Annotated in this window: 37 protein-coding genes and 1 tRNA gene (1 of these 38 cut by a window edge); 19 read left to right on the top strand and 19 right to left on the bottom strand. The window is 66.3% G+C overall.

What is annotated here, in order from left to right; all coding sequences use genetic code 11:
- The first annotated feature begins 298 nt into the window (after positions 1–298).
- The 13 genes from AC0685_RS25190 to AC0685_RS25130 all read left to right on the top strand — a co-directional run bounded on the left by AC0685_RS25190 (position 299) and on the right by AC0685_RS25130 (position 16,364).
- Complete coding sequence (locus tag AC0685_RS25190; protein ID WP_478227762.1) at positions 299–2,047, top strand: fatty acyl-AMP ligase; 1,749 nt, start codon at positions 299–301, stop codon at positions 2,045–2,047.
- A complete protein-coding gene (locus AC0685_RS25185; RefSeq protein WP_478227761.1) occupies positions 2,044–3,846 on the top strand; it encodes an acyl-CoA dehydrogenase family protein in 1,803 nt (600 codons plus the stop codon). Before AC0685_RS25190 ends, AC0685_RS25185 begins: the two co-directional genes overlap by 4 nt.
- A gap of 2 nt (positions 3,847–3,848) precedes the next feature.
- Positions 3,849–5,543 carry an acyl-CoA dehydrogenase gene (locus tag AC0685_RS25180; protein ID WP_478227760.1) on the top strand — a complete coding sequence of 565 codons (1,695 nt, stop codon included), beginning with the start codon at positions 3,849–3,851 and terminating at the stop codon, positions 5,541–5,543.
- Between the two features lie 37 nt (positions 5,544–5,580).
- Entirely contained in the window at positions 5,581–5,829 is a 249-nt protein-coding gene (locus tag AC0685_RS25175) for an acyl carrier protein (RefSeq protein WP_478227759.1), read from the top strand.
- Positions 5,826–8,756, top strand: a complete 2,931-nt coding sequence (locus tag AC0685_RS25170; protein ID WP_478227767.1) for a type I polyketide synthase — start codon at positions 5,826–5,828, stop codon at positions 8,754–8,756. Before AC0685_RS25175 ends, AC0685_RS25170 begins: the two co-directional genes overlap by 4 nt.
- Before the next feature lie 13 nt (positions 8,757–8,769).
- On the top strand, positions 8,770–9,795 hold the full coding sequence (locus AC0685_RS25165) for a 3-oxoacyl-ACP synthase III family protein (protein WP_478227758.1): 1,026 nt from the start codon (positions 8,770–8,772) through the stop codon (positions 9,793–9,795).
- A complete protein-coding gene (locus AC0685_RS25160; protein ID WP_478227757.1) occupies positions 9,792–11,726 on the top strand; it encodes an HAD-IIIC family phosphatase in 1,935 nt (644 codons plus the stop codon). The genes AC0685_RS25165 and AC0685_RS25160 overlap by 4 nt, the downstream gene beginning before the upstream one ends.
- The gene (locus AC0685_RS25155) at positions 11,723–11,950 is read left to right on the top strand and encodes a hypothetical protein (RefSeq protein WP_340684131.1); all 228 of its coding nucleotides are present in this window, start codon (positions 11,723–11,725) and stop codon (positions 11,948–11,950) included. The genes AC0685_RS25160 and AC0685_RS25155 overlap by 4 nt, the downstream gene beginning before the upstream one ends.
- A complete protein-coding gene (locus AC0685_RS25150) occupies positions 11,947–12,717 on the top strand; it encodes a 2-oxo acid dehydrogenase subunit E2 (RefSeq protein ID WP_478227756.1) in 771 nt (256 codons plus the stop codon). Before AC0685_RS25155 ends, AC0685_RS25150 begins: the two co-directional genes overlap by 4 nt.
- Positions 12,717–13,769 carry an alpha/beta fold hydrolase gene (locus AC0685_RS25145; protein WP_478227755.1) on the top strand — a complete coding sequence of 351 codons (1,053 nt, stop codon included), beginning with the start codon at positions 12,717–12,719 and terminating at the stop codon, positions 13,767–13,769. Before AC0685_RS25150 ends, AC0685_RS25145 begins: the two co-directional genes overlap by 1 nt.
- Positions 13,762–14,961 (top strand): FAD-dependent oxidoreductase, encoded by a 1,200-nt coding sequence (locus AC0685_RS25140; protein WP_478227754.1) that lies wholly within the window; start codon positions 13,762–13,764, stop codon positions 14,959–14,961. Before AC0685_RS25145 ends, AC0685_RS25140 begins: the two co-directional genes overlap by 8 nt.
- A gap of 259 nt (positions 14,962–15,220) precedes the next feature.
- Entirely contained in the window at positions 15,221–15,457 is a 237-nt protein-coding gene (locus AC0685_RS25135; RefSeq protein ID WP_478227753.1) for a hypothetical protein, read from the top strand.
- Between the two features lie 79 nt (positions 15,458–15,536).
- On the top strand, positions 15,537–16,364 hold the full coding sequence (locus tag AC0685_RS25130; protein WP_478227752.1) for an alpha/beta fold hydrolase: 828 nt from the start codon (positions 15,537–15,539) through the stop codon (positions 16,362–16,364).
- An 18-nt stretch (positions 16,365–16,382) separates the two neighbouring features.
- On the opposite strand, the gene AC0685_RS25125 is transcribed toward AC0685_RS25130, so the two are convergent.
- The 3 genes from AC0685_RS25125 to AC0685_RS25115 form a co-directional block, all read right to left on the bottom strand.
- Complete coding sequence (locus AC0685_RS25125; RefSeq protein WP_478227751.1) at positions 16,383–17,411, bottom strand: helix-turn-helix domain-containing protein; 1,029 nt, start codon at positions 17,409–17,411, stop codon at positions 16,383–16,385.
- 269 nt (positions 17,412–17,680) lie between these two features.
- Entirely contained in the window at positions 17,681–18,598 is a 918-nt protein-coding gene (locus tag AC0685_RS25120) for an SDR family NAD(P)-dependent oxidoreductase (RefSeq protein WP_478227750.1), read from the bottom strand.
- 476 nt (positions 18,599–19,074) lie between these two features.
- Positions 19,075–19,563: a sigma-70 family RNA polymerase sigma factor gene (locus AC0685_RS25115; protein ID WP_478227749.1), complete on the bottom strand. Its 489-nt coding sequence runs from the start codon at positions 19,561–19,563 to the stop codon at positions 19,075–19,077.
- A gap of 371 nt (positions 19,564–19,934) precedes the next feature.
- Here AC0685_RS25115 and AC0685_RS25110 point away from each other — a divergent pair, with 371 nt between their 5' ends.
- Positions 19,935–20,351 carry an SSI family serine proteinase inhibitor gene (locus AC0685_RS25110; RefSeq protein WP_478227748.1) on the top strand — a complete coding sequence of 139 codons (417 nt, stop codon included), beginning with the start codon at positions 19,935–19,937 and terminating at the stop codon, positions 20,349–20,351.
- An 80-nt stretch (positions 20,352–20,431) separates the two neighbouring features.
- On the opposite strand, the gene AC0685_RS25105 is transcribed toward AC0685_RS25110, so the two are convergent.
- The 3 genes from AC0685_RS25105 to AC0685_RS25095 form a co-directional block, all read right to left on the bottom strand.
- Positions 20,432–24,247, bottom strand: a complete 3,816-nt coding sequence (locus tag AC0685_RS25105; protein WP_478227747.1) for a S8 family peptidase — start codon at positions 24,245–24,247, stop codon at positions 20,432–20,434.
- A gap of 331 nt (positions 24,248–24,578) precedes the next feature.
- A complete protein-coding gene (locus AC0685_RS25100) occupies positions 24,579–25,481 on the bottom strand; it encodes a hypothetical protein (RefSeq protein WP_478227746.1) in 903 nt (300 codons plus the stop codon).
- Positions 25,482–25,971: 490 nt separating this feature from the next.
- Positions 25,972–26,403: a hypothetical protein gene (locus tag AC0685_RS25095; RefSeq protein WP_478227745.1), complete on the bottom strand. Its 432-nt coding sequence runs from the start codon at positions 26,401–26,403 to the stop codon at positions 25,972–25,974.
- Positions 26,404–26,716: 313 nt separating this feature from the next.
- Between AC0685_RS25095 and AC0685_RS25090 the strand changes: the two genes are divergently transcribed.
- Together AC0685_RS25090 and AC0685_RS25085 are read left to right on the top strand one after the other, a co-directional pair.
- Positions 26,717–26,872 carry a hypothetical protein gene (locus tag AC0685_RS25090; RefSeq protein ID WP_478227744.1) on the top strand — a complete coding sequence of 52 codons (156 nt, stop codon included), beginning with the start codon at positions 26,717–26,719 and terminating at the stop codon, positions 26,870–26,872.
- 689 nt (positions 26,873–27,561) lie between these two features.
- Positions 27,562–27,696 carry a hypothetical protein gene (locus AC0685_RS25085; protein ID WP_478227743.1) on the top strand — a complete coding sequence of 45 codons (135 nt, stop codon included), beginning with the start codon at positions 27,562–27,564 and terminating at the stop codon, positions 27,694–27,696.
- 12 nt (positions 27,697–27,708) lie between these two features.
- On the opposite strand, the gene AC0685_RS25080 is transcribed toward AC0685_RS25085, so the two are convergent.
- Positions 27,709–27,781: transfer RNA gene (locus AC0685_RS25080), tRNA-Asn, on the bottom strand.
- 162 nt (positions 27,782–27,943) lie between these two features.
- Between AC0685_RS25080 and AC0685_RS25075 the strand changes: the two genes are divergently transcribed.
- Positions 27,944–28,123: a hypothetical protein gene (locus AC0685_RS25075; RefSeq protein ID WP_007031230.1), complete on the top strand. Its 180-nt coding sequence runs from the start codon at positions 27,944–27,946 to the stop codon at positions 28,121–28,123.
- A gap of 52 nt (positions 28,124–28,175) precedes the next feature.
- Here AC0685_RS25075 and AC0685_RS25070 read toward each other — a convergent pair whose 3' ends face one another.
- Genes AC0685_RS25070 through dnaG form a run of 3 tightly spaced genes read right to left on the bottom strand, consistent with a single transcriptional unit; the run spans position 28,176 to position 31,396 of the window.
- A complete protein-coding gene (locus AC0685_RS25070; protein ID WP_478227742.1) occupies positions 28,176–28,940 on the bottom strand; it encodes a trans-aconitate 2-methyltransferase in 765 nt (254 codons plus the stop codon).
- A 33-nt stretch (positions 28,941–28,973) separates the two neighbouring features.
- Complete coding sequence (locus AC0685_RS25065) at positions 28,974–29,486, bottom strand: hypothetical protein (RefSeq protein ID WP_478227741.1); 513 nt, start codon at positions 29,484–29,486, stop codon at positions 28,974–28,976.
- Between the two features lie 2 nt (positions 29,487–29,488).
- Complete coding sequence (gene dnaG, locus AC0685_RS25060) at positions 29,489–31,396, bottom strand: DNA primase (RefSeq protein ID WP_478227740.1); 1,908 nt, start codon at positions 31,394–31,396, stop codon at positions 29,489–29,491.
- Between the two features lie 142 nt (positions 31,397–31,538).
- Between dnaG and AC0685_RS25055 the strand changes: the two genes are divergently transcribed.
- Positions 31,539–32,477, top strand: coding sequence for a sigma-70 family RNA polymerase sigma factor (locus AC0685_RS25055; RefSeq protein WP_478227739.1), 939 nt, complete (start codon positions 31,539–31,541; stop codon positions 32,475–32,477).
- 58 nt (positions 32,478–32,535) lie between these two features.
- Here AC0685_RS25055 and AC0685_RS25050 read toward each other — a convergent pair whose 3' ends face one another.
- Positions 32,536–33,102, bottom strand: coding sequence for a carboxymuconolactone decarboxylase family protein (locus AC0685_RS25050; RefSeq protein ID WP_478227738.1), 567 nt, complete (start codon positions 33,100–33,102; stop codon positions 32,536–32,538).
- Between the two features lie 184 nt (positions 33,103–33,286).
- On the opposite strand from AC0685_RS25050, the gene AC0685_RS25045 reads away from it, so the two are divergent.
- Positions 33,287–34,543, top strand: coding sequence for an aldehyde dehydrogenase family protein (locus tag AC0685_RS25045; RefSeq protein WP_478227737.1), 1,257 nt, complete (start codon positions 33,287–33,289; stop codon positions 34,541–34,543).
- Here the strand turns inward: AC0685_RS25045 and AC0685_RS25040 are convergent.
- The 8 genes from AC0685_RS25040 to AC0685_RS25005 form a co-directional block, all read right to left on the bottom strand.
- On the bottom strand, positions 34,533–36,329 hold the full coding sequence (locus AC0685_RS25040) for a glycosyl transferase (protein ID WP_478227736.1): 1,797 nt from the start codon (positions 36,327–36,329) through the stop codon (positions 34,533–34,535). The two genes, AC0685_RS25045 and AC0685_RS25040, sit on opposite strands and share 11 nt — an antisense overlap.
- A gap of 182 nt (positions 36,330–36,511) precedes the next feature.
- The gene (locus AC0685_RS25035) at positions 36,512–37,588 is read right to left on the bottom strand and encodes a serpin family protein (protein ID WP_478227735.1); all 1,077 of its coding nucleotides are present in this window, start codon (positions 37,586–37,588) and stop codon (positions 36,512–36,514) included.
- Between the two features lie 313 nt (positions 37,589–37,901).
- Positions 37,902–39,170, bottom strand: a complete 1,269-nt coding sequence (locus AC0685_RS25030) for a deoxyguanosinetriphosphate triphosphohydrolase (protein WP_478227734.1) — start codon at positions 39,168–39,170, stop codon at positions 37,902–37,904.
- A gap of 39 nt (positions 39,171–39,209) precedes the next feature.
- Positions 39,210–39,863, bottom strand: coding sequence for a YdcF family protein (locus tag AC0685_RS25025; protein WP_478227733.1), 654 nt, complete (start codon positions 39,861–39,863; stop codon positions 39,210–39,212).
- A gap of 32 nt (positions 39,864–39,895) precedes the next feature.
- Complete coding sequence (locus AC0685_RS25020) at positions 39,896–40,501, bottom strand: response regulator transcription factor (protein ID WP_478227732.1); 606 nt, start codon at positions 40,499–40,501, stop codon at positions 39,896–39,898.
- Positions 40,498–41,694: a sensor histidine kinase gene (locus tag AC0685_RS25015; RefSeq protein ID WP_478227731.1), complete on the bottom strand. Its 1,197-nt coding sequence runs from the start codon at positions 41,692–41,694 to the stop codon at positions 40,498–40,500. Before AC0685_RS25015 ends, AC0685_RS25020 begins: the two co-directional genes overlap by 4 nt.
- A 13-nt stretch (positions 41,695–41,707) precedes the next feature.
- The gene (locus AC0685_RS25010) at positions 41,708–42,436 is read right to left on the bottom strand and encodes an ABC transporter permease (protein ID WP_478227730.1); all 729 of its coding nucleotides are present in this window, start codon (positions 42,434–42,436) and stop codon (positions 41,708–41,710) included.
- Positions 42,433–42,803 carry the final stretch of an ABC transporter ATP-binding protein gene (locus tag AC0685_RS25005; protein WP_478227729.1) on the bottom strand. The gene runs 547 nt beyond the window's last position, so only the last 371 of its 918 coding nucleotides appear in the window; its start codon lies beyond the right edge, outside the window — the gene reads right to left on this strand; its stop codon occupies positions 42,433–42,435. The genes AC0685_RS25010 and AC0685_RS25005 overlap by 4 nt, the downstream gene beginning before the upstream one ends.

Genomic DNA, 42,803 nt, shown 5'->3' with positions numbered 1-42,803 from the left:
AAAAGCTGGAACAAAAGGGTGTCTGGTGGGTGTCCACGTGTGGGGTTTGGAAGGGGGTGGGGGGGGGTGTTTGGGGGGAAAACCAGAAACGCCACTCACGACCACCCCGCGCCGACCACGCCACGTTTGCCTTACCCCTTATAACTCCACGCCGCCACCCGTGACCAGGGGCCACTGGGATGGCCTCTTTTTCGATTCTGCGGCGAACAGCAGACTGTGACGGCCCGAAGCCACGGTCTGTGCTCTACGGCACCCGAACCGGGCGCGAAACACCACGCAATGATGGAAAGGTCTCCTGTTGAGCGACGGACTCGATTTTGTCACTTTGTTCCGCAACCGGGTTGCCGAAAACGCCGACAAGCGTGCGCTCGTCTTTCTCCGGGAGTCAGGGACCGGCATGACCGAAGAGAGCGTGACATATCGCGATCTCGATTCGAGGGCCAGGCGTGTCGCGATCTGGCTGCGGGAGAACACCGAACCGGGTGAGCGAGCGATCCTGCTGTTCCCGCCTGGACCAGAGTTCGTTATCGGCTTTCTGGGATGCCTCTACGCCGGCGTCATCGCGGTACCCGCGCCGCTTACCGCATCAGGCGGGAATGGCGCTGCTCGTTCCCGGGCCCTCGCGCACGATGCTCAAGCGAGCGTGATTCTCACCGAAAGCAGCTACGCGGCGACCATTCGCGACTGGCTTGATCACCACGTCCTGCCCCGCCGGATGCGTCACGCCGCGACGGACATGCTTCCCGCGGCCTCGCCGCGTGCGTGGTTCCCCGTCAAACTGACCTGGCAGACGACCGCGTTCCTCCAGTACACGTCGGGCTCGACCGATCGGCCCAAGGGAGTCGTGGTCACTCAGGGGAACCTGATGAGCAACCAGCACCTCATCCAGCAGTCACTGGGCACGGGCCGGGATGACTCGCTGGTGGGCTGGCTTCCGCACTTCCACGACATGGGTTTGATCGGGCAGCTGCTGCATCCGCTCTACTTGGGTGGAACTACGCAGTTCATGTCCCCGATGACGTTCCTGATGCGTCCACACCGGTGGTTGTGGGCGGTCAGCCGCTACCGCGGCACCGTGAGTGTCGCACCGGACTTCGCCTTCAGGTTGGCTACGGACAGGGTCACCGACGATCAACTCGCCGAACTGGATCTGTCTTCACTGCGTGTGCTCTGCAACGGATCCGAGCCCGTGCGGCACGACTCACTGAAGGCCTTCATCGAGCGGTTCCGGCCCGCCGGACTGGATGAACGCGCGATCCTTCCGTGCTACGGGCTCGCCGAGTCGACTCTCTTCGTCACAGGTACCAAGGGCCGGGGAATGGTGACCCGCGCGGTGGACGCCCAAGCGCTGGAACGAAACGAACTGAAGGACGCGGATTCGTCGGCGAACAGCAGTGTTCTGGTGAGCTGTGGAACGCCATCGGGGGTCACGGTCCGAATCGTCGACCCGCTGACCCGGAGGCCCTTGCCGGACGGTCAAGTGGGTGAGGTCTGGGTACGCGGCGGCAGTGTGGCGGCGGGATACTGGAACCAGCCGATGGAGAGTGTGCAGACGTTCCGTGCGACGGCCGCCGACGGTGACTACCCCTTCCTCCGTACCGGAGACCTCGGCGTGCTGGACGGCGGCGAACTCTATGTGACCGGCAGGCTCAAGGAGCTGCTGATCGTCAACGGCCGCAACCTCTACCCGTGGGACATCGAGCGAACAGCCCACCTGGCCCATCCCGCGCTGGGCAAGGGAAGGGCCGCCGCCTTCGCCATCGGCGAGCGCTGGGATCAAGTGGTTCTCGTACACGAAGTGAGCGCGGCGCGGTTGCGGGAGGCCAGTGCCGACGAACTCGCCGCGCTGGTGCGGCGCAAAGTGCGAGCCGACCTGGACGTCCAGTTGGCCCACGTGGTCATAGTGCGCTCCGGCGCGATCGCGAAGACGACCAGTGGCAAGGTGCAACGACGGCTGATGCGGGAGAAGTTCCTCTCCGGGCAGCTGAAGTCCCATCCGGCGTCCTCGACCACCGTGACCTTCGCCGACTCGAAGGTGGGTCGATGAAGTACCGGCCTTGGGAGCCCATACAGCGTTTGGAGCCGGTCCTCGGAAACCCCGAGGACCAGGGTCAGGAATTCGGCTATGCCCAGCTTGCCGCGCTAGACCACTCCGGCGAATTCCCGCATGGTGTCTGCCGGTACTTGGACGAACTCGGTCTGGGCCGGTACTACGTTCCCGCGCACCACGGCGGTCTGCTCACCAGCTATGAAACCACCGCGCATTTGGTGCGGATGCTGGCGAGGCGGGACATGGGAGTCGCCGTCGCGCACGCCAAGACCTACCTCGGTGCCGTTTGCGTCTGGATTGCCGGGAACCGATCCCAATCGACTTCCCTCGGCCGCATGATCACCGCCGGCGTCCCGGTGTCCTGGGGCCTCACCGAGCGGGATCACGGGAGCGACCTGGCCGGCGGCGAACTGGTCGCGGAGAAGTCGGGTTCCTCATACCGGTTGCGGGGTGAGAAGTGGCCGATCAACAACGCGACCAGGTGTGGCGTGATGTGCGTACTGGCGCGGACCGATTCTCTGGGTGGGCCGCGGGGTTTCAGTCTCTTCCTCGTCGACAAATCCACGCTGCCCGGCAGCTATCGATATCTGCCGAAAGTTCGCACGCTGGGCAATCGGTGCGCTGATGTCAGTGGAATCGTGTTCTGTGACGCCGAAGTTCCGGCGGATGCGCTGATCGGCACCGAGGGCTCCGGGCTGGAGAACGTCCTCAAGGGGCTACAGGTCACCCGGACGTTGTGTTCCGCACTGTCCCTCGGCAGCAGCGATCACGCGCTCCGGATCGCCATCGACTTCTTGGAGAACAGTAGCCGGGATGGCCGCACCGTCATCGATCTCCGGCGAGCGAGGAGGACCATAGCACTCGCGTACGCGGATCATCTGCTGGCGGAAGCGCTTTCCGTCGTGGCCGTTCGCTCCGTCCACACGCTCACCTCCGAACTCGCTGTGATCGCCGCCGTCACGAAGTACCTCGTCCCCACCCGCACGGAGGCGGCGATCGCGCGCCTGCGGCACTTCATGGGACCGGCCGCGCTTCACCAGGACGACCAGCGCCGGGGCAGCCTCGGCAAGGTCGAACGCGACCATCGCGTCGTCTCACTGTTCGACGGCAACACCGTGGTCAACCTGCATTCGCTGATCAGCATGTTCCCACTCCTTTCCCGGGCGCGCGACAAGCGGCTCGCTCCGGACCACGAAGGGCTCGCGGCATGCTGCGAGCTGTCCCGGCCGACACCACCGGCCAAACTCGACAGGCTGGCTCTGATACCGCGAAACGGAGCGAGCTTTCTGCTCGCGGCGGAATCGTCGATTTCGAAGATCGCCGCGCTCGCGAACGACAACCCATTGCTCATACCACTCGCCGCAACGGCAAAACGGCTGGGCGAGGCATTGGACGAACTGTGGATGGACATCGCCGAGGAACCTTTGTCCGGAACGGACATCTCGAACCGCCTCTTCGCTGTCGCCAAGCGTTCCGCCCTCTATTTCGCCGGCGCGGTAGCGATCGAACTGTGGTTGCGAAACCATCGAGAAGTACCGGTACGGCGTCCCACGGGACGTCCGAGGCAGGCCGAAGATCTGCTGTGGCGTAACGGTGTCTGGCTTCATGCAGCGCTATACCGGATCCTGGCCGCGACCGGCGACCGGCACGGCGCCGTCGCCACCCCGCCGTTCGACGTGCTCTTCGACGTCTTGGCCGACCAGGTGAAGGACGAGCGACTTCCGTCGCTCTTCGGTTTTCAGCTCGCCGAGGCGACGACCGCGGGGACCCCGAGCAGTTACGGCAAGCTGTCATGACAGTGGATCTCGAGACCGAGTTCGGAGATCCGTATCTGCCCGGAAACCCGCTCGGACACAATGCCATCATCGAAGCGGACGAACGAGGCGAGGTCTTCGAAGCCGGCGAGGAACTCCTCGATTGCTTGTCCCTCAATGCCGAGTTCGTGCCACCGCGGCTGGGTGGCAGGCTGGGCACCGCGGACGAGTTCATCAGACGTTTGCGACCGGTGTTCCGGCGCGACGCCGCCCTGGGCATCGGCTACGGGGTGCCGACACTGCTGGCGTCTCTCAACGTGTGGCTCGCGACGGACAACGCCCAGCAGCAGAATGCCCTTGCCGAGAGGATCTTGGGCGGGAGCAAGGTCTGCCTGGCCCATGGGTCACCGGGAATGTACCCGGACCCGGCCGCACTCGAGCTCACGGCTCGTGAGCGAGGCGACCGGTACGTCCTCGACGGACACGCCGGTCTCGTCTTCAATTCCGACCGTGCCGACAGCGCTGTCGTCATCGCGCGAACCGCCTACACCCAGAATCAGCGCTCGAGGTCGCTCCTGCTCGTCGACTTGACGGCACTGCCCGACGAGAGCCGACGGAGATCACCCAGGGTCCGCACCCTCGGGCTGCGAGATTGTCATCTCGGTGGACTGGAGTTCAGCATGTGCCCCGTGCCGCGGGACAGCCTCATCGGCTGGTCGGGCATCGGCGCCAGTCTCTCGCGTCGCTCTTCCGAGATCGGCGGTTGTCTGACCACGGGACTGTCTCTCGGCATGCTCGACGCCAGTCTTTTCACCGTGTTGCGTTTCGCGCTTCAACGCCGGCTCTACGGCCGGGCCGTCAGCGACATGCCCCATGCCAAAGCGACCATCGCCGGCGCGTTCGCCGATTTGCTGGTCGCCGATTGCCTCGTCACTACGGCGGCCCGGGCCCTGCATCTACTACCGGGCCATTCCCGGGCCTACGCGGCGGCTACTCGGTATCTGGTCCCGCTGTTGATCGAAAACGCGATGAACGAGTTGTCAGTGGTCCTCGGCGCGAGGTATTACCTTCGCGAGGGGGAACATGCGATCTTCGGCAAACATTTCCGTGATCTTCCATCCCTGAGCTTGGTCTACCCGGACCACACGCCCGATGAGATCACCATCGCGGCGCACCTGCCCGCCTTTGCCCACGCGCAGCGCCATCCCTCGAGTTCGGCCGAATCGATGTCCATCTTCACCCCGGACACGACGCTGCCCCCGCTCGAGCACAACCCGCATCCGACGCGCGCGCAGGGCGATCCCCTGCTCGCCTGCCTTGAGCCCTGGCTGGGCGAGTTGCGCGGTGAGACGAGGACGACCACGGACCTCTCGACCATCGCCACCCTCCTGCTCACCGAGTTGGACCACCTCGCGACCCACGTCAGCCGAGCCCACGTTTGGCAGCTGGACCCGGCGAACAATACGGACGGCGGAACGCTGTCGGAACGCTATGCGATCTTGCTGGCAGCGACCGCATGCCTGGGCATCTGGCGGCACAACAGAGATCGGCGTGTACTGGCCGGCTCGGCTTGGATCCGGGTCGCTCTGCGACGGCTGCTCGGCCGGCTCATGCCCGGAACCCCACCCGGCGCGAGTGAACTGGACGACGAGCTGTTCACCGAGCTGCTCACCCGCGCGGCCGAAGAGACCAGCTTCTGCCTCGACGAAGACCCCGTCCGCCGAACGCTGCCTCGTTGAGTGGCGAACCGCCCTCCCCCACGACAAGGACAAGATCATGCCCGCAAACGAAATAGCCAGGTGGCTCATCCAGAAGGTCGCGAGCTATCTCGCGATGGAGCCGGACCGTATCGACATAGCCCGTCCGCTCGCCGAGTACGGACTCACTTCGGTGTACGCGCTCACCTTGTGCGGAGAAATCGAAGACCACTTCGGCGTACCGGTCGAACCGACGCTGGCGTGGGACTACCCGACCGTGACCGCGATGTCCGAGTACCTGCGCACCCAGTTGGCGGCGCCGCGATGACATGGGGAGCAGGACCGATCAGTCCCGTGGCCGTGGTCGGCATCGATTGCCGATTCCCTGGAGCGCCTGACAAGAACGCATTCTGGGATATGCTGCTCAAAGGTGATCATGGAATCACCAGGATTCCCTCCGACCGATGGGACGCTGAGGCGTTCTATTCAGCCGAAGGTAAACCGGGAACCATGAACACCACGATGGCAGGCTTTCTCAGCGACCCGGCGTCCTTCGATCACGAGTTCTTCGGTATCTCACCGCATGACGCGCGCGAAATGGACCCTCAGCAGCGCCTCCTGCTCCAGACGAGCTGGCGTGCGATCGAGGACGCCGCCATCGACCCGGCGTCGTTGGCAGGCAGCCGGACGAGTGTCCACGTCGGAATCATGTCCAGTGAATGGGCCATGCTGCACATGGCGGACTACGCGGAGATAACCCCGCAACGGGGCACGGGCAACGGCTACCACATGGCGGCGAACCGTATTTCCTACCACCTCGATCTCAAGGGGCCGAGCGTGGCGGTGGACACGGCCTGCTCGTCGTCCCTCGTGGCCGTACACCTCGCTATCGCCGCGTTGTCCGCCGGCGACTGCGACCTCGCGATCGCGGCCGGCGTCAACATCATCCTGACTCCCGCGCTTTCGATCTTCTACACGCAGGCGGGTCTGTCCGCGGCGGACGGGGAGTGCAAGCCGTTCAGCGCTCACGCCGATGGGATCGGCCGGGGCGAGGGGGTAGGCGTGGTCGTGCTGCGGCGGCTGAGTGACGCGATCGCCCACAAGCAGCCCATCTACGCGGTCATCGAAGGGTCCGCGGTCAGTCACGACGGCCGAAGCAATGGCGTGACGGCACCGAACCGATGGTCACAGCAACAGGTCATCGGTAACGCGTACGCCCGCGCCGGAGTAAGGCCCGGCGAAGTCAGTTTCGTCGAGGCACACGGAACAGGCACCACGCTCGGCGACATGATCGAAGTCCAGGCTCTCGGCGCTGTGCACGCGGGTGAACGGGAACAACCTTGCGCGCTCGGTTCCGTGAAGGGGAACATAGGACATACGGAAGGAGCGGCCGGCGTCGCGGGGTTGATCAAGACTTGCCTCGCCTTGGATCGTCGAATACTGCCGCCAAGCAGGCACAGCGACGACGAGAACGCCGATCTGCGCTTGGACCAGCACGGCCTGTGGCTGGCCCGGCTGCCGATGCGGTTGCCCGCCGAGGGCACGGTTCGCGGCGCGGTGAGCAGTTTCGGCTTGGGCGGTACCAATTCTCATCTGGTATTGGCGACTCCCCCGGTCGCGGACCGCCGGCCGGAACGAGGTGGTGCGGGTGTGCTGACCGTCTCGGCCGGCACTCTCAAGGCGCTGCGGCGCAACATCGCCGCCCTCGCCGAGGTGATCGATCGCGAGCCGTCGGAACGTCTGCCTCAGATCTGCCACAGCACCAACCTCGTGAAGACCTCCCTCAAGCACAGGTGGGCCTTGCCCGCCTGGAATCGTGAGAAACTCAAAGCCGACCTGCGCTCGCAGATCGGCGATCCTCGAATGCCGGTCGGCAGCGGGTATGCCACTCCGAAGGTGGTCTTCCTGTTCACCGGCCCCGGCGCCCAATACCCCCGGATGACCCGCGCACTGTACGACAACCTTCCCGCTTACCGCGATCGGTTCGACGAGGTCGACTCGGCCATGCGTCCGTATTTCGGCCGGTCGATAGCCTCCGTGGTCATTGACGACATGTGCCCCGACGGCGCCTCAATTCACAACCCCGGGCTGGCCCAGCCCGCATTGTTCGCGGTCGGGTATGCGCTGGGCGCCACCCTCCGGGACCTCGGCGTGTGGCCGGAGGCGATGCTCGGGTATGGCATCGGCGAGTACGCCGCCGCAAGCCTCGCGGGGGTGCTGTCGCTATCCGCCGCCTGCAAGATCGTCGTGGCGCTCGCCGCATCGGTCCAGAAATTGACCGACTACGGCGCCATGGTCGCCATCGAGGCGACGGCCGCTCAAGTCCAACCGCACGTCGATGCCGAGCCGCATGTCGCGATCGCCGCGTTCAACGGCCCTCGCGACTTGATCATCGGAGGTGACGCCGACGCCATCACCCGGCTCAGCGGCACGCTCAGTGAAGCCGGCATCGTCACGAAGCCGGTGCTCGGCGCGCCTGCCTTGCATTCGCCACTGATGGGGCCGATGGTGACCGAGTTCAGCAGGACCGCCGACGGTATCACCGCTCATCGTCCGGCCGTCCCGATCGCGTCGACCGTGCACGGCCGTCTCGTCACAGACGATGAGCTGGGCTCCGCCTACTGGGTCGAGCAGGTCACCGCCCCGGTCCGGTTCGATGCCGCACTCGGCGCGGTACGTGCACTTACGCCGACCCACCTGATCGAGATCGGTCCCACGTCGGTCGCCTCCGACCTCATCCGGCGCGCCGATCCCGGCCATGAGATGGCCATCCTCACGCCGTGCCCCGGCGAGGCGGCCACCGGCCACGAGGTCGCCCAGGTACTGGCCTCGTTGTATCGCGATGGGCACACCCCGCGCTGGCAGCGGCTGTACACCAAACAACAGCAGGTGCCTTGGCGGCTGCCGCCATACCTTTTCGACGATCAATCCCTTCCTTTACCCGTAACGACCACCCGGCGCGCGAACATCGAAGGTGGCGCGACGGCCCCTGCCCCTGCCCCCGCCCCCGAATCGATCGTCGAGCGAACGCTCGCGGCGCTGGCGGAGGTCGGTGGGTACGCGACGGCCGACCTGGCGATGGACGCCCGGCTGCTCGACGACCTCGGGTATGACTCGCTCACCCTGATCCGGTTGAGCGACCGGCTCACGACGATCCTTCCCCTCGACGGGTCGATGGATCTTTCCGAACTCCCCCAGCTCGAAACCGTGAGGGACGTTGTCTCGTACATCTCCTCGCGGCACAACGCTTCCTAGAGAGGAACGACCATTGCCCGCGGCACACATCGTGTCCACCGGAACGGCCTTGCCCGGCGACGCGATCGACAACGAGGTCATGGCCAAGAAACTCGGCATCAGCGCCGAGTGGATCGAAATGTTCATCGGAACCAGGAAGCGGCACTTCGCGATCGACCTGGAAACCGGCAAGCCTACGCACACGCTGGCGGATCTCGGTGCGCAAGCCGGTGCTCAGGCGCTCGCCAGAGCGGGTCTTGAACCCGAAGAACTGGACTTCGTCATTCTGGCCACGGCCACTCCCGACACACTGATGCCCGCGACCGTGAACCTGATCGCCAGCCGGCTCTGCGTCAATCACGTCTCCACGTACCAGCTCCAGTCCGGCTGTGCCGGTGCCGTGCAAGCGTTGGACCTCGCTCGACGACTACTCGATGACCAGCACCGTCTCGGACTGGTCATCGGTGGCGACGTCAGCGTGAAACACTTCGTCGCCGACCGGGAAATGCAGGGCCTGCCCACCGCCGAACTCGTCAACTACCTCCTGTTCGGCGATGGTGCGGGCGCCGTCGTGGTCACGGCGGATGCCGTGCCGGGGGCGATCGTGCTGCGCCAGGTGCTCAACCGGTTCACCGGGCTCGGCCGCGCACCCGGGCAAGTCGTGCGCTGGTTCGGTGCGGGAGATCTGGCCCGTTCGCAGTCCGAGCCAGACCCGCCGTTCGAAGAGGACTACAAGGCGATCGAGGAGCAAGTACCACTGCTGGCCAAGGAAGCTCTCGACGAGATCCTGTCCTCGACGGACTGGGATCGGGAGTCGATGTCTTATCTGCTGCCTCCGCAATTGTCAGGACGCATGACCAGCAGGATCACCTCCGATCTCGCCCTTGGTCACGCGACGGAGATCAGTTGCGTCGCGGAAACCGGCAACACCGGTAACGCCACACCGTTCTTCCAGCTCGATCTGCTCTACGACCGAATCCGGCCTGGCGAACGTGCGGTCGCGATCGCGATCGAGTCCAGCAAATGGATCAAAGGCGCATTCACCGTGGAGGGAAAGTGACAACGGCCACCACGACCCAGTTGCTCGGCAGGTGCCCGGCACCCGGCGACGTCCGCCTCAGCCACCTGCACGCCACCGGAGAACTCATCGACAGCTACACCGCGGTGCCCGGGCTGCTCGCGGGTTTGGACGAAGCCGCCCTCCTTCGCGCCGGAACCGTGCTGTCCCAAGTGCACCCCGATGCCCTGATCCGACGTCATCCCGACCTTCCCGAGGCGACCGTGGCGATCACCGGAAGCTCCACCATCCGGCCGCTGGTGTCGCCGTTGAGCGCACAGCTGGCCCGGCATGGTTTCATTCCGCGCATACAGGTCGGCGGTTACGGCCAGTACGCGATCGAACTCCGGGAAACGCACAACGAGCTGTTCGCGACCGAACCCGATGTCACGGTGTGTCTGCTGGACGCCGACGCGGTGTTCCGGCGGATCCGGACTCCCTGGACACCGACGGATGTCCGGTACGCGCTGCGGCAGCTGAGCACGTCGCTCGAGGAGATCACCGACGCGTATCAAACCAGGCACACCGGCACGTTGGTCTTCAACACGGTTCCGCTGCCGTGGTACTGGGCCGCTCAGCTCATCGACCACCGTTCGCGTGCGCTGCTCGGTGCCGCGTGGCGGGAATTCAACGCGCATCTGCTCAGGTTCTCCACGAACCGGCCGGGGGTGCTGGTCGTGGACACCGAACCGCTGCTCGGCGAGTCCGGTGTCCTCGCCGACCCCCGGGCGAGCAGCTACGCCAACGTCCACTTCTCGGACGAGTTCTTTTCCGCCTATGCCAGGGAAATCGGCCATGTGGTGCGATCGCTCACCGGGCGCACCGGAAAGTGCCTCGTGGTGGATCTCGATGGCACGTTGTGGGGTGGAAGCCTCGCCGACGACGGCCCGAACGGTATCGAAGTCAGCGAGGGTTTCCGGGGTGAAGCCTTCCGCTCCTTCCAAGCGGCCGTGAAACAGCTCAGCTCCCAGGGTGTGCTGGTCGCCGTGTGCAGCAAGAACGACGAGGAAAAGGTCCTCGAGGTGTTCAAGCAGAACCCAGACCTGGTGCTACGTGCGGACGACATCGTGGCGATGGCCATCAACTGGGGTTCCAAACCCGGCAACCTGACCGAGATCGCCGACAAGCTGGGCATTGACGTGAGCAGCCTCGTCTTCGTCGACGATTCGGCGGCCGAACGTGGCATGGTTCGCGGTGCCTTGCCCGGTGTCCCGGTGATCGAGGTCGACGCCGACGAGCCCGCGCTGCATGTTCGCCGCCTTCTCGCCGACCGCTGGTTCGTCACCGACGAGATCACCCAGGCCGACCGAACCCGCGTTCAGCGTTATCTGACCGAGCGGAAACGCGTGCAACTCCGCGAACAGGTCGAATCGAAAGCCGAGTACCTGGCCGGCCTTGGGACCACGGTAGAACTGTTTCATGCCGGCCACGGCAACGCCGGGCGGGTCGCACAGCTGACCCAGCGCACCAACAGGTTCAATCTCACGGCGGACCGCCTGGACACCGCGGCCGTGCTCGACCTGATCGCGGGCCAGGACACCGAGGTGATCGCGGTCCGCTGCACCGACAGCTTCGGCGAATACGGGACGGTCGGCGCGGTCTTCACGCGCCGACGAGGTCCGGAGCTTCGAATCGACAACTTTGTCCTGTCCTGCCGCGTCCTGGCCCGGGACGTCGAGACCGCCTGCCTGCGGGCGATCCTCCGCCAAGCGGCACAGGCAGGGGTCACAAAGGTCACCGCCGCGTTCCGTCTGACCGGGATGAACGACGCGGTCAAGGACTTCTATCCGTTGAACGGGTTCATCGCCGATCCCGACTGCGAAGACGCCGACACCGGGTTCGTGCACGACCTGAGCACGGTGCCGCCGAACCCATCTCACATCGAGCTCATCGTGCGGCTGAACGAACTTCTCGGCGATCGGGCGGCCAAATGAGTATCGACGAATTCCTGGAGATCGTGGGCAGGGAATGCGGTCTATACCTCACCAAGGACGATCTGCGGACCGATTTCGACCAGTTGCCGCGGTGGGATTCGTTCCACTTGCTGAAACTGCTGTCCGCGTTCGAAGCCGCGACCGGCCGGCTCCTGTCCGCCACCAGCTTTCTCGAAGCACGCAGCCTGGCCGACCTCCACGCACAGGTGGGAGCGACCAAATGACGACGATCCGGTGCCTGCCCGCCGCGCGACGGCATACCTGGCACTTCCTCCGATTCGTCCGGGCGGCCAGCCCCGTATACCTCGACACCGAAGTGGACGCCACGAAGCTGCTGGCGCACAAACATGCGGCGAACCGCAAGTACTCCGTGGTGAGCTACGTGATGCACGGCGTCAGCCGCGCAGTGGCCGAGTACCCCGCGGCGAACGCCGCCTGCGCGGGCGGTCTCCGTCCTCGCATCGTGTACCGCGGCTCCGTCGATGTGAAGCTGGCCCTCGACAAGGGAATCGGCAACCAGCGAGCGGCGCTTTCGGTTGTGATTCCCGACAGCAACCTCATGAGCATCGACGCGATCCAGGACACTGTGGACCGCCTGCGGGACACGCCCAGCGACGAGATCCCCGAACTTCGCGGCGCTCGTGCCTTGCAGCGGCTTCCGTTGCCCGTGGGACGGGTCGCCTTCGGCTGGGCCAATCGGCCGCGAAGCCGCCATCGGCGAATGGGGACCGTCGCGGTCACGTCCTTGGGCCACCGGCCGGTGGCCCGGTTCTTCTCCTCGGGTGGTACCACACTGACCTTCGGACTGGGCAAGATCACAGACCGCCCGGCGGTGCGTGATGGAGGAATGTGCGTCATGCCGATCCTCCCGGTCTCGCTCACCTTCGACCACCGCACCATCGACGGTGCCACGGCGGCCGACGTCCTCGGCAGTCTCAAGAACCGGCTCGAAACACTCACGAGCCGGAACGCCGGCGGGCCGATTCCCTGATGCCGTATCTCGCCGAACTGAGCGATCTCGTCCGGTTGCACGCACGAGTGCAAGGGCTTCCCGGCGCAGTGTGCAGGGAAATACTCGAACGCATCGACCACACCGACGGTGACGGGCCGGGATCCTGGTGCTGGGAATGGGCGCTCGCCGCCGACCGGATGGCCGAAACAGGACGTCACCTCGAGTCCTGCAAGCTGAACAACCTGGCGCGTTTTCCCTATCCGTCGAACCCGGCGCAGGAGCGCGCCGCACACCGGTGCGTGGCCGAGTTCGATCAATGGCGGTCGAGCCGGGGAGGGATCGATCGGCTCGAACTGGAACTGTCCGGGCACCGCGTGCCGGTGTGGGCCACCGGCCTCGACCCCGATGCGCCCCGCCCGCTGCTGCTGCTCATCGGCGGGATCGTGAGTGTCAAGGAGCAATGGGCTCCCTCACTTCCGACGGCGAGGAAGCTCGGCATGGCCGCCGTCGCCGCGGAAATGCCCGGTGTGGGGGAAAACCCGTTGACCTACGATCATGACAGCTGGCAGATGCTTTCCGGCCTGCTCGACAGGATCAACGAGATCGCCCCGGTGCGCGAGGTATACGCGGTCGCCATGAGCTTCAGCGGGCACCTCGCGTTGCGCTGCGCCGCACACGATCCGCGGCTGAGCGGTCTGGTGACCGTCGGCCCGCCGGTGTCGGCCTTCTTCCAGGACCGCACCTGGTGGGCAGGGGTGCCCGAAACCACGAAGCGAACGCTTGCCCATCTCCTCGGGGTCCCGGAAGGCGACGTCCCGGAACGTCTCGGCACCTTTGCCCTGCGGCCCGACGAGCTCACCCGGGTAACGGCTCCGGTCCATTCCGTCGTGAGCCTCCGCGACGAAATCATCCCCTCCGCGGACACTCGCTTCCTCGAGCGGCACCTCGCGAAGTTCAAGTCGATTCGGTTCGACGACGTCCATGGCTCACCCGGTCACGTGCTGCGGACCAGGCTGTGGATCGCCCACTCCCTCCTTCGCTTTCGTACGGCCCGTCATACGGCCTCGTTATTCAAGGGGTTCAATGGATAAGTTGTCCGTGGATGTCTGTGTGGTCGGCGGCGGACCGGCAGGGATGGCCCTCGGCCTGGAGCTTGCTCGCCGCGGGTGCGACGTCGCCGTCGTGGAGCAGACCAGTCATTTCAACCGATCGTTCCGAGGCGAAACGGTATCCCCCGACGCCGTATCATTGCTGGCCCGACTCGGGATCCTGGAGAACATCACGGCCGCCGGCGCGTTGGTGAATCGGAAGATGAAGCTCGCCGAACACGGGCGAACGCTTCTGGAAGTCGATTTCGACGACTTTCCGCATCACCATCGACACCCGCTGGATGTACCGCAGCCGACCTTGCTGGCCATCATGGAGCATGAGGCCCGCCTCCACGCCAGCTTCACCTTGCTGCGGAATACCTCGGCCATCGGCCTCGTGGAATCCGATGGAGCCGTCGTGGGTATCCGCAGCCGAGGTCCGGCCGGCGAGCAAGAGATCCACGCACGAATGACTGTCGGCGCCGACGGTCGATACAGCAACATACTCGAAATGTCAGGCCTCACGTACCGCCGGGAGCCGCTCGAGCGCGATGTCGTGTGGCTGAAGCTTCCCGCCCCGGCGGACTGGACGAGGGACACCTACCACATCCGGATCGCCGGTGGTCGGCACGGCTTGTTCATCCCGACCTATCCAGACCTCATGCGAGTCGGCTTCAACATCCCCAAGGGCGGACTCCGGAACCTTCGACGAGCCGGTCTGACGAGTTTGCACACCCGCTTGGACGAGCTCGCACCCGAACTCGCCGACTTGGTCCGAGACAACATCCGGAACTGGTCGGATACCTCGGTTCTGGACATCTTCACGAGCGTCGTGCCCCGGTGGTCCCGACCGGGGCTGCTGCTCATCGGTGACGCCGCGCATACCCTCTCGCCGATCTTGGGCCAAGGGGTCAGCCATGCCTTGTTCGATGCCATGACACTCGCACCGCTCCTGTCCGAAGCACTGCCCAAGGGCCGGGACGAACTCACGCTGGCGGCCAGGGAGTTCCAGCGGATCCGAGAACCGAGTCTACGGCGATCCCGTTCGCTGCAGCTTCGCCAGGAAAAACTGTTCACCTTTTCCGACCCGGTAAGGGTACTTCTGCGGTCCACGTTCTACCGGTCATTGAATCGGACCCCTTGGCTGAAGAAGAGGCTGTTGAACAACGTCTTCTTCCAACTACAGAAGCAGTGATCGAGGAGACAACAAAGCATCAGCCCAATGATCGCGCCAGTCACTTTCAATACGCATGTCTCGCCAAAGCGGCTTTCGCGACATTATCCCGACACCTTTCCTTGCCCGTCAAGAGAGGCTCTGCCGAACTTCCTGGATTCACCCATTCGGCCTCGCGCCATCCGCCAGGAGGGAGCCAGTCACCTGGCATCTTCCGGCCTACCACAAACCCTGGAAAGAATCGCTGCGTCCTGAACGAAAAAGAAAGGTAGGCACCAGCGTGCGTCGAATCTTCTCGGTTCTGCTCATCACCGCGGCCGCGATCGCCATCCCCTTCGTGGCTCCTGCGACCGTCGCCGCGGCACCGCGGCCGGATTCCGTTACCGCGAGCGGCGTGGACCTTGGGGTACGGCTGGGCGGGCTGGTCGGGACGGTCCACCTCGACCGCGGATGCGTCTCCGAAGAGCTGACCGGGGAGCTCTTGCGCCTCGATCAGTATCTGACCCTCGGTTGCTGATCCGCGACAGGCGTTGACCCCATGGTGCCGCCCGGTTGCCGGTTCGGGCGCCGGGCGGCACCTTCTTCGAAAGGCTCTCATGAACGGCAGCACTACCGGTTTTGTGGAACGGCCCGACGGAAGGCTCGCCTGCACGGTTACCGGGGAAGGGCCACTCGTGGTGTGCTCCCCCAGCCTCGGCGATCTCAGGAGTACCTTCACCTATCTCGCCGACGACCTGGCGTCCGCCGGATTCAAGGTGATCTCGGTCGACTTGCGTGGGCACGGTGATTCGAGCGTCGGCTGGCAGTCCTACTCGGCCGATGACGTCGCCGATGACCTGCTCGCCGTCGCCCGCGCGCATGATGCGGATACCGTGACACTACTCGGAAACGGCTTCAGCGGGGGCGCCGCCGTCATCGCCGCCGGCAAGGCGCCCGAGCTGGTCGCCGGGGTGATTCTCAGCGGCGCCGTCGTCCGTGACGTGCAGCTCGGCGCGGCCGAGAGGGCGATGATGCGGCTGGCGAACTTGCCCCGGCTGGGACAGACCTTGTGGATGTCCTACTGGCCCAAACTTTTCGGCTTCGAGAAACCGGCCAACTTCGAGCAGCGCCGGCAGGAGCTGGCGGAGAACATGGCCGAGCCTGGCCGGTTCGCGGCAGCCAGGGAAATGCTCAGGAGCAGCCGGGCTTCTGCGGAGCAGGCACTCAGCCAGGTCAGCTGCCCCACGCTCGTTCTGATGGGTGACCATGATCCGGACTTCCGGGATCCCGCCGCCGAGGCGCAGAACACCGCGACCCGCCTCGGCGGTCCGGCGACCGTCGTGATGGTCCAGGGGGCCGGGCACTATCCACACACCGAAGACATGGAAACCGTCGCTCCGGTGGTGATCGACTTTCTCCGCACTGTGGCGCCGGCCAGGTCCTGAACCTCACCACGGAGGGGTTCAGCGATCCGTTGGCGCTTGAGATGTGGATCGCTGGGTGCCGTCGTCCGCAACCGGGTTGGGAACCAGACCACGGAAGGCAACCTGAAGGCCGGCCTGAAATCGGGTGCGGGCACCCAGTGATTCGATCAAGGAGACCAGTCTGCGCTGGAACGTGCGGTAGGACAACCCGAGTTGCCGCGCGATGGCCTGGTCGGGAAGGCCGGCCGTCAGCAAACCGATGAGACGGAGATCTTCGGCGCTGATCGAGTCCGCGGAGATGTCCCCCCGCTCCGCTGCCGACAGCGGAGCCGCCGATCGCCATAGCACCTCGAATAACGCACCGAGTGCGTCCAGCAGAGCCGAGGGATGAACGATGACGACACTCTCGACCATTGTCGGATCCGACTGAAGTGGCAGCATGGCACGGCGGTTATCCGACAAGATCAGTTTGACCGGCGCCTCGGGAAGCACCCTCGCCTGCTCTCCTCGCGCGATCGCAGGTTCGACCTCGGTCTGCAAACTACGTGTCGCCAGTCCGGCCGTGTCATAGAGCGCACGGAACACGACGCCCCGTTCCAGCATCTGTGCCTCGACCGGAGCGAGAACCTTGGGCGCCACCACGTATGGATGCTTGTCGATAAAGCGAATCTCATTGCTGGTACCGCGGAGAAACTGTTCGACCCGCTGAGCGACCGCGTCCGCACCGGTGACGACCTCGACCAGTTCGGAGGGCTCCCAGCCGGCAGCGGTGCGGAGATTGCGAGCCGAGAGTTGCTCGGCATAGATCCGCGCACGCTTGATCCGCTCCTGTTGCTCGAGGAGCAGCACTTCAAGCGTGGCATCGGGAGCCGGTGTCATGAACGCCGGCGGTCTGTTCTCCGTGCGGGCGACAAGACCGAGGGCTTCCAGCCTGTCCAACAGCCGCCGAAGCTGCTCCCCGCCGAGCCCGGTCTGATCACGGATATCCTCGAAAGTGACCGGCGGGCTGTCGACGAGGAACTCATATACGGTCTGTGCGGCAGCGTCCAAGCCTACGATCTCAAGCATGAGTCGATCCTCTCGCTTACCCCAGCTCGATCCGACGACAAAACTGGCGGGAAGTCGAAACTGGCCAGAATACGCCACCGGTCGAGATTGACGGTTCGCGTGTTCATCCAGAATCATAGGACCTACGGCAACGCAGGGAGTGGTGACGGAATCGCCACTTGGGAGTGTGGAATAGTCGCTGGCGTACAGCGACTGAGGAGGGATGCCGGGTGGAACATGTGGAGCAGCACTGTTCCACTCGGCACTTCCTCAGAGAAACACTGGTTTCGTCAGTAGCAGGCCGAAGAGCACCCCTGAGTTGTTTCCCCCCAGGGAAGCCGCCTGCCGAGTGCATCCTCGGTCATCTCTTCGAGCGCCCGCTGAACGGGAGCACGCAGGATTTCGGGTTCCGGCTGCACGATCTCCTTTCCCTCCAAATAGAACTCGTGTGGCATCGTCCGCATCGTGGCGGCGTACAGCACGTTGTCGGCCGCTTCCGAAACCACGCCTCCCGGAAGCACCACCAACTTTCGCCGCAACTTGGTCTCGGTGACGCCAGGGTCAAGGCAAACTGCCGTGCATCGACTTCCCGCGAAGGCCGACGCCAGCGATGCGGTGTGCACCGCCAAGGCGAACTTCGACTGCGCATAGGCGAGCAAGGGATGATAGCGCCGGCCGTCTACGCATCCCAGGCCTATCGTCCTCGCCTGCCGATGTATGTCACAGACTACGTTGACAACACGGCAACAACGGGCCGCCCGCAGCAGATCGTAGAGTTCGGCCACCAAGAGCACAGGAGAAAGATAGTTCACCTGGAAGATCGACTCGTTACCATCCTCGGTCAGCGCACGTGGGTGCTGACCCGCGGTCGCGGCGTTGTTGACGAGAATGTCGATGTGGTCGAATGTGGACCGGATCGAGGCGGCCATACGCCGTACGTCAGCGAAGGAGCGCAGGTCAGCCAAGACCGGGACGATACTCGTGCCGGGATGCGCCGGAGCCAGCTCCGCGGCGAGTGCGCTCAGCAGAGAAGCCGACTTACCGTGTACCAGCAGTGTGTCGACGATCCCGGCGAGGCGATGCGACACCGCTTCCCCGATACCGTCCGTCGCCCCGGTGACAAGAGCCAATAGCCGTTGCCCGGTCGATGTGATGTCTCTCCGCTCCGACCGGCCACGAGTAGCTGAATTGTTTTCCGCTGATCCCATGTATCACAACCTTTTGTCCACCGGCGCGACCCTCGCCATCGTGCGCGGAACCGGCATTCTCCAGCCGATCGATCTCACTCGCCAGGTAGCTATCAAGGCACACCGCGCCCCCGGCCGGCCAAAGCCCGGAATAGCCGGACCGCCCGCAATGGGGACAAACCGCAAGAAGGTGTTGCATCACAGAGTGACGAGCCCAAGCTTCGATCATCCCCCAATCTCGCCCAACTGGCCGTCAGCGCGTGACCGACGCTTAACGTGATGCAATACTGGCGCGACCCCAAATTTCACACAACACCCGATCGTGTGGTTCGATTACATCCTCTGAGTAGGATGTGAATTGCCAACGTCTCAGTGACCACTACCTGGGCGCGTCGCACCGTCACTCGAATGGCACAACAGGATGTTTCGTCCCACGCCGGCTTGAACTACGTTCAAGAAGATTCACAGCCGAAGCGCTCGCGAATACGATCCAGGTTCTAGCACTCGTAGCAGTTGTTGATACGACGGCGAATTCGATAGAGCGCCGAGTACGTTCCCTGTGGGGTGGTACGCAGCACTTTCGCGATCTCCGCAGGGGGCAAGCCATCCGTGACCATCGACACCAACTTCCGGTCGCGCGGCGAAAAGTTGTCAAGTCGGCGCCTGAGCCAGTGCGCCTCAGCCCTGTCGCATACGGACTCGGAAGGATCCTGTGAACTCGCTGGGAACAACCGTCGGTCCCTGGCCATTCGCACAGCGACCGCGGTGCGGCGATTTTCGTCGATGCACAATCTGATCACGACGGTGACGAGAAACTGCTGCAGGCGCTCCATATCGAGGCTGGAATAGCAGGCTCCGCGAACGAGCGCCTCATGCACGATGTCTTCCGGATCGCCGGACGGGGAACATCTGCTCGCCGCTACCCGTATCAAAAACCCGCGCAATTTGGCGGACTCCCGCCAGTAGGTACTGGGCGAGGCGGTCATGACGTCCCCCCAACCGCCGCAACACTCCTCAGGTCAAGGTGATCCCAGACCTGCATCAACGATCGCTCCCGTACAGAGAATTTCAGCCAACGTATTTGTTCCACGAGCGTCCGCATACAAGACAGGAACGCTTCATGAAGGAACGCTAACGTTACCTGAACGAAAAGGCCAGGGCCTTAGGACCCTCGTTCCACGCGCCCGTTCGACTGTACGGTGCAAGCGGCGGAGGACATCCGAGTTAATCGCGTGAGATCCGCCGACGCACCGCGAAACATAGTGGAGGCGAGGCACTGGAGACAGCATGCCCTTGCGCGAGTGTCATCCGATCGTCAAGCGTGAACACGTGGACGGGAAGAAGGCGAAGATTCGAAGTGATCTACAAACACGCTCTTTGGCCTTTGCTGGCCATGATCCTTATCGCACACACCGGGACCGCCGGTGCCACGACCGTGGCCGAACCACCGCCTCAACGGTCGAAGCATTTCATACAAATGGAACTGAAGGTATCCGACGAGCCGACCGGGTCGGTCGCGCGCACTCGTTACCTGTACTGCGACCCGACCGGCGGCAACCATCCCTACGGAACCGGCGCCTGCCATGATATCGATGTCGCCCGTGGTGAGCTTGACAAGCTACCCGGTAAGCCCGGCAAGCCCTGTAGCGGACTTTACGCTCCGGTAAAGGTCACCGCGATGGGCGAGTGGCGAGGTACGCCGGTGTATTTCAGCCACACCTACCGGAACCAGTGCGTTCTCCGCATCAGCACTGGGCCGGTGTTCCAGTTCTAGATGTTCGCCGGGTCTCAGCACACCGGTCACCGCGCGAGGAGGATCACGTCTCCATCGCGCGGCGACCGGATACAGTGGTGCTATGGAGCGGGGTGTTCCGTAAGCGCGTACGCCCGTTCGAGAGTTTGACTCATCCGATTCCCGGCTGTGTCCCAAGCTTCAGCACGAAGCGAGACGAACCCCGATGTCTCACCGAGCCTCGGATGCGTGATCCGTACCGAATAGCGGCCGTCAGCAGAACGAACCACCTCCGCTCGGTCCCATTTGGCGCCGTCATTCGTCGAGTACCAGAGCCGAAACTCGCTGATGCGGCCCGCTCCCTCTGCACCGTGATGGTGTCCAGCCGTGACGTCGAAGACATGGAGCTTGCCGGCCGGCGCCTGGTTGAGCAGATCAAGCCCGAGCTGGTAACCAATGGTGATGAGCGGTTGGTAGCTACATTTCCGCCAGTCGTCGAGGCAGCCATACCCGGGCGGGATTGCCTCCGGGGGAGCCGACCTGAACGTCGATGCCGTACTGATCCGCGGTGTCAGGCGGTGCACCGCCTTGTTCGGCCAGCCGAACACCGGACGGTCCGGCACGGTTTCCTCCGAATCGAGCCGGAAGATCCCCGTTCGTCTGTCGAGCGGGAAGAGGGGGATGGGCAGATCCGGGCGCCGCATGGCAGGAATTTCTTCACCACCCTGACGCAAGGTGACCTTACTGATGTACTCCCCGGACTGCCAGGGCTCGCTATAGTGCCCCGGCGTGGAATCCATCCACTGGGCGGCAGGCAAGAACTCTCCGTTATCGCCGCGGCACAGCGAGCACAGTACGGGGAAGGCGCCTGGGTTGTGGTCTGCCGCGCCACCACGAATCGGTGACTGGAACCATCTTTCCTCTGGGGCGTGTCCGGCATTCGCGAAGATGTTTTCCGCGATCATGGTGAAGGTTGTCGAAAAGTCCGGCACGCCGTCCTTACCCGGTGCCATCTGAGTGACGTACCGCTTCCAGAACACCGTGTCGTCGGCGGGCCCGACGTACTCCGTCCATTTGCCCTGACCCTGGAACTGGGTCCCGCTGAGCGCGATGCTGGACGGGCCGTCCGTGGGCAAGGCGAACCACCTCTTCCGGTACACCAGATCGGCGCGGTCGCCGTGATAGCGGGTGTCGATGGCCAACATCCGCCGACGATCGACCTTGTTGACATGCTGCGCGGGCACGCCGTTCCGATCACGGAAGTAGACGTTGTACATGTATTCCGGCTGGTTCCGGCTGCTCAGCAGAAGGACGGCATCACCGCCGCGGATCAACTGCTCAAGCCGGTCGCTTTCCGGCCGGTCCAGTGACAGCAGAACCTTGCCACCGGTCAGCATGCCCAGGACCTTGGTGGGTTCGAAGCCGGACGTTGCCATCGAAGCCGGCACCGCCACCTGCCGCTCGCCGACGAACTCGCCGGCGACCGCGGCGGGATCGTACTCGGGACGCAGGATCTGCTCGCCGGCCCGCGTTCGGACTCGCAGGCTGACCAGTGCCTGGCCTAGCGTCAGATAGTCCTGTGACCCCACTGTTCCATGCCCGGCCGGGGTGGCCGGTGTGACGAACATCTTCCATCCGGTTCCGGACGTGAGAACACCACTCGCGAAAGCGACCGGCGCGCCGGGGATGGTGCGATGTACCGAGGTGAACCGCTCTCGAGTGTCGGTGAGTTCCTGGGTCTGGATCTGCATCGGCACTGTGGCGCGCGCGTCCAGGGCGACGGTGCTGGGCTTGTGAACAGGGACGCCGGCCGCGACAAGCAGGCTGGCACGCCGCGTCTGACCCCTTCGCTCGGCGATCGTGGCCGTCACCGAATAGTGCCCATGCGGCACTGAGATGGTGCCGGTGCCTCCCTTCACCGTCACCGAGTAGACCGGCGGAAGGAACGGATCGTTGTTCTTCCAATTGCTCCAGTCGTAGTCGTCACGAACGACGGTCAGTGATTGCGCCCCAGGCGCTTTGCCCTGGGAGTCGATCATCTTCACGGTCAAGGGGACCTTTTCGGGCTCCTTGTAGAAGCTGATCGGTGTCCTGACGTCAGCCTTGCCATCAGCGGCCTTCGCCCTGACCACACCGCCATACGCACCTGATCCCCCGCCGACGGTGGGATCGATCGTCACCGTGGCCGTGGCCTTGCCGCCGCTGGGCACGACGAGGGTGTCGGAATCGAGCGTGGCCATGCCGGCAGGCACCGGCTCGCCTTTCCACGTCGTTACGGAAGCTTCGAGCGAAACCGTGACGGCGCGGTCGGAGAGGTTGGTGTAGGTCACCGGACGCTTCGCTTTCGCGCTACCCGCCGAACCGGGCAGGCGTCCGAAGGAGATCGCCGACGGTGCGAGCACCGTGCTCGCCAGTGTCTTGGGAATGTCGGCTCGGCCTGCGCCTTGCTCATACCAGGGGACACCGACGTCCTTACCCGTCGAGGTGAGCATCGCCTTCAGCTCGCTCGACCGCCATTGCGGGTGCTTCTGGGCGAGAATGGCCGCCGCTCCGGCGACATGCGGTGTGGCCATGGACGTACCGGAGAGCCGCGTGTAACGCTCACCCACCGGTTCCCCGATGTCGGTTCCGCCGGCGCGGGCAGCCGCGATGTCCACGCCCGGCGCGACGATTTCGGGTTTCACCATCGCGTCGGTCAGCCGCGGCCCCTTGCTGGAGAATTGGGCCGGCCTGTCCGCCTTGTCCACAGCGCCCACCGCGAGCGCCGTACTCGCCGCCGCCGGAGTCTCCACCATGGCGATCCCGCCCGAGTTGCCCGCGGCGGCCACGAAGAGCGCACCGGTCGCCGCGGTCAGCTTGTCAGCCATCTCGCTGAGCGGGTCACCGCCGGCCGAAGGGCCCGCGCCGAGACTCAGATTGATCACTCGTGCTCCGGAGTGAGCCGCCCACTCCATACCGGCCATGAGCTGTGATTCCTCGCCATAGCCCGCGCTGTCGAGAACCTTGGCGTTGAGCAGCTTCACCCCCGAGGCCACGCCGCGATACTTGCCCGCCGACGCCGCGCCCGATCCGGCGATGATCGAGGCTACATGCGTGCCGTGGCCGTACCCGTCATTCGTGTCCGGGTCCGTGGTGAAGTTCCGCGAACCCGCGATCCTGCCCGCCAGATCAGGGTGCGCGGCGTCGATACCGGTGTCCAGCACCGCAACGGTGACGCCGCTGCCGTCGAGTCCTGCCCGCCAAGCCTGGGGAGCACCGATCTGCGCCGCGCTCTCGTCCAAGTTCACCCTGACCCTGCGGTCGAGGCGAATCTTCACGTCACCACTGAACGCCTCTGGGTTACCACCTTGGCCGACCAACGCCCGCCAGAACGCTCCCGCCTCGGCGCGGCGGACCTTCACGGCCGCCGCGTTGATGGTGGGCAGGGTCAGCGTCCGGTCGCTCGCGGGAAAGGCATCCGCCTGGTGGGCGACGACCTCAGCAGGTGTGTCATTCCCGTAGCTCACTATCACCGGCAGCTTCCCGGTCTTGGCATCGGTCAAACCCTGACGGACGAGTTCCTTGACGTCGAACAGCTCCGGGTCGATCGCACCGGATACCAGGTAAGGCTCCACATCCGAGGGGATCACAGAGAAGCCGTCCGAATCGGTCCTGGTCTGAAAGATGGGTGGCTCCCCGGGCCGAGGAGCCGGCTCGATCGACACTCCTGCTTGGCCACCTGCACGTTCGAAGTAGGTGACGACGTCACCGGTCAGCAAGGTCACGCGATGCGACTGCTCGCCGCCACTCGCGAGCCTGTCCGCACGAGTGGCGGCGGACTGCTCTGCCGACGCTCCACCTACGACGATCATGGTGAGGAGGAGGCTGAGCACTATCAGAAACAGACACGAGCGGCTGCGTAGAACACCACCAGCCAGCGGATTCAAATGGGCCTGCATAACACCCTCGTTTCCAAGAAAACACAGAGAACATGGATCGGGCGTCGACTGCAGGCTGCATCGCCTTCATCCGCCCGGCACGTCCGCCCTCCTTTGTCATCCGTCGGTCGACTGCGTCAACGCATGATGACCTGGTTCTCTGGCCCCTGGTTACAGGAATCGTCGGCGGAATCTCGACAATGACCACTACTCGCCGTCACACACCGAGGTGGTACGGGTGCACTCAGCGAGGCCACGGGCCTGCTTCCGTGGCCCGTCGACGACGTCAGCCGCCCTCACTCCGCCAGTTGGGGCACGCGGGTGTCCTCCTGGGGCAGGGGGTGTCCGTCGTTCAGTACCTCGCAGTACGTGCGGCGACAAGGGCGCTTACAACGGCCTCCCTGCCGCGTTCGTCGGCGCGAATTGTGCTATTCACCTCGATATGCACGAAAGCCGTGCGTTTGGCAGCCGCCATCTTTCCCTGCACATTGGTGTCACCCTCGAGGCCGCGACACGATTCAGTCCAGGCATGACACAGCGCGAATCCGGCCGCCGTCAGCCGATCGGCCACGCCCAACGCCATGTCATCGACCTCGGCCGCCCCGGTGGAGAGCACGATATCCTTGCCGGGTTGGCTCGAGTCGTGAAATCCGTGGAGCTGAATTTGACCGTACCCGCGTTCGGCCAATTCCGTGGCGATGGCGTGAAACATGGAATTCTCCCGATGCGCGACATCCGCTTGTGTACCGGCGCGCCGGTGAGCTCCCGCCATCAGCAGCACCGCACCGGGGACCATTCTGAAGTAGGACAATCCCATCTGTTCGGTGCGCAGGTCCGAGTTGGGATGCGGTACCTCGACAACGATCGACGGAGGTGCTGAACGATCGATCAGGTAGACGCCCCAGGCACGCTCGGATTCAGGTTCGTTCATCACGAGCGTGTAACCTCGGCCGGTCGCCGAGTCGACACCGTCATGAACGGAAAATCCCAGCTCGTCAAGCCGGGATCCGGTCGCCTCCCCGCGGTCGAGGAGCGCGGTGAACCCATCGGCCCCAGCACGGCGTTCAGCCACATTCGGTGACCGATACGGCCGTTCTGCATCAAGTCCGGCGACGAAGGACGAGATATGCGGGGCCAGATCGAGGCCCCTGGACGATTCCTGAGGCCCGCGTCCGAGCTTGAAGATCACCACCAGGACAATCGCCAGTGTGACAGCTACGCTGACCACGGCGACGGTTCGAGATCTGCTGCGCATTCGAGAAGTGTATTACCGGCGGTCGTTCAACAGAAGGTCCAGTGCTTCCCATCAAGAATAATGCATACCTGGCTTGGATGCAGGAAACGGTGATACTGCCTGGAGCTGCGATTCCAATGGCCAGGCACCAAGACGGATCCGGCCAGCGCATTCAGATTCTTGATCATTTTCCCCTACGAGGCCCCGCCGGCTGATGGCACCGACGAGGAACCGGTCACCCCGGAGAGGCTGAAACCCTTGCAGACACGTGGTCACGGCCACCTGATCACGGCGAGGACTCGTCCATCGACGTCGAAGCGGCCAGCAGACATCTTTGACCTCCGGCTCTCGCGCGCGGATCCACTCCGGTCCCGCGGCGGACGTCCCAGGTTCGGAGTGGACCCGATGGTAATTCCCCCGCCTTCGACCCCGCGGGGACCAGCCTTGGCACCGCGGTCCATCGACCATGTGATGCCGCGAGTCCCCACCGGCGGGAACTCGCGGACCGCGGCTAATCCTTCCGGCAGTGGTCGACGAAGGTGACCGTGGTGACCCTGTCCTTCACAACCTTGACCACGGCGGTAGCTCTCTTCACATTGATGCGCTCGAAAGGTCCCTGCACCCTGATGTTGACGACCTCGCAGTTCTTGGGCATGTCCCGTTCCCTCACCTGATAACTGCCAACAGCAAGCTTTGACTCCGAGCGGCACTCCCAGCCGCGCAACAGCCACTCCGCGATCTTTCCTTCGCCAGGTTGACGGATGATGAATCTGAACTTCCCCTTCACGTCTTCGAAACCGCGAACCTGTTTGCACACCCTGATTTCCCCCAGGTCCTTGCGATCAGCCGCCGCCTCTGGCGCCACCAGCGCCGACCCGCCCGACATGAGCGCGAAACCAGCCGCGAGCGCGACGGTCGAACGGCCGCGAACTTGCCATTTCATCAGCATTACTCCTCCCGTATCGGCCAATTTTTAATATGACCTCAGTAGCATTGCAGAATTCCATGAACAGCTAAAGATATCCGCATGGCGAATAGTCGTCACTGACCGATGTGAAATATTCCGCAAGAAGGAACACTGTTCGCGATTAACCCGTGCGCCCATGACGACAGGCGAACCCGCCGACGGCGAACTCTACCCGGCCACCTCGTTTGGCCGAGCGACTGCGCCAAACTGCGCAAGGGAGAGGTCCGTGTGCGAGGTTTCGAGGTGACGCGGTCCGTGCGAACGCCTGTCGAACCAGACGCCCTGTCCCTTGTGTCCCCTGGTCGAAGACGCCGTCGGCGACTTCCCCCCGGTGACCGCCGCGCGCACGGTCACGTTCCTGCTGCGCACCGGTGCGATCGTCACCGGAGTCATGATCGTGGTGGTCGCTCGCCCGCGGCGCCGGGGTCGCCCCAATGTCACGTAGCTTAAGTTGATCTTGGACGATGTTGACGGGTGAGGTGAAGGCTCCCTTCGCTGCGCCTGATGCGACGAAGGGCGCCTTCGGCCCTGGTCGCGGGTCGGGTTGGTCGTGAGTGGCGTTTCGGGTTCTAACCCGAAACGCCACCCACGACCCCCTCGTGAACGCAGTCGGCTCCTGTCGGCCAGGGCAACCGAGCGCGTGACCTGCGGCAATCCTCACCGCTTACGATCAAGACCCCCATCCAAGATCAACTTAAGCTACATGGCATTGGGATCGCCCCGTCCTTGATGAACCGGGCGGGGCATTCGGTGCTCGGCCTGGCGGCACCGCCGGCGCTCCTGGTCGCGACCGCGTGCTCGGTGTCCTGGCGTGCTCGGCCCGGCACGGACGTTGCGAGCGCCGACTGCCGTCATCACGATCACCGGGCCGACCGGCGCCGTGCCGCCGGGGCCCGCGATGTACCTGCCTGTCGCAGGTCTTCGCTCGAGTCCCGGCTCCTGGACGGCCGCGGGCGAAGCTGGACCTGTTCTCACGGTCCTGCTCATCACCTCCCGCTCAGGGTGGCGACCTGGTGGCGACATGGCCGACCGCGCCACCGCCGAGGCGGTGATCCGGAACCGGCCCCCCGCAGGGCACGATCGGCCCGCCGATCAACTCAAGGCTGTTCTCGCAGGTCAGAAAGCTTGCCCTTGGTGACTCCGCTTTCCGCGGAAAGCCGTCTACCCGAGAGCAGCACGCTGGGCACCGCCACAGCCACGATCTTCAGCACGCCGCACCTGGACCCCAAACACGAAGAAGCCCAGGCCGCGTGGCCTGGGCTCTCCTGAAGGAACTCTGTGCTCCCCCGCTTGGACTCGAACCAAGAACCCTCCGGTTAACAGCCGAATGCTCTGCCAGTTGAGCTACAGGGGATTGTGCTCCGTACCGGCCGGATCGCTCCGACCGATGAGAGAACTTTAGCCCATGCCCCCGGCGGCCGCGCACCCACCCCCCACTTCGGGGATCACCTCGTCAAGCTCGCGTTTTGAGGGACAATGACGGCTGGAGCAAGATTGAACGGAGGCGTGGACTCGGATGAAGATGTTCCTGCTGGGCGCGGCCGCGGGCTACGTGCTGGGCGCGAAGGCCGGCCGGGGGCGGTACGAGCAGATCGTGCGGACCTACCGCAAGATCGCTGACCACCCCATGGTGCAGGGCGCCGCCGGGGTCGCTCGCGCCAAGGTCGGTGAGCGGTTCGGGCGGCCTCAGCGCTGACCGTGCCCGAGACGAACCGAAGGGGCCCTTCGCCATTGGCGGAGGGCCCCTTTCACGGCACGACGGCGACCACGAAGACGCGCCGGAACTCGAACCAGGTGGTCCCGTCGGGACGCGGCGGGTAGGCCTCGTCCAGCTTCCGGGCGATCTGAGCCCGGAAGTGGTCCCAGTCCTCCCCCGGCAGGGCCTCCTTGACCGGCCGAAGCGAGGTGCCGGTGATCCATTCGAGTACGGCGTTCTCCCCGGTCAGCCGCTGCAGATACGTCGTCTCCCAGGCGTCGACCGCGCATCCCTCGTCGGCCAGCAGGTTCCCGTAGCCGAGCGGGCTGTCGACGGCCTCGTTCTCCCGCAGGACGACGTCGGCGAGGCGCGGAGCCCACTCCTCGGTGCGTGCGAGGGCGCGGACCAGGGCATGCGACGGGGCATCGAAGTTGCCGGGGACCTGGAACGCGAGCGTCGCCCCGGACGGCAGGAGGCTCACCCAGCGGCGGAGCAGGTCGCGGTGCTCCGGGACCCACTGGAGCACGGCGTTCGAGATGACCACGTCGGTGTCCGGTCCGGGCACCCAGTCGTTGACGTCGAGCACTCGCGCGTCGACGCCGCGTGAACGGGCGGCTTCGACCATTTCCGGTGAGCTGTCGCTCGCCTCGATGATCGCGCCGGGCCAGCGTTCCGCCAGTCCGGCGGTCAGGTTGCCGGGTCCGCAGCCGAGGTCGGCGACCCGGCGGGGCTGGTCGGCGGGTATCCGCCCGACGAGGTCGTGGAACGGCCTGGCCCGCAGGTCGGCGTAGTCGAGGTACTTGACCGGATCCCACATGGCGCCTCCCAGCGATACAGTACGAGCGTACTGCTAGCCGCCGGGCTTCGCCAGCTTCCTGGCCGCTTCCTCGGCGATCGCCTTGACGACGTCGACGTCGGTGCCCGGATCGGGGCGTACCTGAAGCACCGTGCCGTCCTGACCGGGGACCTTGCGCTCGACGAACCACGCTCCCCCGGTTCCGAGGTCCTTGCGGTGCCGTCCCCGGACCGAGCCGTCGACCCGCTGCCGCACCAGGATCGGGACCTTGCCGGGCTTGGGCAGCCGGAACCGGACCGGGGCCTTGTCGGCCAGCAGCACGGCGTTCCCCGCGGTCCCGGTCTCCTCGGACTCGGTCAGGGTCAGCACGCCGTCGGACCACGCGGCCTTGCCGACCAGATGCCAGCCGACCCGGCGCGGCCCCGGTATCCACAGGCCCAGCGCCGTGACCAGCAGGTATCCGCCGCCCTCGACCGCCGCGCCGCCGACGACGTGCTCGCCGTCGTCGAGCGAGCCGTCGAAATCCGCCGGGACACGGTCACCCAGCAGGTGACGCAGCCAGCCCATGCTCAGTCCAATCCGCCGATGGCCTGTTCCTTCAACGCCTTCCGGTACTGCTCGAGCGCGACGAGGTCGCCGAACAGGGCGCGGTAGTCGTCCGGCGCCTCGACCGGGGAAAGCCGCTGGAGCTTCGACTTGATCTCGTTGATCTGGCGGCCGACGAGGCTCTCCTGTACCGCCGCGAGTTGCGCGGAGATATAGCGCGAATCGACCTCGCCCTTGGCGCGCAACGGTTCCACCGAAAGCTCGCTGAGCACTCGCCGCACCGTCCCCTGCGGGCAGTGCGGGGCGGCGGCGTCGAGCAGGGCGGGTCCGGTCAGCCCGGAGCCCGCTCCCCCGGCGGCCAGCAACGCCTTGTGGATGGTGACGTAAACCGGATGGGTGAAAGCGTCCTCGGGGAGCGAGTCGTACTCGGCCCCGGCGAGCATCGGTTGCTGCAGCGCCGCCTTGAGCGCCTCACGCTGCGCGATGAACCGCGGGTCGCCGGGCGCGGGCCTGGGCAGGTCCTCCTCGGCCGCGGCCGCCGCCGAGGAGGGAGCGGGCCGCCGGACCTCGACGGTGGCGGAGCGTTTCGCCGTGGCCCCCGCGCTGCCGCGCACCCGGTTCACCACCTGCGCCGCGTCCTGCCAGCCGACCCACCACGCGAGCTTCGACGCGTAACCGTCGCGGCTGGCGCGGTCCTTGATCCCCGCGACCATCGGGACGGTCTTCTGCAGCGCCGCCACCTGACCGTCGACGGAGTCGAGGTCGAACGCCTTGAGCATGCTCTTGATCGCGAACTCGAACAGCGGGATCCGCCGCGCGACCAGGTCGCGCACCGCGGCGTCGCCCTTGGCGAGCCGCAGCTCGCAGGGGTCCATGCCGTCGGGGGCGACCGCGATGTAGGTCTGCCCCGCGAAGGTCTGGTCGCCCTCGAACGCCTTCAGCGCCGCCTTCTGGCCCGCCTCGTCACCGTCGAAGGTGAAGATCACTTCGCCGCGGAAGGCGTCGTCGTCCATCATCAGCCGCCGGAGGACCTTCATGTGGTCCTCGCCGAACGCCGTCCCCGACGACGCGACGGCCGTCGGGACACCGGCGGCGTGCATCGCCATCACGTCGGTGTAGCCCTCGACGACGACGACCTGGTGCCGCTTCGCGATCTCGCGTTTGGCCAGGTCGAGGCCGAACATCACCTGCGACTTCTTGTAGATCGGCGATTCCGCCGTGTTCAGGTACTTCGCCGAGACGCGGTCGTCGTCGTACAGGCGCCGCGCGCCGAACCCGACCACCTCGTTGCCGACGTCGCGGATGGGCCAGAGCAGCCGCCGGTTGAACCGGTCCATCGGCCCGCGCTGCCCCTCCTTGGCCAGCCCGGCCGTGAGCAGTTCCTTGACCTCGAACCCGCGATTGAGCAGATGTTTCGTGAGCTTGTCCCAGCCCGCGGGCGCGTACCCGCAGCCGAACGTCTGCGCGGCGGCCGCGTCGAAACCCCGTTCGGACAGGAAGTCCCGCGCCGCCCGCGCGTCCGGGGTGAGCAACTGCTCGGCGTAGAACTCCTGCGCGGCGCGGTGCGCCTCGATCAGCCGGGAGCGGGTGCCGCGATCACGCTGGACGCTTCCGCCGCCGCCTTCGTAGGTCAGCCGGAACCCCACGCGATCCGCGAGGCGCTCGACGGCTTCCACGAACGAGATCAGGTCCATCTTCTGGATGAACTTGATCACGTCACCGCCTTCGCCACAGCCGAAGCAGTGGAAGGTGCCGTGGGTGGGGCGCACATTGAACGACGGGGTCTTCTCATTGTGGAACGGGCAAAGCCCTTTCAGGCTGCCGCCGCCGGCGTTGCGGAGGGCCACGTAGTCACCGATGACCTCGTCGATCCGGTTGCGCTCGCGCACCTCCGCGATGTCGCTCTCCCGAATCCGTCCTGCCACGCTCATCACTCTAGGCCGTGTCCGGTCAGTCGCTTCGATGGGCTTCGTGATCCAGGTCAGTGGCCGCCCGGGCGCGAAGACCGCGAAGTGACTGACCGGACACGGCCTGACCTCCCGCTCCCCGAGCGCTGTACGGCACACTCGGGGAATGAGCACCGCCCTGGACGAACTCGCCGGGAATTTCGCCGCGCTGCGCCCCCATCTGGTGTCGGTCGCCTACCGGCTGACCGGCACGCTGTCCGACGCCGAGGACGCGGTCCAAGAGTCGTGGCTGCGCCTGAGCGGCCTGGACGAACGACGCCGCTCGGCCATCGAAGACCACAAGGGCTGGCTGACCACCGTCGTCAGCCGTATCTGCCTCGACCGGCTGCGGTCCGCGGTGGTGCGCCGCGAGCGGTACGTCGGCGAATGGCTGCCCGAACCCGTCCTCGGCCCGCTGGGCACGCCGTCGTCGGAGGATCCGCTGACCGTCGCCGTCCGCGACGACGGGATGCGCATGGCGGCGATGGTGGTCCTCGACCGGCTGACGCCGGAACAACGCGTCGCGTTCGTTCTGCACGACGCGTTTTCGGTGCCGTTCGGCGAGATCGCCGAGATCCTGGGCTGCACACCGGAAACCGCGCGCCAGCACGGTTCCCGCGGCCGCCGCGCGGTCGCCGACGCCGATCCGCCGCCCCGGACGGCGCTCGTCGAACAGCAGCAGATCATCGAGAAGTTCATGACCGCGATGCTCACCGGCGACATCCAGGCGGTGGCCGAGGTGCTGCATCCCGACGTCGTCCTCGTCGGCGACGGCGGCGGCAAGGCCCGCACGGCGATCCACACGGTCGCCGGGTTCGACAAGGTCACCCGGCTGTTCCAGGGCCTCATGCGAATGTACGACCCGGCGGGGATGGAGCAGGCGAGGTTCGCGCTGGTCAACGGCGACCTCGGGGTCTACCTCCCGCCTCAGCCCGGTTCGGACCGGTACCGGGCGCTCGACGAGCACGTCGACGCGTTCGTCATCCGCGACGGGAAGATCGTCGCGATCTACGACATGGCGAACCCGGACAAGCTCACCACCGCGCGGACCCGCGTCGGCCCCTGACCGCGTTTAGTCCTCTGAATGCGCCCTGGGCGCATTCAGAGGACTAAACGCGGGAGTCTCAGGGAAGCGGGATCTTGCAGGCGTCGCCCGAGGTGAAGCCCTGCGCGGTGATGTCGAGCGCGCTGTTCATCCGGGCACGCATGTTCTCGAGGCCGATCTGGTAGGTCAGCTCGATGACGCCTTTGCGGCCGAACTCCCGTTCCAGCTCGGCGACCTGCTCGTCGGTGACGGTCACCGGGCTCGCGGTCATCGCGTCGGCGTACGCGAGCGCGAGCCGTTCCTGGTCGGTGAACGCGGGCGACTTCGCGTAGTCGTCGATGTTCTTCAGCCGTTCGATGTCGAGGCCCTCGTGCAGCTGCAGCATGGTCCCGAAGTCGACGCACCACGAGCAGCCGAGCTGGGTCGCGACGCGGTACACGGCCAGCTCGCGCACGTTCGACGGCAGCGTCTTGCTGGCCTTCTCCGCCATCATTTCGTGCATGCCGTTCGCCCGGAGCAGCGCCGGGTGGTGCGCGTAGACGGCCATCGGCTCGGGCACGGCGCCGAAGCGCTTGCCGGCGAACTTGTAGAACAGCTTCAGCAGGAAGCCGGCTTCGGCGGTCTTCACGGCGGGAATACGCGGCATGGTGTCCTCCTCGTGCGGTTGCGATCACCGAATGGACGAGACGGCCCGCGCGGACGTGACAGTGACGCCGGTGACGCGCGCCACGCGGCAGGAGGGCCGTCTTTCGCCTTTTCGCCGGAACCGCCAGTCGATCATCGAAGGTACGCTGGCGAGTCGGCACTTTTCCTTCCACCGAGGAGGACCGATGCTCGCCGTCGAGGATCCCGCCACCGGACAACGGATCACGGCCGTCCCCGACTGCGGGCCAGCCGAAGTCGACAAAGCGGTACGCGCCGCCGCCGAGGCCTGGCCCGCTTGGCACGCCTCGGATCGGCGCGCGGCGCTGACGTCGTGCGCGGTCGTCGTCGAGGAGGCCGCGCCCGTGCTGGCCCCCGTGCTCTCCGAAGAGCAGGGGAAACCGCTTCACGAGGCCAACGCCGAGTTCGCCGGGGCGGCGTCGCAGTTCCGGTACTTCGCCGGGCTGCGGCCCGGACCGCCGGCCGACGGCGAAGGACCGGTCGCCGCGATCACGTCGTGGAACTTCCCTGTGCAGTCGGCCGTCGCGAAACTCGCGCCGGCGTTCGCCGCCGGGAACACGGTGGTGCTCAAGCCGTCGCCGCGCACTCCGCTCACCACGCTGCACCTCGGCCGGATGCTGGCGCAGGTGCTGCCGCCGGGCGTGCTGACCGTGCTCACCGGACACGACCCCCTCGGCGAGCGTCTGCTCACCCATCCCGGGATCCGGAAGGTCGACTTCACCGGATCGGCGGACACCGGGAAGCGGATGGCCGCCGCGTCCGCGCCGGAATGGCGACGGCTGACGCTGGAACTGGGCGGCAACGATCCCGCGATCGTCCTCCCCGGCACGGATCCGGCCGCCATCGCGGAACGGCTCTTCTGGAGCGCCTTCGCCAACTGCGGCCAGATCGGCGTGGCGGTCGAGCGGGTCTACGCCGTCGGGTCCGTCCACGACGGCGTCGTCGAGGCGCTGGCGGCCGTGGCGACCCGGGTCGTGGTCGGCGACGGACGGACACCCGGCACACAGCTCGGCCCGGTGAACAACCGGCCGCGGTACGACCGCGTCACCGGTCTCACCGGCGAGGCACGGGCGGACGGCGCGAGGATCGTGACCGGCGGGCCACTCGACGGACCCGGGTACTTCTTCGCCCCGGCGATCCTCGCCGAGGCGCACGACGGCATGCGAGTCGTCACCGAGGAACAGTTCGGCCCGGTGCTGCCGGTGGTCCGATGCTCCACAGTGGACGAAGCGGTCGGGCTGGCGAACGCCACGGCGTCCGGCTTGTGCGGATCGGTGTGGGGCGCGGACGAGGAGTACGCCGCCGAAGTCGCGGCACGGCTCGGCAGCGGGACGGTCCGGGTCAACGCGCATCTGGCGATCTCCGTGGACGGACCGTTCGCGGGCTCGCGGTGGTCGGCGAGCCGCGACGGCCTCAGGGAGTGATCGTCCGGACGTCCCACACCCAGACACCGTCGACGAACTCGGCGGGCTTCCGCAGCAGCAGGTCCACGGTGGTCCGGAAGGCGTCCTGGTGTTCGCGCGGGATCAGCACGAGCACGTCGGCGTTCCAGTACCGCAGATCCTCCAGCGCCTGCACCCGCTGCGACTCGGTGATCGTCGGCGGTATCCCGGTCTGCTTGATCTGGTCGAAGATGATCGACGTCGGCCGCTGGACGGCACCGTAGCGGCCGCGTTTGTCGTCAGGACCGCTCGGCCCGACGAAGTAGCCCTCCGGCATCGAATAGCCGAGGCCCGCGTCGATCTGCCAGTGCAGCGGTTCGGATTCGCCGGAACTCGGCAACGGCACGGGGACCACGGTCCCGCCGGGCGCGACATAGCTCCGCCAGGTGCCGTCGGCGAGGAACCTCGGTGTCGGCGGCCGTTCCTTCACGATCAGCTGCGTCGGCGCGATCGGCAGCAGTACCGCGATGACGACGCCGATCCACAGCAGCCGCAACGGGAATCGCCGCTCCCCCGGCACTTCGGGGAGTTTCGACGCGACCGCGTAGACGCGCTCGGTCGCCAGCGCCAGCAGAGCGCCGATCAGCGGGATGCAGCCCATCGCTAGCCGCGACTCCAGCAGCGATTCGAACAGCGGCAGTTCCGAGAAGAGTTTCCACGGTCCCGGGATCCCGGTCTCCTCGTGCACCACGATGATCTGCACACCGAGCGAGAGCCAGGCCATCACGAACATCGAGATCGCCAGCGCCCGCGCGAACACCTCGCGCCACAACCACGCGGTGATGACCACCATCAGCACGATCAACGGCCAGCCGAAGAAGGCGTTCTCCTCGGTGCGGTTCATCGACACGTCCGCGGCGGCCTGCGGCTGCCCGGCGACCGACTGCGTCGCGAACCGGGTGAACGCGGCCGTGTCGTTCCCGACCGGGCCGTGCTCGATCGCCTGATAGCTCTGCGGGCCGAAGAACTGCCACCACAGCGGGAAAGCGCACAGCACGAGCGCCACGAGGACCCCGATGCCGACGCCGATCCCCAGCGGTTTCGCCATCGGTGGGAACTCGCGGTAATTCGTCGCGAAGTAGGCGATGGCGAAGATCGCGAACGCCATCGCGAAGATCAGCAGCGGTTCCTCACCGAGGAAGATCTGGTACGCCGCCAGCAGGCCGAGGAAGATCCCGTTGCGGACGGGCCGTTCGCCGCGGGCGATCTTGAAGACCAGCAGCGCGATGAACGGCAGGACGAACCACGCGACGAAGTTCGGGTGCGCGTTGCCGTGCGAGATCATCGGCGGGGCGAAGCCGGCGAACGCGCCGCCGATGGCCGCGCCGACCCGGTGGGTGACCAGATGCCGCGAGAAGACCCAGTACCAGGCCGCCGCGGTGCCGGCGAGACCGCCGGTGAGCGCGATGGCCCAGGTGACAGTCGGGCCGAAGGTGAGCGTGACCGGCGAAAGCGGGATGCCGATGCCGAGCATGGCCGTGTTGGCCATCAGGTTCACGCCGAGCGGATGGTTCTGGAAATGCGAACTGAGCGGATTCCTCAGGTGCAGCACGTTGTCCGCGGTGACGGAGAAGAACCACTCCCACAGGTTCTGGTCCGACGCGCTGTTCCAGAGATAGCCCTCCTTGAGATCGAGCCAGAGCCCGTTGTAGAGCAGGAAGGCGAACAGCAGGAAGCCGCCCATGATGGCGGCGTCGGTGGCGGCGAACCGGCGGGGTCTCGTGGGAGTCTTCTCGGCCTCCACCTCCGCCGCCTCAGTGGTTGCCATCGGAAGTCCTTCGGGGGTATTCGGCGGATCCAGGTTTTCGCTGGGCGTGCGGCCGTGGGGCCCTCGTACCGGGCTGTACTCGGGTCTCACGGCCGTGCGTCCAGCGGGAAGCTGGGCCGTCGAGACCCCCGGAGGACTTCCGATGGTGACCACTTAGCCTGGAAAAGACTCACTGACCATCCTCACGGCTCGACAACGCGGGCGAGAAAGTAGATCACACCCGTCGAGGCATGCCTGACGAGCAGAAGGAAGGGCCGATCGACGGCGACTTCCAGGGGTTCGTCGACGATGAGCGACGTCAGCCGCATCAGCACCGCCGTCGCGGCGGCGCCTTCGAGGCCTTGTTCGTCGATACGGAGCACGGACTGGTGGAGGACCTCGGACACTTCGAGCCGGTCGTCGTCGGCGAGCCCGGTGAGGTCGGCGTCGGCGGTGAACATCGTCCGCACCCCGAGGTCCTGGAGTTTCGCCGTCAGCGGGCTGTCGACGTCGAGGTCGAGTTTCGGCAGCGACAGGGCGATGGTCTTGGCCCGCGTGTTCTCCAGCAGCCGCGCCAGCTTGCCCGCGTCGAGTTCGGCGTCGTCGAGATCGCCGTCCGGAAGCAGGACGACCGCCTCCACCCCACCCTCGGCGCCGAGGCGGACGACCTGCCAGCCGTCCTCGTGGGTGTGGTCGAGCCGCTTTTCGAGCCACATCGTCGGCACCGTACGGGTGCCGGAGGGCGCGTGGAAGTCCGCGGGCGCGGTGTTGTCACGCGAGAACGGGTTGGTCCAGGCGGTTTTGAGATACAGGGCGTTGACGATCGCGGCGACGGTGTCCGGCGCGACGGTCCCCGGCTTCAGCAGTTCGGGGATCAGTTCGCGGGTGGCCTCGGCGACGTCGGCGTTGATCAGCCGTCGCGCGGCCTCCGGATCGTCGCCGAACGGGGCGCTCTCGACCTTCCCGCCCGGCCAGGTGGCGAGTTCCTCGCGGAAGGAGCCCTCGAGCGGGAGCCCGTCCCAGGCCCAGAGCGTGTTCGCGACCGCGAGTTCGGGGCCGTCGTCGAGCAGCGACGAGGCCTTGCCCAGCAGGTCGGCCAGCTCGTCCGGGTCGCCGAGCAGGGCGATCAGCTCTTCTCTGGTCTTCCCCTTGGCGGCCTGCGTCACCAGGCCGAGCGCGCTCGCGATCGAGTACGGCGAGAAGCACGCGTTCTCCGCGCGGCTCGCCAGCACCCGATAGAGGTCCAGACCAAACCGGAGGTGGCTTTCGACAGCGCCCATGCCGCAGACCGTACCGTGGACGGGCCCGCCCGTCTCCTGTCCGAAGGTTCCGCCTTGGGCGATCCGGGTTCTCTAAAGAGGTAAGCCGAAGGTGTCGTGCCCTGAAGGCCCCCTTTGAGACGGTGAACACCTCAAAGCGGGCCTTCAGAACATCAGCTTCGACGCCGGGACAGCGGTGTCCCCGATGTGGCATCGGGGACACCCAACGCCTCCAATGCCACATCGGGAGCACCGAACGGGTAGTGAAGGCCTCCTTCACTACCGTCAGGGTAGGCAAGGAGGCCTTCACCACCCTTTGCTGTAGATGAAGGCCTCAGCCGTGCCTGCCCGTGTGCCAGGCGTGCCACGCGTAGGCCTGCGCGTCCGTGAGCGACGCCACCTGGTCGACGACCACGCGCAGGCGCGCCGCGTCGTCCGGGGCGGCCTCCCACGCGGGAAGGAACAGCCCGTCCAGCGCGTCGGGCGCGCGACGGCACAGCGCCTCGACCAGTTCGGCGAGTGTCTGCCGCTGGCCGTCCTGCATCGCGAGGCGCCGCCTGTCACTCATCACGTACCGCAGCGCGAGCGCCTTGAACAACGCGACCTCGGCCGCGACCTGCTCCGGGATGACCAGCCGCGCGGCGTAGCGGCTCAGCGGCCCTTCGCCGTACACCTCCCGTGTCGCGCCGACGACCGCCGTCGCGAACCGGCCGACCAGCTCGCTCGTCAGCCGTTTCAACGCGACCTGCGCCTTGAGCGATCCGTCGAGCCCCGGTTCGCTGAGCTCGGCGACCACCGGCAGATCGAGCAGTTCCTTCGCCGCACCCTCCAAAGTGGACCGCGACTGGTGCGAGAACCTTCGCGCCGCCTCGGCCACCGCCGCGCGTTCCTCCGCGTCGGCCAGCACCCGCAACGAGATCCGGCCCGCCAGCACCCCGTCTTCCACGTCGTGCACGGAATACGCGACGTCGTCGGACCAGTCCATGATCTGGGCTTCCAGGCAGGTCCGGCGCTCTGGGGCGCCTTCCCGGACCCACGCGAACACCTCGGCGTCGTCGGCGTAGACGCCGTACTTCGGATTGCCTTCTTCCCGTTGCCACGGGTACTTCGTCGAGGCGTCGAGACAGGCGCGGGTGAGGTTCAGCCCGCCCACGACCCCGCCTTCGAGCAGGACCTTGGGCTCCAGCCTGGTGAGGATCCGCAACGTCTGCGCGTTGCCCTCGAAACCACCGCACGGCTGGGCGACCTCGTTCAGCGCGCGCTCGCCGTTGTGCCCGAACGGCGGATGCCCGATGTCGTGCGCGAGGCCGGCGGTGTCCACCAGATCGGGATCGGCGCCCAGCTCGTCCGCGATGCCCCTGCCGATCTGGGCGACCTCCAGCGAATGCGTCAGCCGCGTACGGGGCACGCCGCTGACCTCGGCCCCTTCACCCGGGCCGACCACCTGGGTCTTGCCCGCCAGACGGCGCAGAGCGGCCGAGTGCAGCACTCGGGCGCGATCACGGGCGAAGGCGCTCCGCCCGTCCGCGGCGCCTTCCAACGCCGCGCCCTTGGGCCGCTCCGGCAGCAGGCGCGCCCTGTCGGCCTCGGTGTAGGTGTCCACCCGACCAGACTAAACGTGGTCACCGACACTTATCGGGCGTCAGACCTCACCGGTACCGAACAGACTGTCCGCCGGCGACTTCGTGAGGCGGTAGTACAGCAGCGCGCCGGTCTCGCGGACGATGTAGCGCGCCTGCGTCTCGCGGGTCTGCACGATCGGGCCGCGATGGGTGGGCGACGTCCAGGTCTCGAGCCCGAGGTCGTCGGCCATCACCCGGGCGCGGAAGGAGTGCCACGGGTCGCTGACCAGCACCGCGGTCTTCCAGCCCCGTTTCCGCACCTGCTCGGCGACCGCGCGGAGGCTCCGCAGGGTGTCGCTGCCCTCGCCGACCGGCAGCGTCGCCGATGTGGGCACGCCGCGTTTGCGCAGCCACTGCGCGCCCGCGTGCGCTTCGGTGTAGTTGTCGTCCGCCTTCTTGCCGCCCGCGGTGACGATCACCTTCGCCACGCCCTGGTCGTACAGCGTCTTCGCCTTGGCCAGCCGGGCCTGAAAGATCTCCGACGGCCTGCCGTTGTACTGGGCCGCGCCGAGCACCACGATGACGTCGGCCCGGTCGCGCACGTCCTCTCGCGCGACCTGCCAGACCCGGAACGCCGTTCCGCCGATCACCGCGACGACGACCAGCAGGAATCCCGCCACGATCCGGCGCACCCAGTTCGCGCGAGTCGGTTTCGTCCGTTCGGCGGTACTCACGCGGGTGATTCTCGCAGAGCGGGGAGTCGATCTCAGAGCCAGCCGTGCTCTTCCGCGAGCCGCACCGCCTCGGCCCGGGTCCGCGCCCCGGTCTTGCCCATCGCGGCCGAAAGATGGTTGCGCACGGTTCCTTCCGAAAGGTGCAGCGCACGGGCGACGTCGGCCACCGTGCTGCCGCACTTGGCGGCCCTGAGGACGTCGTGTTCGCGCCCGGTGAGCGGGCTCGCGCCGGTGGCGAGGGATTCGGCGGCGAGCGCGGGATCGACCACGCGGAGGCCACCGTGAACCCTGCGGACGGCGTCCACGAGCTGCTCCGGCGGAGCGTCCTTGACCACGAACCCCGCGGCCCCCGCGGCCATCCCCCGCGAGAGATAGCCGGGCCTGCCGAAGGTGGTGCAGATGATGATCCGGCACAGCGGAAGCGCGCCGTGCAGCTCGGCCGCGGCTTCGAGACCGTCCTTGCCCGGCATCTGGACGTCGAGCAGCGCGACGTCCGGAGCGGTCTCCTTCGCCCGCTGGAGCACTTCGTCGCCAGAGCCGACCTGGGCGACCACCTCGATGTCGGCTTCGAGGCCGAGCACGGTGGCCAACGCCCCGCGCACCATCGCCTGGTCGTCGGCGAGCAGGACCCGGATCACGCGCAGCCTCCAGCGGGTTCGGAGAGTGGCGCGAGCGCGCCGCTCCGCAAGGCGGATTCGGGTACCTCCGCCCGGACGAGCCATCCTCCCCCAGGTGGCGTGGTGGCGGTCAAGGTCCCGCCGACCGCGTCCAACCGTTCGGTGAGCCCGCGCAGGCCGTTCCCCGCCGCGGCGTCACCACCCTCACCGTCGTCCTCGACTTCCAGCCAGGTCTTGCCGAGGCGGACTTTCACCCGGTTCGCCCCGGAATGCCGGATCACGTTGGTGACCGCTTCCCGCAGCACGTAGCCGAAAGTACGCTGCAGGGCGGGGTCGACGTTGTCCACCGCGTGCGGCAGATCCGCGTCGATCTCGGCCGCCCGCAACGCCGCCCGCGCCCCGGCGACCTCGGCCGACAGCGACACCTCGCGATACTCGGAGACCGTGGCCCGGATGTCCGACAGCGCGCTGCGGGTCAGCCCCTCGACCTCGCGGATCTCCTGCAGCGCGCGGGAGTCGTCCTTGCCGCTCTCCAGGATCCGGCGGGCGAGCCCGGCCTTGACCGTGATGGTGGTGAGACTGTGGCCGAGGATGTCGTGCAGATCCCGCGCCAGGCGCTCGCGTTCACCCGCCACCGCGAGCGCCGCGATCTCCTGGTTGGCCGCCTCCAGTTTCCGCACCGCGCGGACCAGGTTCGCCATGAAGAACATCGCCGCCGTGATCGAGAGGACCGCCACCAAGTCACCGAAATCGTCCTTCCCGACGGCCAGGTGGACGGCCAGCACCAGCAGCAGGGCGCCGCCGTCCAGGATCACCGCCCACGCCGGCGGCAGCGTGAAGGCCAGCACCGACGTCGCGTAGATCAGGATGTACGGGTTGTTGTCGTGCAGGAAGACCAGGATGAGGCCGATGAGCAGCATCACCACCGAAAAGACGTAGGTCGTCTTCCGCCGAGAAGGCCGCAGGACGAGCGGGAACAGCAGATAACACGCGCCGTAGGCGATCAGGAAACCGACGACCACCAGCGTTTCCGCGGTGACCCCGCCGGTGGTCAGCTCGACCACCGTGGGAATGAAGGTCGGCAGGACGAAGGCGGCGCCCAGTACGGCCCACTTCCCCGGCCGGGGCCCCCGTCCGGTCCGCGGCGGCATGTCCGACCACCAGTTCTCCCGGTCGTCCAAACCCGTCTTCACCCTGCCCGGGTACTCGTTCACCGGTTCACCCTTCTCAGACCCGCGCACTGTCCTTACGGTAACGCCTGATCACGAGCGCCCCGAGGACCGCGGTCCACGCCGCCAGCACGCCGAGCGCGGCCGGGAGACTCACCGTGAGCCGGTCGGTGACGACCGGGCGGACCAGCTGGATCAGCCAGTACGTCGGCGTCACCCGGGCGATGTCGGCCATCCACGACGGCATCCCGTCGATCGGGATCCACAGGCCGCCGAGGAACCCCATGCCCATCATGACGATCATGTTCAGCGGCTGCATCGACTCCGGCGTGCCGAACTGGCCGAGCAGGAGGCCGAGCAGCACCAGCGGGATCGCGCCGAGCCAGATACCTGCCACGAGCCGCAGCCAGCCGGCGGCGTCGAGGTGGACGCTTTGGAAGAGGACGCCGACCAGCGGGACGGCGAGCAGCGATGGGAGCGCGACGAGCATCGCCGAGAGCGCCTTGCCGCCGAGGTAACCGGCTCCGGTCAACGGGGTCAGCCGCAGCTGGCGCTGCCAGCCGGTGGACCGCTCGATGGCGAGTTTCGCGCCGCTCGTCATGGCGGCGGAGAAGGCCCCGAAGGCCATCATGTTGACCATGATCACGCCGGCGATGTCCACCTCGCCCCCGGCGAGAACGTTGGCCTGCAACAGGAACATCAGCACCGGGAAGGCGACGGCGAAAAGTACGAACCGCGTCGAACGAAAAGTACGGACGATCTCGGTCTTGAGGTAGGTGGGGTTCATCGGACGGCTTCCTCGCCGGTGGTCAGGGATAGGAACGCGCCTTCGAGACCGACGGCGCTGATCTCGATGTCGTGCGCTCCGGGCACGTGGGTCAGGAGCGCCCGCAACGTCGTGTCGGAATCGGTACTGGAGATCGCCGCGCGACCGGCGCGGAGTTCGAAACCGGTGACCGCGGGCAGCCCCGCGATCACCGGCTCAGCCGCCGCGGGCACCACCGCGCGGATCGTGTGCCCGCCGGCCAGCGCACGGACCTGCGCGACCGAACCGTCCGCGACGATCCGCCCCGACCGCATCAGCACGACACGGTCGGCGAACTCTTCGGCCTCTTCGAGATAATGGGTCGCGAACAGGACCGTGCGACCCGAGT

This window comes from Amycolatopsis sp. NPDC043889 (assembly GCF_056435645.1).
This window is presented reverse-complemented; position numbering and strand designations above follow the sequence as displayed.

Coding starts and splice junctions, on each gene's coding strand:
- AC0685_RS25040 (WP_478227736.1), bottom strand. CDS start 36,329: ATGGCAACCACTGAGGCGGCGGAGGTGGAGGCCGAGAAGACTCCCACG.
- AC0685_RS25115 (WP_478227749.1), bottom strand. CDS start 19,563: ATGACCGCCTCGCCCAGTACCTACTGGCGGGAGTCCGCCAAATTGCGC.
- AC0685_RS25095 (WP_478227745.1), bottom strand. CDS start 26,403: ATGAAATGGCAAGTTCGCGGCCGTTCGACCGTCGCGCTCGCGGCTGGT.
- AC0685_RS25075 (WP_007031230.1), top strand. CDS start 27,944: ATGAAGATGTTCCTGCTGGGCGCGGCCGCGGGCTACGTGCTGGGCGCG.
- dnaG (WP_478227740.1), bottom strand. CDS start 31,396: ATGAGCGTGGCAGGACGGATTCGGGAGAGCGACATCGCGGAGGTGCGC.
- AC0685_RS25145 (WP_478227755.1), top strand. CDS start 12,717: ATGCCGTATCTCGCCGAACTGAGCGATCTCGTCCGGTTGCACGCACGA.
- AC0685_RS25070 (WP_478227742.1), bottom strand. CDS start 28,940: ATGTGGGATCCGGTCAAGTACCTCGACTACGCCGACCTGCGGGCCAGG.
- AC0685_RS25130 (WP_478227752.1), top strand. CDS start 15,537: ATGAACGGCAGCACTACCGGTTTTGTGGAACGGCCCGACGGAAGGCTC.
- AC0685_RS25125 (WP_478227751.1), bottom strand. CDS start 17,411: ATGCTTGAGATCGTAGGCTTGGACGCTGCCGCACAGACCGTATATGAG.
- AC0685_RS25100 (WP_478227746.1), bottom strand. CDS start 25,481: ATGCGCAGCAGATCTCGAACCGTCGCCGTGGTCAGCGTAGCTGTCACA.
- AC0685_RS25105 (WP_478227747.1), bottom strand. CDS start 24,247: ATGCAGGCCCATTTGAATCCGCTGGCTGGTGGTGTTCTACGCAGCCGC.
- AC0685_RS25175 (WP_478227759.1), top strand. CDS start 5,581: ATGCCCGCAAACGAAATAGCCAGGTGGCTCATCCAGAAGGTCGCGAGC.
- AC0685_RS25170 (WP_478227767.1), top strand. CDS start 5,826: ATGACATGGGGAGCAGGACCGATCAGTCCCGTGGCCGTGGTCGGCATC.
- AC0685_RS25055 (WP_478227739.1), top strand. CDS start 31,539: ATGAGCACCGCCCTGGACGAACTCGCCGGGAATTTCGCCGCGCTGCGC.
- AC0685_RS25185 (WP_478227761.1), top strand. CDS start 2,044: ATGAAGTACCGGCCTTGGGAGCCCATACAGCGTTTGGAGCCGGTCCTC.
- AC0685_RS25140 (WP_478227754.1), top strand. CDS start 13,762: ATGGATAAGTTGTCCGTGGATGTCTGTGTGGTCGGCGGCGGACCGGCA.
- AC0685_RS25010 (WP_478227730.1), bottom strand. CDS start 42,436: ATGAACCCCACCTACCTCAAGACCGAGATCGTCCGTACTTTTCGTTCG.
- AC0685_RS25050 (WP_478227738.1), bottom strand. CDS start 33,102: ATGCCGCGTATTCCCGCCGTGAAGACCGCCGAAGCCGGCTTCCTGCTG.
- AC0685_RS25065 (WP_478227741.1), bottom strand. CDS start 29,486: ATGGGCTGGCTGCGTCACCTGCTGGGTGACCGTGTCCCGGCGGATTTC.
- AC0685_RS25120 (WP_478227750.1), bottom strand. CDS start 18,598: ATGGGATCAGCGGAAAACAATTCAGCTACTCGTGGCCGGTCGGAGCGG.
- AC0685_RS25035 (WP_478227735.1), bottom strand. CDS start 37,588: ATGGGCGCTGTCGAAAGCCACCTCCGGTTTGGTCTGGACCTCTATCGG.
- AC0685_RS25155 (WP_340684131.1), top strand. CDS start 11,723: ATGAGTATCGACGAATTCCTGGAGATCGTGGGCAGGGAATGCGGTCTA.
- AC0685_RS25045 (WP_478227737.1), top strand. CDS start 33,287: ATGCTCGCCGTCGAGGATCCCGCCACCGGACAACGGATCACGGCCGTC.
- AC0685_RS25150 (WP_478227756.1), top strand. CDS start 11,947: ATGACGACGATCCGGTGCCTGCCCGCCGCGCGACGGCATACCTGGCAC.